Here is a 57,671-nt window from a genome sequence, read left to right on the forward strand (position 1 = left end):
CAATGGACGAAGGTCTGCGCTTCGCAATCCGTGAAGGTGGCCGTACCGTTGGTGCTGGTGTTGTTGCTAAGATCGTTGAATAATATTTGACGACAAGGCACGAAAAAGGGCATCATTTGATGCCCTTTTTCTACGCTCCGCCTCAGATTAGCGTATTTTTTGGTCAGTGTGCCGAGTAAAAAATGCGTTAAGGTGTACAGAGCGTTACGAAAGGGATTCACTTAATCCTTAGAAGCCTCGCTACCTGCGAGGTTATTTTCGTCTATATTGAGACAAGTTACAGGTTGGTTGTATGAAAGCGAATGCCGAAAACCAAAGCAGCTCTAGTAGCATGGATAGCCTGAAATGGGTTGTTGTATTTGCCCTGCTGGCAGCCGCGGTGGTTGGTAATTACCTGTACAGTGATGTATCTGTAGCGTTGCGTGCCGCAGCTGTAGTGGTCTTGGTTGCCGCTGCAGGTGGTGTTGCAACTCTAACAGCAAAAGGTAAAACAGCGATCACTTTTGCCCGTGAATCGCGCATGGAAGTCCGCAAGGTAGTGTGGCCAACTCGTCAGGAAGCTACGCAGACAACCTTTATCGTTTTAGCTGTCACTGTCATTATGGCGTTAGCCCTGTGGGGCATCGACGGCATTATGGTCCGTTTGGTCCGCCTGGTTACCGGTGTATAGAGGTAAGAGTTCATGAGCGAAGCTCCAAAAAAACGATGGTATGTTGTGCAGGCCTTCTCTGGTTTTGAAGGGCGTGTTGCACAGTCACTACGTGAACATATCAAGATGCATGGCATGGAAGACTACTTCGACGAGGTATTGGTACCGACAGAAGAAGTGGTGGAAATGCGTGCTGGCCAGCGCCGCAAAAGCGAGCGTAAGTTCTTCCCTGGTTACGTTCTCGTACAGATGGTGATGAATGATGAAACCTGGCATCTGGTACGTAGTATTCCTCGTGTGATGGGGTTCATTGGCGGAACATCTGACCGCCCGGCGCCAATTTCAGACAAAGAAGCCGCTGCAATTCTTAATCGTCTGCAGCAGGCGAGTGAATCGCCTGTGCACAAAACTGTGTTTGAGCCGGGTGAAGTGGTTCGCGTGACGGATGGTCCGTTTGCTGACTTTAACGGTGTGGTTGAAGAAGTCGATTACGACAAGAGCCGTGTGAAAGTCTCGGTCTCTATCTTCGGCCGTGCAACTCCGGTTGAACTGGAGTTTGGTCAGGTTGAGAAAAACTGATCAATAAGTAATCAAGTCATATTGTCAAGGGCGTGGAATTACACTATAATTTCGCGCCCTTTCGTTAGACGGGGAGTCTGTTTGCCAAAAGCAGACGTTTGAACCCAAATTAAGGTAATTAAGCAATGGCTAAAAAAGTAGAAGCTTACATCAAGCTGCAAGTTGCAGCTGGTATGGCAAACCCATCTCCACCAGTTGGTCCAGCTCTGGGTCAGCACGGTGTGAACATCATGGAATTCTGTAAAGCGTTTAACGCCAAAACAGATTCAATGGAGAAAGGTCTGCCAACTCCAGTGGTTATCACTGTTTATAGCGACCGTTCTTTCACTTTCGTTACTAAAACTCCACCTGCTGCAGTTCTGCTGAAGAAAGCGGCTGGTGTTAAGTCAGGCTCTGGCCGTCCTAACACTGAAAAAGTGGGTAAAGTGACTGAAGCTCAGATCCAAGAGATCGCAGAAACTAAAGCTGCAGACATGACTGGCGCCGACATCGAAGCGATGAAGCGTTCTATCGCGGGTACTGCCCGTTCAATGGGTCTGGTAGTTGAGGGTTAAGACAATGGCAAAACTAACTAAGCGTATGCGCGTAATCCGTGAGAAAGTTGACGCTACTCGCGAGTACGACATCAACGAAGCTGTTGCTCTGCTGAAAGAACTGGCTACTGCTAAATTCGTAGAAAGTGTTGACGTTTCAGTTAACCTGGGTATCGATGCTCGTAAATCTGATCAGAACGTTCGTGGCGCAACTGTACTGCCACACGGTACTGGCCGTGACGTCCGCGTAGCGGTTTTCACTCAAGGTGCTAACGCTGAAGCAGCGAAAGAAGCGGGTGCAGATCTGGTTGGTATGGAAGATCTGGCTGAACTGGTTAAGAAAGGCGAAATGAACTTTGATGTTGTTATCGCTTCTCCAGACGCAATGCGCGTTGTTGGTCAGCTGGGTACTATCCTGGGTCCTCGTGGCCTGATGCCAAACCCGAAAGTGGGTACTGTAACACCTAACGTTGCTGAAGCTGTGAAGAATGCTAAAGCAGGTCAGGTTCGTTACCGTAACGACAAGAACGGTATCATCCACACCACTATCGGTAAGGTTGATTTCGACGCTGACAAACTGAAAGCTAACCTGGAATCTCTGCTGGTTGCGCTGAAAAAAGCAAAACCTGCATCAGCTAAAGGTACTTTCATCAAGAAAGTTAGCATCTCTACCACTATGGGTGCAGGTGTAGCGCTAGACCAGAATACTCTGGACGCTAACGTTTAATATTTGCAGAATCGCTGGGATTATGTATAATCCTGCGTTTCGAATTAATGGCTAAGATCTGGGCAGTATTCTGCCGGGATCTTCGTCCTAGACCGTAGGTGTTCTCTGAACTTAATAATTCAGCCTACGTAGACGGTGCCAGGAACATGATTGATATACTGTCTTTCTTGGATCTGCGCCGTACAAACTCTCCTGCAATTTTGCAGTGAGTGGGTAAACACAATCCAGGAGCAAATCCAATGGCTTTAAACCTTCAAGACAAAAAGGCAATTGTTGCTGAAGTCAACGAAGCTGCCAGTGGTGCCCTGTCTGCAGTTGTTGCTGACTCTCGTGGCGTAGCCGTGGGTGCTATGACGACTCTGCGTAAACAAGCGCGTGAAGCGGGTGTTTACGTACGTGTTGTTCGTAATACTCTGGCTCGTCGTGCAGTAGTAGGTACTAACTACGAGTGTCTTGCTGACACTTTCGTAGGTCCTACTCTGCTGGCTTTCTCTACTGAGCACCCAGGTGCCGCAGCACGTCTTTTCAAAGACTTTGCTAAAGAGAACAAAAATTTCGAGATCAAAGCTGCTGCATTCGAAGGCGTACTGACTGATGCAGATGTTCTGGCGAAACTGCCAACTTACGACGAAGCTATCGCACGTCTGATGATGTGCATGAAAGAAGCTTCTGCTGGCAAGCTGGTTCGTACTATTGCAGCTATTCGCGATCAGAAAGAAGCCGCTTAATAAGTTTGGCTTTTTATTGGTTGCTATTTAAACTAATTGTTGACTTTAAAAGAGAATTGTTATGTCTATCACTAACGAGCAAATCCTAGACGCAGTTGCAGAAATGTCTGTAATGCAAGTTGTTGAACTGATCGAAGCAATGGAAGAGAAGTTCGGTGTTACTGCTGCTGCAGCAGTAGTTGCTGGCGGTGCTGCTGAAGCAGTTGCTGAAGAGCAAACTGAATTCGACGTAATCCTGACTGCTGCTGGCGGTAACAAAGTTGCTGTAATCAAAGCAGTACGTGGCGCAACTGGTCTGGGCCTGAAAGAAGCTAAAGCACTGGTTGACGGCGCTCCAGCACCTCTGAAAGAAGGTGTTGAGAAAGCTGAAGCTGAAGCTCTGAAAGCTCAGCTGGAAGAAGCTGGTGCATCTGTTGAAATCAAGTAATTATTACTTAATTTCTTAGCCTTTATGGCTATGGGCTGGTGGCTAAAAAGCCACCGGCCCTTTTGCGCTGTAGGGTAGTGGTGTTTTTCACATTGTTTTGCAACCGCTTCCCGTGCAAATCACAGCCTGTATACCAGTGCTGTTCCTGCTACAAACAATGTTATTAGTCACTGCCTCTTACTAGAGGTAGTTTGGATCACTTATCAGCGATCTGAGGAACCTATGGTTTACTCTTATACCGAGAAAAAGCGTATCCGTAAGGATTTTGGTAAGCGTCCTCAAGTATTGGACATACCTTACTTGCTGTCGATCCAGCTTGAGTCTTTTGATAAGTTCATCGAGCAGGATCCTGAAGGGCATTACGGTCTAGAAGCTGCCTTTCGCTCTGTATTTCCAATTCAGAGCTATAACGGCAATTCCGAGCTGCAATACGTTAGCTATCGTCTCGGTGAGCCGGTGTTCGATGTCAAAGAATGTCAGATTCGTGGTGTAACATATTCCGCGCCACTGCGCGTGAAATTACGTCTTGTTATGTATGACAAGGACGCACCAGCTGGCACAGTAAAAGACATTAAAGAACAAGAAGTTTACATGGGCGAAATTCCGCTCATGACAGATAACGGTACATTCGTTATTAACGGTACCGAGAGGGTTATCGTATCCCAGCTGCACCGTAGCCCGGGCGTCTTTTTCGACAGCGATAAGGGTAAAACCCACTCCTCAGGTAAAGTGCTTTATAACGCACGCATCATTCCTTACCGTGGTTCATGGTTGGATTTCGAATTTGATCCAAAGGATAACGTCTACGTTCGTATTGACCGTCGTCGTAAGTTGCCCGCGTCTATCATTCTGCGTGCGCTGAACTATACCACTGAGCAAATCCTTGATCTGTTCTTCGAGAAAATCAATTTCGAAGTACAAGGCAAGTCTTTGGTCATGGAGCTGGTGCCAGACCGTCTGCGCGGTGAAACTGCGAGCTTCGATATTGAAGCGAACGGTACTGTGTACGTTGAGAAAGGCCGCCGTATTACTGCGCGTCATATCCGTCAGCTGCAGAAAGATAACATTGACCACATCGAAGTACCTGTTGAGTACATCGTGGGCAAAGTGTCAGCACGTGACTATGTGAATGAAGACACGGGTGAGCTGATTGTTGAAGCGAACCAAGAGCTGAGCCTGGAAATTCTGGCGAAGCTGTCTCAGGCTGGCCACAAAGCCATCGAAGTGCTGTTTACCAACGACCTGGATTACGGTCCGTACATGTCCGATACCCTGCGTATTGACAGTACCACGGATCGTCTGAGCGCCTTGGTTGAAATCTACCGCATGATGCGCCCTGGTGAGCCACCAACGCGTGAAGCGGCTGAGCAGCTGTTTGAAAGCCTGTTCTTCTCAGAAGATCGCTATGACCTGTCTGCGGTTGGCCGCATGAAGTTCAACAGCTCTCTGGTTCGTGAAGAAACAACAGGTTCTGGCACGCTGGATCACGACGACATTATCGACGTGATGCGTAAGCTGATCGACATTCGTAACGGTAAAGGTGAAGTTGATGATATCGACCACCTGGGTAACCGCCGTATCCGTAGTGTTGGCGAAATGGCTGAAAACCAGTTCCGTGTCGGTCTGGTGCGTGTTGAGCGTGCAGTGAAAGAGCGTCTGAGCCTGGGTGATCTGGATGCTGTGATGCCACAGGATCTGATCAACGCCAAGCCTATCTCAGCAGCCGTGAAAGAGTTCTTTGGCTCTTCTCAGTTGTCTCAGTTTATGGATCAGAACAACCCTCTGTCAGAAGTGACGCACAAACGTCGTATTTCTGCCCTGGGTCCAGGCGGTCTGACGCGTGAGCGTGCAGGCTTTGAAGTTCGAGATGTTCACGCCACGCACTACGGTCGTCTGTGTCCTATCGAGACTCCTGAAGGTCCGAACATCGGTCTGATCAACTCGCTGTCTGTATTTGCGCGTTGTAACCCGTACGGTTTCCTGGAAACACCATACCGCAAAGTGGTTGATGGTGAGGTTACCGACCAGATTGATTATCTGTCAGCGATTGAAGAAGGTCAGTTTGTTATCGCTCAGGCGAACGCCGCTCTTGAAGAAGACGGCAGCTTTACCGATGAGCTGATCACTGCCCGTCACAAAGGTGAATCTGGTCTTCACCCACGTGATCACGTTCAGTACATGGACGTCGCAACCAACCAGGTCGTATCTGTGGCAGCGTCCCTGATCCCGTTCCTGGAGCACGATGATGCGAACCGTGCCCTGATGGGTGCGAACATGCAACGTCAGGCCGTACCGACTCTGCGTGCTGATAAGCCGCTGGTAGGTACAGGGATTGAGCGTGCGGTAGCGGTGGACTCCGGTGTAACATCGGTGGCTAAACGCGGCGGTATGGTTCAGTCGGTTGATGCGTCTCGTATCGTGATCAAAGTGAACGAAGACGAGCTGGTACCGGGCGAAGCGGGTATCGACATCTACAATCTGACTAAGTACACCCGTTCTAACCAGAACACCTGTATCAACCAGCGTCCAACTGTGATGCCGGGAGAACCTGTAGCACGTGGTGACGTGCTGGCTGATGGTCCGTCTACTGACCTGGGTGAGCTGGCTCTTGGCCAGAACATGCGTATCGCGTTCATGCCTTGGAACGGCTACAACTTCGAAGACTCCATCTTGGTCTCTGAGCGTGTGGTTCAGGAAGATCGCCTGACGACTATCCACATCCAGGAACTGTCCTGTGTGGCGCGTGATACTAAGCTGGGTGCGGAAGAAATCACAGCAGACATCCCGAACGTGGGTGAAGCGGCCCTGTCCAAGCTGGACGAGTCCGGCATCGTTTACATCGGTGCGGAAGTGAAGGGTGGCGACATTCTGGTTGGTAAAGTCACGCCGAAGGGTGAGACTCAGCTGACACCGGAAGAGAAACTGCTGCGTGCCATCTTCGGTGAAAAAGCCTCTGACGTGAAAGACTCGTCGCTGCGTGTACCTAACTCTGTGTCTGGTACCATCATCGACGTTCAGGTCTTCACGCGTGATGGCGTAGAGAAGGACAAGCGTGCACTCGAAATTGAAGAGATGCAGCTGAAAGAAGCGAAGAAAGACATCACCGAAGAATTCCAGATCCTGGAAGGTGGTTTGCTGGCTCGTGTCCGTACTCTGCTGCTGTCTGCCGGTTATGATGACGCGCGTGTGTCTGCCATGGACCGTGAGAAGCTGTTTTCTCAGACTCTGGATGATGAGTCACTGCAAAACCAGCTGGAGCAGCTGGCAGAGCAGTACGACGAGCTGAAATCTGAGTTCGATAAGAAATTCGAAACCAAGCGTCGTAAGATCACCCAAGGTGATGATCTGGCCCCTGGCGTCCTGAAGATCGTGAAGGTCTATCTGGCCGTTAAGCGCCGTATTCAGCCTGGTGATAAGATGGCCGGCCGTCACGGTAACAAGGGTGTTATCTCGAAGATTTGTCCGGTTGAGGACATGCCTTACGATGAGAAAGGCCAGACAGTCGACATCGTACTGAACCCGCTGGGTGTACCTTCGCGTATGAACATCGGTCAGATCCTGGAAACTCACATGGGTCTGGCGGCAAAAGGTATCGGTGACAAGATCAATCAGATGCTGAAAGAGCAGCAGGAACTGCACAGGTTCCGCGAATTCCTTCAGAAGGTCTATGATCTGGGCGATACCCGTCAGAATGTTGATATTGCATCTATGTCTGATGATGAAGTTCGTACCCTGATTGAGAACCTGCGTGCAGGTCTGCCGATCGCGACACCAGTCTTTGACGGTGCGCCAGAGCCAGCAATCAAAGAGCTGTTGAAACTGGCAGACTTGCCGGAATCTGGTCAGCTGAATCTGTTTGATGGCCGTACCGGTGAGAAGTTTGAGCGTCCTGTAACTGTCGGTTACATGTACATGCTGAAACTGAACCACCTGGTCGACGACAAGATGCACGCCCGTTCTACTGGTTCGTACAGTCTGGTTACCCAGCAGCCACTGGGCGGTAAAGCTCAGTTTGGTGGTCAGCGCTTCGGTGAGATGGAAGTGTGGGCACTGGAAGCTTACGGTGCAGCTTATACGCTGCAGGAAATGCTGACAGTGAAATCGGATGACGTGAATGGCCGTACGAAGATGTATAAGAACATCGTCGATGGTGATCACCGTATGGAACCAGGTATGCCGGAATCCTTTAACGTATTGTTAAAAGAGATCCGCTCGTTGGGTATCAACATCGAGCTGGAAGACGAGTAATCCTGACGCTGTCAGTACGACTTGAATCCGGTATCAATATGAAGGCGCCGCCGCCACGGCGCCTTTATGGGTCAACTCCTCACAGGAGCCGAATGTGAAAGACTTACTTAAGTTTCTGAAAGCACAGCACAAGACCGAAGAATTTGATGCGATCAAAATCGGTCTTGCTTCACCTGACATGATCCGTTCATGGTCTTTCGGTGAAGTGAAAAAGCCAGAAACCATTAACTACCGTACCTTTAAGCCTGAGCGTGACGGTCTGTTCTGTGCACGTATCTTTGGCCCGGTCAAAGACTATGAATGTCTTTGTGGTAAATACAAACGCCTGAAGCACCGCGGCGTGATTTGTGAAAAATGTGGTGTAGAAGTTACTCAGACCAAAGTACGTCGTGAGCGTATGGGTCATATTGAGCTGGCTTCTCCTGTTGCCCACATCTGGTTCCTGAAATCACTGCCATCCCGTATCGGTCTGTTGATGGACATGCCGCTGCGTGATATTGAGCGCGTGCTTTATTTCGAATCTTATGTGGTTATCGAACCTGGCATGACCAATCTTGAGCGTAGTCAGCTGCTGTCTGAAGAACAGTATCTGGACGCGCTGGAAGAGTGGGGCGATGAGTTCGACGCGCGCATGGGCGCCGAAGCAGTGAAAGCACTGCTGGCCAACATGGATCTGAATGCTGAAATCGAACTGATGCGTGAAGAGCTGGAAGAAACCAACTCTGAAACCAAGCGCAAGAAGCTGACCAAGCGTCTGAAGCTGGTAGAAGCATTTGTTCAATCCGGTAACAACCCAGAGTGGATGATCCTGTCAGTACTGCCTGTACTGCCGCCGGATCTGCGTCCTCTGGTACCGCTGGATGGTGGTCGTTTTGCGACTTCAGATCTGAACGACCTATACCGTCGTGTGATCAACCGTAACAACCGTTTGAAGCGCCTGCTGGATCTGGCTGCACCAGACATCATCGTACGTAACGAAAAGCGTATGCTGCAAGAGTCTGTGGATGCACTGCTGGACAACGGCCGTCGTGGTCGTGCCATTACGGGTTCGAACAAGCGTCCGCTGAAATCTCTGGCTGACATGATCAAAGGTAAGCAGGGTCGTTTCCGTCAGAACCTGCTGGGTAAGCGTGTTGACTACTCAGGCCGTTCGGTTATTACCGTTGGTCCATACCTGCGTCTGCATCAGTGTGGTCTGCCGAAGAAAATGGCTCTGGAGCTGTTCAAGCCATTCATCTACGGCAAGCTGGAAACCCGTGGTCTGGCGACGACGATCAAAGCTGCCAAGAAGATGGTTGAGCGTGAAGAAGCTGTCGTTTGGGATATCCTGGACGAAGTGATCCGCGAACACCCGGTGATGCTGAACCGTGCACCAACACTGCACCGTCTGGGTATCCAGGCGTTCGAACCTGTACTGATCGAAGGTAAAGCGATTCAGCTGCACCCACTGGTCTGTGCGGCTTATAACGCCGACTTCGATGGTGACCAGATGGCTGTTCACGTACCGCTGACGCTGGAAGCCCAGCTGGAAGCGCGTGCGCTGATGATGTCGACGAACAACATTCTGTCGCCAGCATCCGGTGATCCAATCATCGTACCGTCTCAGGACGTTGTACTGGGTCTGTACTACATGACCCGTGACAAGATCAACGCCAAAGGCGAAGGCATGTACCTGGCTGGCTCTGCTGAAGCAGAGAAAGCGTACCGCACCGGCAATGCTGAACTGCATGCCCGTGTGAAAGTGCGTATCACCGAGCACGTGAAAAACGAGCAAGGCGAGCTGGTGAAAAACACCCAGCTGGTGGATACCACTGTTGGTCGTGCCATGCTGTGGCAAATCGTGCCTAAGGGTCTGCCATACAGCCTGGTGAACACTGAAGCGCTGGGCAAGAAGCAGATCTCGAACCTGCTGAACACCTGTTACCGTGAACTGGGCATGAAGCAAACCGTCATTTTTGCTGACCAGATCATGTACACAGGTTTTGCTTACGCGGCACTGTCTGGCGTATCTGTTGGTATCGACGACATGGTAGTACCAGACGCTAAGTACACCAAGATCGCTGAAGCTGAAGCGGAAGTTGCAGAAATTCAGGATCAGTTCCAGTCGGGTCTGGTAACCGCTGGCGAACGTTACAACAAAGTTATCGATATCTGGGCAACCGCGAACGAACAGGTTGCTAAAGCGATGATGGATAACCTGTCGTTTGACACAGTTATCAACCGCGAAGGTAAAGAAGAACAACAGAAATCGTTTAACAGCGTATACATGATGGCCGATTCCGGTGCTCGTGGTTCGGCTGCACAGATTCGTCAGTTGGCGGGTATGCGTGGTCTGATGGCGAAACCAGATGGTTCGATCATCGAAACGCCAATCACAGCGAACTTCCGTGAAGGTCTGAACGTACTCCAGTACTTCATCTCCACGCACGGTGCGCGTAAAGGTCTGGCGGATACGGCACTGAAAACAGCGAACTCAGGTTACCTGACTCGTCGTCTGGTAGACGTTGCCCAGGATGTGGTGATCACAGCTGATGACTGTGGTACGCACGCAGGTATCACTATGATGCCGCTGATCGAAGGTGGTGATGTTAAAGAACCACTGCGTGATCGCGTACTGGGTCGTGTCGTGGCTGATGATGTGCTAAAACCGGGTACTGAAGAAGTACTGGTTCAACGCAACACTATGCTGGACGAGAAGTGGTGTGACATTCTGGAAGACAACTCAGTTGACCAGATTAAAGTGCGTTCTGTTGTGACCTGTGAAAACGACTTCGGTTGTTGCCGTAACTGTTATGGTCGTGACCTGGCTCGTGGTCACCTGGTTAACCAGGGTGAAGCAGTCGGTGTTGTGGCGGCACAGTCCATCGGTGAACCAGGTACACAGCTGACGATGCGTACGTTCCACATCGGTGGTGCGGCTTCGCGTGCGGCAGCAGAAAACAGCATTCAGGTGAAGAACAAAGGTTCTCTGAAGCTTCACAATGCCAAGTTCGTAACCAACAACGATGGCAAGCTGGTGATCACTTCGCGTGCTGCTGAGCTGACTATTGTTGATGAGTTCGGTCGTACCAAGGAAAGCTACAAGCTGCCTTACGGTTCGATGCTGGGCAAAGGCGACAACGATGCAGTTGAAGCCGGTGAAGTGGTGGCGAACTGGGACCCACACACAATGCCAATCATTACTGAAGTGGCAGGTCATATCCAGTTTGTGGATCTGATCGATGGTGTGACGGTTTCTCGCCAGACGGACGACCTGACGGGTCTGTCTTCTATCGTAATCCTGGACGGTTCAGAGCGTACCGGTGCAGGTAAAGATATGCGTCCAATGGTGAAACTGGTTGATGACAAAGGCAACGATGTCATGATTCCGGGTACAGATATGCCTGCGCAGTACTTCCTGCCGGGTAAAGCCATTGTTCAGCTGGAAGACGGTTCTGCGGTTGGTATCGGTGACACGCTGTCTCGTATTCCTCAGGAATCTGGCGGTACGAAAGATATCACCGGTGGTCTGCCACGCGTTGCGGATCTGTTCGAAGCGCGTAAGCCGAAAGAGCCTGCTATCCTGGCTGAAATCACAGGTGCAGTGTCCTTCGGTAAAGAGACCAAAGGTAAGCGTCGTTTGATCATCACCCCAACTGATGGCCAGCCATATGAGGAAATGATTCCTAAGTGGCGTCAGCTGAACGTCTTTGAAGGCGAGAAAGTTGAGAAAGGTGATGTGATTGCCGATGGTCCGGAAGCGCCGCACGATATCCTGCGTCTGCGTGGCGTTCACGCGGTAGCAGAATACATCGTGAACGAGGTTCAGGAAGTTTACCGTCTGCAAGGCGTTAAGATTAACGATAAGCACATCGAGACTATCATCCGTCAGATGCTGCGTAAGGTAACCATTACGGTTCCGGGTGACTCTGAGTTCCTGGAAGGCGAGCAGGTGGAATTCTCCCGCGTGAACATCGCCAACCGTCAGCTGATTGCTGAAGACAAACAGCCTGCACTGTTTGAGCGTGATCTGCTGGGTATTACCAAAGCGTCTCTGGCTACTGAGTCCTTCATCTCTGCCGCGTCGTTCCAGGAAACGACTCGCGTACTGACTGAAGCCGCAGTTGCCGGTAAGCGTGATGAGCTGCGTGGTCTGAAAGAAAACGTCATCGTGGGTCGTTTGATCCCAGCGGGTACAGGTTTCTCTTATCACCAGCAACGTCAGCGTCGTCGTGATGCGGATCTGGCGCCGGTAGAGCCACAGGTTGATGCCGAGCAGGCGTCTCAAGACCTGGCGGCACTGCTTAATGCCGGTCTGAACGACGAAGATTAAGATCTGCCTGGTTCTTACGTAACCGAAAACTGAAAAAGGCACCCTCAGGGGTGCCTTTTGTTTTTATGATTAATCAGTCCGTGATGTGTTTTCAGCTGCTTGAATATTGCTGGGTCTTGGCCGATTTTATACAGACAAAGACGCATACAGTAATCAGAGATTCTGATTACCTGTTATTGCTAGCACAGCGTGTAACAGGCTGTGATTAAGCGCCGGGTGGAACGGCTAAGCTCTCACTGATCAGTTCAATCAGATCGTCTTCCAGCTCGAACCTCAATTCGATTTGTTCACCCACCAGGGACAGTTCGTTATCAAAATCATCCCAATCATCACTGTCGTCTGTGATCTCACAATAGCGGTCGGCAAAATTCAGCAAGGGATCTGTGGTATCTGTAATTTTGTTGTAGAGCTGTGAGATTTCTGTGGTCGGGGAATATCCGGTCGCCTGCCACCTTGCCATCACCTTGTCGTAAATTTTAAAATGGCCTTCGGAGATGTAATCAACCAGTTGCTGGCTGAAGAGTTGGAGCTGCGATGACGTGGGAAGTTGCCGGGATTTATTTTCAAAGGGAGGTAAGCCTGCTAATTTGCAGTAATCTATCAGCAGCTGCTGCCTCGACATCAGCCAATGATCGATGACATCATTGTTGCCACCCCATTGTTTTTGCACTTGTTCGAATTTACTAAGCATGACCATGTCCTCATGATCGCCCCGCAAGACGCAGGAGCCGAAAACAATACCTGTCAAACTCTTAGTGACACTAAGAGTACCAATATGGCAAAGCCAAATTCCACTGTTAGGTTTAGATTGCCAGCAAAACTGATACCCTGCAAGGATGGAGGAGCAGCTAATGTCAAAAAAGCAAGAACACAGCTACTGGTGTGTCATTCGTGACCGCAGAATTTACTTAGAGGATGGTAAGTTACCACTTACACTAGAGGGCTTTACTGACAGGGATCTCACCGGATCCAAAGTGATCGGCTTTCATCAGGGATGTCCGGTGAGATGGCTGGAAGATCCTGATTTACTGGTCGACAAAAAATTTTATTCGCTCAGGGAATTACTTCACGAAGATGAGGATCTGTTTGCGCTGGCCGGAAAAGCGATGCAGTTATCCTATATGCGCGAGACGCAGGCATTTTGTTCTTCCTGCGGCGGGAAAACGACATTGGCCGACAGTGCACACGCCATGCGATGCCAGGCCTGTGACAGCTACCATTATCCGCGCATTGCTCCCTGTATTATTGTTGCGGTGAAGAAAGAGGACAGCATTTTGCTGGCGCAGCATCCCCGCCACAAAAGTGGCATGTATACCGTTATTGCCGGCTTTGTCGAAGCCGGAGAAACCCTGGAGCAATGTGTGGCTCGTGAGGTCAAAGAAGAGACGGGTATTGAGGTGACCAATATCCGCTACTTTGACAGTCAGCCCTGGGCGTTTCCGTCCAATATCATGATGGGATTTCTGGCTGAACACCAAAGTGGTGTTATCCGTCCGGATTACGAAGAGCTGGTTGATGCCCGCTGGTTTAAACACGATCAGTTACCGCAGATCGCGCCGCCAGGGACGATTGCCCATCGTCTTATTCAGGCTACTTGCGAGACCATCAGGCAGGAAGCAGCAATCCGGAAGGATGGTGACCAGTAAATGCCAGGAAGACTTTTACTGAAACAGGAGCCAGGCTCCTATTAGCCAGAGTGGCTTTCTGGCAGTCCGCGGAAAACGGCTTTAGAATGCTTGATCAGATGCGCGGCATAATGCGGGGTAACTTTGTGCAGCTGTCCTTTCATGGCTTTGAAAGAGTTTTCCCAGCAGCGGTCTTTGTACACACCGGTTTCAGTAAATTCGATAACAACTTGCAGGTTCATAGGTCCTCCAATCTTTGCAGTAGCCGATGTTGGCTGTTAATAACAGTATCAGAGAACAGATAGGGTATTGATTAAAATATCTGCAACATTAGATTGCCAAAAATGAAACCGGTGACGCTCAAACTGTACTGTTTGCAAGCGATGTGCGCTAAGCGGCATTAATTACCATTCAGGGTGAATGCATAGCTGCTGATGCCGGATCGGGGTGTTACAATGTACTCAATTATTTGCCAGGATGTTGACAATGACAGAATTGAAAAACGATCGCTATCTGCGTGCTTTACTCAAGCAGCCGGTTGACTGCACCCCTGTATGGATGATGCGTCAGGCAGGCCGTTATCTACCAGAATACCGGGCGACCCGCGGTGTGGCGGGCGACTTTATGTCGCTGTGCAAGAATGCTGAACTGGCCAGCGAAGTGACTTTGCAACCCCTGCGCCGTTTTCCGCTGGATGCCGCTATCCTGTTTTCTGACATCCTGACCATTCCGGATGCTATGGGTCTGGGGCTGTATTTTGAAACCGGTGAAGGGCCAAAATTCGAGCGTCCGATCACCTGTAAAGCCGATGTCGATAAGATAGGCATCCCTGACCCGGAAGGTGAGCTGCAATATGTGATGAATGCGGTGCGTCAAATCCGCAAAGATTTGCAGGGTGAAGTGCCGCTGATTGGTTTTTCCGGCAGCCCGTGGACGCTGGCTACTTATATGGTGGAAGGCGGCAGCTCTAAGGCGTTTACAAAAATCAAAAAAATGATGTACGCCGAACCTGCGGTTCTGCATGCACTGCTGGATAAACTGGCTGACAGTGTGATTCAGTACCTGAATGCCCAAATCAAAGCCGGTGCCCAGTCAGTGATGGTGTTTGACACCTGGGGTGGCGTATTGACCCCGCGTGATTACCAGCTGTTTTCGCTGCAGTACATGCACAAGATTGTCGATGGTCTGATCCGTGAAAACGAAGGCCGTCGTGTCCCTGTGACCCTGTTTACCAAAAACGGCGGTATGTGGCTGGAAGCGATTGCGGCAACCGGTTGTGATGCGGTGGGCCTGGACTGGACCATTGATATTGCCGATGCCAAGCGCCGTGTGGGTGACAAAGTGGCCCTGCAAGGCAATATGGACCCGTCCATGCTGTACGCGTCGCCAGCGCGTATTCGTGAAGAAGTGGCCGGTATTCTGTCCGGCTTCGGTGAAGGCACGGGCCATGTCTTTAACCTGGGCCACGGTATCCATCTCGACGTACCGCCGGAAAATGCCGGCGTCTTTGTCGAGGCGGTCCATGAGCTGTCTGCCCCTTACCACAAGTAAGCGACGGCAGATGACACCAAAAAGCGAGCTGAAGGGCTCGCTTTTTGCGTTTTTAAAGGCAGCTACAGCCCCAGGTGCTGGTGGACATAGTCGCGGATATAGGGCACCACATCGGTTTCAAACCAGGGATTTTTCTTCAGCCACAAGGTATTGCGCGGCGATGGATGAGGCAGCGGCAGGTAGGTGGGCGCCCATCGTCGCCAGGCTTTGACTGTGTCGGTCAGGGGTTTGGGTTTATCTGACAGATAATAATTTTGCGCATACTGGCCGACCAGCAGCGTCATGCCGATATTGGGCAGCAGCGGCCAGACCTGGCCATGCCATTGCGGCGCGCATTCGGGCCTCGGCGGCAAGTCTCCGCTTTTGCCTTTACCCGGATAGCAAAGCCCCATCGGCATAATGGCGATACGGCTGGGATCATAGAAAGTATCACGATCGAGATCCAGCCAGCGGCGCAGCCGGTCACCACTCGGATCGTTCCAGGGAATGCCGGTGTCATGGACCCGGGTGCCCGGGGCCTGGCCGACTATCATCAAGCGTGCTTCGCTGCTGGCCTGAATCACCGGCCGCGGACCGAGCGGCAGGTGAGCCTGACACAATTCACATTGCCGGATCTGAGCCAGTAATGCCGCTAAGGCGTGCGGAGGGGTGAGGTTTGCCATAATCCGCCTTAATAGCCGAGTGTGAAGTCAATCTGGTGTTGCAACGGCTTACCTTCAACATAGCGCAGGTAGTTGGTTTTGAATATCTCCATCACCTGTTGCGGAAAGCTCTCGGCGGCAATGTGCGGCGTGACAGTTATCTGAGGATGGCACCAGAAAGGGTGCTCAGCCGGCAGGGGTTCTTGTTTGAACACATCCAGAAAAGCATGGCTGAGCGCGCCACTGGCCAGCGCCTGCAGCAGGCCTGGCTCACACACCGCATTACCCCGGCCGACATTAAAGAGTAAGGTGCCGCGGCAATGGCTAAGGCTGTCGGCATTGAGCAGATTGTCTGTCATCGCAGTGGCTGGCAGCACAGAGACCAGCACATCAGCCTGTTGCAGCGCCTCGCTCAGATCCTTGATAGCCATGACCTTATCAAAACCCGGGGCAGCACTTTCGCCGGAGCGGTTCACGCCCAGCACTGTCATTCCTAACGCTTTGGCTGCGCCAGCCAGGTGCTGGCCAATCGAGCCGGTGCCCAGAATCACCATGGTTTTGTCAGACAGAGCGCCATAGCTGTGCGGCTGCCACTGCGCCTGCTGTTGCTGGGCCTGATAACGGCCGAAATGGCGCTGGTGGCTGATCAGCAAACCTAGCACGTATTCGCTGATCAACTGGCCGAAGATCCCCCGGACATTGGTCAGCGCATAATCGCTGCGCAATCCGGGCTGGATCAGCGCGTCTATACCGGCATAGGTGGATTGCAGCCAGCGCAGCTGAGGAAAGTGCGCTAACTTGTCAGTGATTAATGGCGGATCGGCCAGCACCAGGGTTGCCTCGTCTGGATTATCCGTCAGTGACAGCGCTGGTAAGTCTGCTTCTTCAATCAGTTGGCGGTACAGGTCTGCCCGTCGGGAAACAATACAGAGTTGATGCATGGCTTTTTCCTTTTGCGCTGGCGGGTTATCAAGTAAAATTCAAGTTAACGTTTTCAGACAGATTATCCCATGCTTAAGAATCCAATTCAGCTTCGCCTAGAAAAATTTGAACCCTGGCAATACCTGACCTTTATGGCCTCACTTTGCGAGCGGATGTATCCCAATTACGCTTTCTTCTGCCGCGAGACTGAATTTGCGGATCCTCAGCCTTATCGTCTTATCCTCGACAGCGTCTGGGAAATCCTGACGGTGAAAAATGCCAAAATCAATTTTGAAAACCAGCTGGAGAAGCTGGAAGAGATGGTACCCGCTGCCGACGATTATGACTTGTATGCGGTGAACCCGGCGATCGATGCCTGTGTCGGGCTGTCTGATCTGCTGCATGCGCTGCTGGATCGTGATCTGATCCCTGAGACCGCACTGAGCATCAGTTCCCTGTCGGTTGAAACTGTGGCTAATCTGGAAGAAGCGCGCGAGGGTGAGGAAATCACCAACGACAACCAGAAGGACAATCAGGCCGTGTGCGAAGAATGGGATGTCCAGTGGGCTATCTACCGTGCACTGAAAGAGACGGATGGCCGGGATATCGAGCTGATTAAAAGCCTGCGCCGTGAACTGCGTGACGACGGGGTGAGCAATATCGGGATTGCGCTCTGATTTGAGAGTCTGTGCCGAACAAGGCAGGATCGCTATCCTGCCTTGTTCGTCTTTGTTGAGGGGTCAGTTGTTGTAGTCGTCTTCGTCGTCGTCGCGGTTTTCAATCACCCCGTGTTTTTTCTTCCAGCGTTCCCAGCGCTGAAACGCCAGTTGCTGCATATCGGTACTGGTATCGGCTTCATCGACAATTTCTTCGCCGACCAGGCTCTCGAAAATATCTTCCAGGGTAACCAGTCCCATCACAGTGCCGTATTCATCGACCACTAAGGCCAGCTGGACGCGCTCTTTCATCAGTTTTTCAAACGCCACCGGCACAGTATCCAGATTCAGGACCACAGGCAGCGGCCGCATCAGATCGCTGAGCAGCAGATTGCCCTGTCCACTCTGACTGGCGGCAAACAGTTCGAGACGGTGAACAAACCCGAGAATATTGTCTTTGCTGTCTTGGTAAATCAACGGGCGCGAGAAAGGACTGTCTTTGGCCTGGCTCAAAAACTCGTTGACCGACAAACTGCCCTCGACACGGAACAGGACCGGCCGCGGGGTCATGATTTTACTCACGCTGACATCGCAGAACTGCAGCAGGTTATGCATGATTTTGGATTCCCCTTCGGCCAGCTCGCCGGACTCTTTGGCCAGCATGGCCATGGCCGAGAGTTCATCACGCAGTTTCGGTGGCTGGTGGCCCCGCGACAAACGGCGGGTGATTTGTTCCGATACCCACACGAAAGGACGAAGCAGCCAGATCATCCATCCCAGGACATGAGCCGTGAACGGGGCCAGCTGACGCCAGTAAGTCGCGCCTATGGTTTTGGGAATGATTTCCGACAGCAGAAGAATGCCGACTGTGAGCGCGGCGGAGAATACCCCCAGCCACTGGCTGCCGAAGACGACAGCGGCCTGAGCACCGGCAGTCGCGGCACCAATGGTGTGGGCTATGGTGTTCAGGGTCAGAATCGACGCCAGCGGGCGATCGATGTTGCCTTTCAGCTCTGCCAGTTTGCCTGCCATGGGATGCTCTTGCTGACGCAGGGTACCTATGTAGCTGGGAGAAATACTGAGCAGTACAGCTTCCAGTACAGAGCAGATAAAAGACACGCCTATGGCGATTGAGATATAAATGATCAGAAGTAACATGCGTTTTGATGTGCTCTTAGTGGACTAACCATGAAGATACTCAAGTGGCCTCAAATTGCCGAATGATAAGAACCGCAACAGCGCTGGTATGTATGAATGCGCTGGACTCACGGCACCTAGCTTCTTGAGTTATTTGAGTATTAATTGGTGCAATATGAAGCAAAAGCAACCAGCGTCTTCTTCAGGATAGTAACAATTTGTGAACTTGCGCTCAGTTTATGGTTAAAGACCCCGCAGCTAACCACAGGAAAGCCGACAAACCTTTGCCACATGGGCTTCTTTTGAATTAGAGTGGATAAGTCTGAAGAAAAAACCTTAGAAGGGAAACCGAATGAACAAGACCCAACTGATTGACCTGATTGCTGAACAAGCGGACCTGACTAAAGCGCAAGCAAAAGACGCGCTGGAATCAACCCTGAGCGGCATCACCGAAGCATTGAAATCCGGTGACCAGGTTCAACTTATTGGCTTTGGCACATTTAAAGTAAACCACCGCGCAGCGCGTACAGGTCGTAACCCGCAGACTGGTAAAGAAATCCAGATCGCTGCAGCAAACGTACCTGCTTTCGTTGCAGGTAAAGCGCTGAAAGATTCTGTAAAATAATCTTAACTCCGTCGAGGATCACTTCGGCGGAGTTTTTTATTTATGAAACGAACCTTCCTGATTGCACTGTCTTTCCTGCTTTCTGCCTGTGGCAGCTCTGCTTTATCACAACACGCACTGTCTCCTTTGGAACGCCTTAGCGGCGGCCAGGTTGTCGGTGATGCGTCATCACTGTACTGGGTCAACCAGCGCCAGTCGAAACCCGAGTCTTTGGCTGAACGGGTCTGGATGGGCGATTACGGAGAGTATCTGACGGATTATCGCTGGCACGATGGGCAACTGCGTGAATTGAAGCGGGCCGGCACAGCGCTGAAAGATAATAAACGCCAGCCGTTTGAATTGCATGTGCGTTACGATCAGCACGGCGATGCCGTGTTCCAGCGCTATAAGGTTGGCGACACGGTTTTTCCTTTGTCTGACACTCAGCTGCATCAGCTCAGCCAGCAGGCCGACATGGCTGTTGCTCTGGTCAGAGAGCAGTCGCGAGAGGGGCTCCAGCTGGTGCAGGGTATGTGGGACGGTCAGCGGTTTGTTCACTGTGATGATCAGGCTGAGATTGAGATCAACTGGCAGCAAATTAACGCCCAGCCAGGTTATATCGCACTGATCGGAAAATCGGATGGCCGGGGTAAGGTCACCGCGCAGCAGATGGTGCTGAACCGGACAACCGAGCAGCACTGCCTGACGCCGCCCAGATTACTGGATGTGTCCTGACGGACTGAGCTGAGTGAAAGATTCAGCGGATAACAACAAATAAGGCGCCTTCAGGCGCCTTATTGCTATCTCTGTTTCATGCTGCGTTTTATTCGCTGACAGCTCAGTCCTGTTCACGGGCAATGGCGCGGTAGCCAATGTCGTCGCGGAAGAACACACCGTTCCAGCTGATTTGTTTTGCCAACGCATAAGCACGTTGCTGAGCATCAGACACAGTTTCGCCCAGAGCAGTGGCACATAACACGCGGCCGCCATTGGTCACTACGGCACCGTCTTTGCTGGCAGTCCCGGCATGGAAAACTTTTTGTGCGTCGCCGTCCTGCAGAGGCAGACCGGAAATCACATCCCCTTTGTTGTAGTCACCCGGGTAACCACCGGCCGCCAGCACCACACCAATCGCCGCACGCGGATCCCACTGAGAGTCCACAGTATCCAGTTTGCCATCAACAGCCGCCAGACACAGCTCAACCAGATCTGACTGCAGGCGCAGCATAATCGGCTGGGTTTCCGGGTCGCCGAAGCGGCAGTTATACTCAATCACTTTCGGCGTGCCGTCAGCCATGATCATCAGACCAGCATACAGAAAGCCTGTATAGGGATTGCCTTCGGCTGCCATACCGCGCACTGTAGGCAGGATAACTTCGTCCATCACCCGCTGGTGGATTTCCTGAGTTACCACAGGAGCCGGAGAGTAAGCGCCCATGCCGCCGGTATTGGGACCTGTGTCGCCGTTGCCAACGCGTTTGTGATCCTGACTGGTTGCCATCGGCAGTATATGTTCGCCGTCCACCATCACAATGAAGCTGGCTTCTTCGCCGTCGAGGAACTCTTCGATGACTACGCGGTGGCCAGCTTCGCCAAAGGCATTGCCTGCCAGCATGTCGCGCACGGCTTCTTCGGCTTCTTCCTGCGTCATGGCCACGATCACGCCTTTACCGGCCGCCAGACCATCGGCTTTGACCACAATGGGTGCGCCTTTTTCTTTCAGGTAAGCCAGGGCCGGCTCGATCTCGGTAAAGTTCTGGTATTCCGCCGTCGGGATCTGATGGCGGGCCAGGAAGTCTTTGGTGAAGGCTTTGGAGCCTTCCAGCTGGGCGGCGGCCTGGGTCGGACCGAAAATCGGCAAGCCCGCAGCACGGAACGCGTCAACCACACCGATCACCAGCGGCGCTTCCGGGCCAACAATGGTCAGGCCGATTTGCTGCTCTTTGGCAAACGCCACCAGTGCCGCCGTGTCTTCCACACCAATCGCGACATTTTCCAGTTTTGGCTCTAAGGCAGTACCGGCATTGCCCGGTGCCACGAAGACTTTTTCTACCTGTGCAGACTGAGCCGCTTTCCAGCCCAGGGCGTGCTCGCGGCCGCCGTTACCAATGACAAGAACTTTCATGCTAAATCCTTTACCTCGTTAGATGGAGGAAAGCCCCTGATAAGATCAGGGGCTGATATACGCAGGAAGACGCCACACAGACGCCTTCCAAAATATTAATGACGGAAGTGACGCATGCCTGTGAAGACCATGGCCATGCCGTGTTCGTCGGCAGCGGCAATGACTTCGTCATCACGCATTGAACCGCCCGGCTGAATCACACAGGTGATACCAGCTGCTGCCGCCGCATCGATACCGTCGCGGAACGGGAAGAAGGCATCGGATGCCATCACACTGCCGGCCACTTCCAGCTTTTCGTCCGCCGCTTTGATACCGGCAATTTTGGCTGAGTATACGCGACTCATCTGGCCGGCGCCTACACCGATAGTCATGTTGCCTTTGGCGTAGACGATCGCATTGGATTTCACGTATTTAGCCACTTTCCAGCAGAACAGGGCATCGCGCAGCTCTTCGTCGCTTGGCTGGCGTTGGGTGACCACTTTGAGATCATCCAGGCCGACCATGCCCTGGTCGCGGTCCTGCACCAGCAGGCCACCGTTGACGCGTTTGATGTCAAACTCTGTGGTTTTGCTGTGCCACTGGCCGCATTCCAGCAGACGGACGTTTTGCTTGGCAGACACCACTGCAGCGGCTTCGGCGCTGACGCTGGGGGCAATAATCACTTCCACGAACTGACGCTCAACAATGGCTTTGGCGGTGTCGGCATCCAGCTCGCCGTTGAAGGCAATGATACCGCCGAAGGCAGACGTCGGGTCTGTCTTGTATGCGCGATCATAAGCTTCCAGCAGGTTGGCTCCCAGCGCCACACCGCAAGGGTTGGCGTGTTTGACGATCACACAGGCTGGCTGGTCGAATTCTTTAACGCATTCCAGTGCGGCATCGGTATCTGCAATGTTGTTGTAAGACAGTGCTTTGCCCTGCAGCTGGCGCGCTGTGGCGACGGAAGCTTCTTGCGGCTGTGCTTCAACATAAAACGCCGCATCCTGATGGCTGTTTTCGCCATAGCGCATGTCTTGTTTCTTTATGAACTGCTGATTGAAAGTGCGCGGGAACTTAGAGTCTTCGTCAGCAGAGTCACCATAAGAAGGCACCATGGTGCCGAAATAGTTGGCAATCATACCGTCGTAAGCGGCGGTGTGTTCGAAGGCGGCGATCGCCAGATCAAAACGGGTGACATGGGTCAGAGAGCCGTCGTTGTCGGCCATTTCAGCCAGCACCCGGTCATAATCGTGCGCATTCACGACTATAGTCACGTCTTTGTGGTTTTTGGCGGCACTGCGCACCATAGTCGGGCCACCGATATCGATGTTCTCAACGGCGTCTTCTAAGGTACAGCCCGGCTTGGCGACGGTGGCCGCGAACGGATAGAGGTTAACCACCACCATATCAATCGGTGCAATGCCATGCTCGGCCATGATCGCATCGTCCTGGCCGCGTCGGCCCAGTACGCCGCCATGCACTTTCGGGTGCAGGGTTTTAACACGGCCATCCATCATTTCAGGGAAGCCCGTGTAGTCGGAGACTTCAGTTACCTGAATACCTTTATCAGCCAGCAGACGGGCAGTACCGCCAGTGGACAGGATATCGACGCCACGGTTGGCAAGAGCTTGTGCGAATTCAACAATTCCCGTTTTGTCTGATACGCTGATCAGAGCACGGCGAATAGGACGAGCGTTTTCCATTGCTACCATCTCTTTGATTGCGGTGAATTATTTGCCAAAAGCTGACCTGTTATACTGAGGTTGCCTTTGGCAAATAGCCTCATCCGTCAGGCGGGATGGGATTTGCGTAATGGCGCGTATTTTACATGATTCCCGGCATTGCGCAAACGTTTGCCTTGGGCCGTAAACGGTCAGCCGCGGGCGCTGTGCAGGGAGAGTTTATAAGGATCATGAGGTTATTATGGCTAGGTACTTGATCGGACAACTGGCAAAGCTCTGCGAGGTCAGCAGTGATACCTTGCGCTTTTACGAGAAGAATGGCCTGCTGATCCCCGGCGAGCGCAGTGAAAGCGGCTACCGGCTCTACAGCGACGACGATGTTTCCCGCATTGGCTTTATTCTGCGGGCCAAAGCCATCGGCCTGAGCCTGGAGGAGATCCGGGAACTGCTGGCGATACGGGTCGAAGCCGATCAGCACAGCTGCGCGGAAGTGAAAGCCATCACTCAGGCCAAGTTAGACGACATTGACAGCAAACTGGCGGAATTACAGCGAATACGCCGGGCATTGAAGCGCTTGAATGACGCCTGTTGCGGCGAGGCGGATGACGATGCCAGCCATTGTTCCATCCTGGAAGCCCTGGCCGATGAGTAGTAATGACTCAGCCCTCAGCAAGGGCTGATAAAGGTGTATGCGACCGCAAAAAACTGTGATAGCGTGATGGGTTTCCAATGCCCGAACAGAATAACAGGATAAGGATTATCATGCTGAATACTAACGAATATTTTGATGGAAATGTAAAATCTATTGGTTTCGAAGCCGAGGGTGCGCGCAGCAGTGTCGGCGTGATGCTTCCGGGATCTTATACCTTTGCCACCGCGGCTCCAGAGCGCATGACAGTGGTCAAAGGGGCGATTTCGGTCAAGCTGCCGGGCCATGTTGATTGGGAAACCTACAATGCCGGTGATGATTTTGAAGTCCCGGGTGATGCCTCATTCGATGTCAAGATTGCAGAGACAACCGCTTATTTGTGTGACTATCTGTAATCTGCCCTGCTACCCGCCAGCTGGGATACCAGCTGGTTTTCCTGTCCGACATTCCCTCCTGTCATCCCTTTCTTATGTTTTATGTTTTTTATATCAATGGCTTACTTAGCTTTCATGCGAGCGGAGCAACTGACGGAACGAGTCGTTGTTCAGGCTGTCTGCCACAAGGCCGGGCAGGGTAAAGCGGACGGGATCTAAAACGGGCTGTCTTTGTTGAGGGAAGTGGCAATGCCGGAAATGGCCAGTGCCAGGGTGGATTTGACTATCTGTTCCTGACGAGCGGTTTGCATCTGGTAGAAAGCCAGATCGATGTCTTCTGTGATCGGGGCCATGTCCAGCTGGGCAATGCCCATCACATTGGCCTGATGAAGCGCCTTGATTTCTTTAATGATTTTAGGGTCGGTAAAATGGTATTCGGTCACATCCCGGTTGAGCATGTCTTTGATATGCAGGCAGCGTTCAATGTCCTGATAGACAGGCTGGGCAATCACCCCCAGGCCGTACAGCAGTTTAAGGCGCACGCTGAGCTCCCCAAGCGGACCTGTGTCGTGCAGCAGCGGTTCTACCACGGATTTCACCGCAAAGTCGTCCTTGCGGAAAATTCGCTGGATCAGCGCATCGACGGCTTCTTCTAAGATATCCACAGAGGTAATAAAAAAGCCGCGTACTGTGGTGGCCTGGTTCAGGCGTTCAATCATGTCAGCTTCGTGTTCACAGGGTGCCATGGCTTCGTCTTCTCTTTGTGCCGCAAAGGCGGGGAGCGAACTCCCCGCAAGGTGATCAGGTCAGCGTCTGATAGCAGTGTTCAATGTCACGGGCCACCTCGCTGTCAGCGTCCAGACCCGTGTACTGTGCCAGTGTCTGACGGACCCCTTTTTCGTGTAATGTTTGCTGCAGTTCCACTGCCTGCGGATCGGTATCATTAACATACTTCAGGGCCGCAGCTATGCCTTTGATCAGCATGCGATTGTCAGTCCCGTACTCCAGAGTGCCCAGCAGGGGTTTGATCAATCTGTCGTTGCTGCCCAGCTTACGCAGCGGCTGGCGGCCAACTCTGTCAATCTCATCGCGCAGGAAGGGATTGGCAAAGCGGGTCAGAATTTTTTCGATGTAAGCATAATGCTGCTCACGATCAAAGCCATACCGGCGAATCAGCACGTCGCCGCTTTCCCGCATTGCGGTTCTGACCTGGTCGCGGATCTCTTCATCTTCTATCGCATCGCGGATCGTCTGGTAACCTTTCAGCGCGCCCAGATAGGCGGTAATGATATGGCCTGTGTTGAGGGTAAACAACTTCCGCTCGACAAATGCCATCAGGTTATCTGTGGTTTCCATCCCGGCAATGCGGGGGATCTCGCCTTTGAACTGTTGCTGGTCGACAATCCACTCGCTGAAACTTTCCACTGTGACTTCCAGGGGATCATCGTTAGCCGCTTCCGCAGGCGGCACAATGCGGTCGACGGCTGAATCGACAAAGCCGACATGCTGCTCCGCCAGCAGCCGGTGCGCCGGCGTTAATTGCTTATAGACTTCCTCTTTCAGGTGCGTGGTGCCCCGCACCATGTTTTCACAGGCAATGATATTGAGCGGCTGGGTGTTACCCGCTTCAAACCGTTTGGCCAGCCCGCTCGCTATGGTGCTGGCAATTTTATCCAGCACCGCAGGGCCGACGGCTGTGGTGATCAGATCGGTATGCACTATCTGATTGATCACGTCCGGTCCGGCGGCATTGACCGCTGTGATATGGCTGACGGTATCCAGATGACAGTCATTGCCTACCACTTTGACATTGTAAGACTGCGCATGGCTGAGCTGGTCGATCAACGGCCCGTTAACGTCGGCAAAAGTGACGTTAACCTCGGCATCTGCCAGTACTTTACCAATAAAACCCCGGCCGATATTGCCGGCGCCAAAATGAACTGCTTTCATGATGATGACTACCTTAAGTTTGTGAGAGGCCGCGCTGGGCGGCCCCGGTATCTGCACTGGCGGTTACGCCGCTTCTTCACTGGCCAGGATGCTGAGCACTTCCCGGACATCCTGGGTACGCTTGAGGCGCTCAATGGCCTCGTGGTCATCCAGTGCGTTAGTGATGGTAGTAATCACCTGAATGTGTTCGTCATTTTTGGCGGCAATGCCGATCACCAGATGGGCAATGTCGTCTTTGTCATCGGTAAATGCCACCCCGGCCGGGTACTGGCAAATGACAATACCGGTTTTGATCACCCTGTCTTTGGCCTCCACCGTCCCGTGCGGCACAGCGATAGACTCACCGAGATAAGTCGGCACCAGTGCCTCGCGGGCAAACATGGCGTCAATGTATTCAGGTTCGGCATAGCCCAGTTTGACCAGCTGCTCACCGGCAAAGCGGATGGCATCGTCCTTATTGGTGGCTTTGAGCCCAAGATGGATGTTGGCCGCCTGGATCTGGAAAACCGAGGGTTGCTGCGGCGCCAGACTGTCGTCATTGGCGGCCACCGGCGTCAGTTTCACCAGGTTCGGATCATTCGCCGCTTCCGGGCTGGACGCGGCGATGATACGGGTGATCAAATCATTGTAGATCTGACCGTCAAGGAAGTTGGTCAGCGAAATATGCTGAGCCTGCGGGGCATGCTTGCGGGCACGCTCAGTGAGATCCTTGTGGGTGATAACAATATCGACATCATCGGGCAGGTTGTTGATGGCGCTGTTAGTGACATCAATATTCAGTCTGGCCTCACTGACTTTCTTGCGCAGTAAACCGGCGCCCATGGCGCTGGAACCCATACCGGCATCGCAAGCCACTATGATGCGGCGAACCTGACTGAGCTGAACCTTGGATGCTGGGTGGCTGCTGGCTGTGGTCGGCGCAGAGCCTGTGGCAGCAGCCCCTTCAGTGGCTTTGCCCGATTTCATGGCTTTCATTTTCTCGCTGGCATTTTTCAGCGCGCTGCCGTCGTCGTCTTCGGTCACTTTCTGGGTTTTCAGCAGCAGTGCAGCTACCAGGAAGGACACTGTCGCGGCTGCCACGATAGAGCACAGCACACCCACTATGGAGGCTTTCGGCGCCATCAGCATCACGGCAAAGATAGAGCCAGGTGATGCCGGCGAGACCAGACCGGCATTGAACAGGGTCAGGGTGAAGACACCTGTCATGCCACCGGCAATCGCCGCCAGGATCAGGCGCGGATTCATCAGAATATAGGGGAAGTAAATCTCGTGGATCCCCCCGAAGAAATGGATGATGGCAGCACCGCCGGCGGTCTGTTTGGCCGTCCCGCGGCCGAACACCATGTAAGCCAGCAAAATGCCCAGTCCGGGACCCGGATTCGCTTCAATCAGGAAGAAAATAGACTGACCGACCTCATTGGCCTGCTGAATGCCCAGCGGCGAGAAGATACCGTGGTTGATGGCATTGTTGAGGAACAGGATTTTCGCCGGCTCAACGAAGATTGAGGTCAGCGGCAGCAAACCGGCATCGACCAGGAAATTGACCCCGGCAGCCAGACCGCCAGAGAGGATCTTCACGAAAGGGCCGATCAGGAAAAAGGCAACGATGGCACACAGCATCCCTATGATGCCAGCCGAGAAGTTGTTGACCAGCATTTCGAAGCCGCTTTTGATTTTGCCTTCAACGGCCTTATCAAAGTGCTTAATCGCCCAGCCGCCCATAGGGCCGACAATCATGGCGCCCATGAACATGGGGATATCTGTACCCACGATCACACCCATGGTGGTCACGGCACCCACCACGGCACCCCGATCGCCACCCACCAGTTTACCGCCGGTATAACCGATCAGCAGTGGCAGCAGGTAAGTAATCATAGGACCTACCAGTTTGGCTATCGTCTCGTTGGGCAGCCAGCCGGTCGGAATAAAGAGAGCGGTAATAAACCCCCAAGCGATGAATGCGCCAATATTGGGCATCACCATGTTGGAGAGGAAGCGGCCAAAATTCTGTATCTTGACCTTGGTGTCTGGTGATATCATAACGTTTCCCCGTTTGATGTTCAGCTTCAAGTTCTGTTGTGTCGATAACGGTTCGCCAAAACCGTCGATTGCTTCGTACCCAATCAATCTACCACAGATCCTGAAAACGGAACTGATAACGGGGTTCTCGTGATCCCCGTCTCCTTTTTTAGCTATCCCCCACCAAGATACAGTGATCCAACTAACAATTACCCTGCGTAATAAAATTACATTTATCGTGTTTTTTCATAGTCAATTAATTTTAGTTGCTCGATGTCACATTTATTAACTGATGGGTTATTAATCTTATGGTGATCTTGATCACGCATCATGCATTTGGTCAAACGTTGCCAGGGAGACTTGGTGACCTTGATCACTCCGCTAATTTTGTTCGCGCTGTGAAATAAAAGCGCATTTTTCAGGTGCTATCAATTTGTCGCTAAGTTACAGCCTGGGGTTATGCATCTGCAGGCTTACGGGCGTGCATCGGGAAAGTTTGGCGGGGTGAGCGTCAGGGGCGGACAGGGGAAGGGCCATCAAAAAAGGGCTATGCGTGTGCATAACCCTGTAAAATCAGCGTCATCTGAACTGATGATCAGTTCATGCCGTATTTTTTCAGTTTCTTACGCAGGGTACCGCGGTTGATGCCCATCATAGTTGCCGCGCGGGTCTGGTTGCCGCGGGTGTACTGCATGATGGTGTCCAGCAGGGGTTGCTCGACTTCAGCCAGTACAAGCTCGTACAGATCATCGACGTCCTGACCGTTCAGCTGGGCGAGATAGTTCTTAAGCGAGGCTTTGACGGAGTCACGCAGTGGTTTCTGAGTGATTTGGTCTTGAGAAGTGACAGTAGTCACTGTAAGTGCTTCGGAAGTCAGATTTTGTTCGAACATATTCTGTAAGCTCTTCTGGTATTTATGCAACGTTGTCGAAGTAGCCTTGCAGCGCATCGATTTGCTCTTGAGCATCTTCGAGTGCGTTGAAGGTCCGGCGGAAATCACCCGCAGAAGCCTGTTCTTTGAGGTACCACGACACGTGTTTACGTGCGATGCGTAACCCCTGGTACTCCCCATAGAAAGCGTGGAGTGCCTGTACATGCTCCAGCAAGATGCTGCTGACTTCTTCAAAAGAAGGCGCTGGCAGGTGTTCACCGGTTGTTAAATAATGCTGGATTTCCCGAAAAATCCACGGCCGTCCCTGCGCTGGGCGGCCAATCATCAAGGCATCGGCCCCGGTATAATCCAGGACGAAGCGTGCTTTTTCCGGTGAGTCGATATCACCGTTCGCAATCACAGGAATCGACACCGCCTGTTTCACTGCCTTGATGTAATCGTATTCCGCTTCCCCTTTGTACATACAGGCCTTGGTTCTGCCGTGCAGGGCCAGTGCCTGAATGCCACAGTGTTCAGCGAGCTGTGCGATCTCGACACAGTTTCGGTTCTCTGTATCCCAGCCGGTCCGTGTTTTCAGCGTCACAGGGACGTCCACGGCGCTTACCACGGCCTTGAGGATATCCTCGACAAGATCCGGGTATTGCAGCAGGGCAGAGCCAGCCAGGCGCTTGTTCACTTTCTTGGCCGGGCAACCCATGTTGATATCAATGATCTGGGCACCGTGCTCCACACTGAAGCGGGCGGCGTCGGCCATCTGGCGGGGATCTGCCCCGGCAATCTGTACCGAACGAAGTCCAGACTCACCTTCATGCACCATGCGGTTGAGCGACTTGGCCGTTTTCCAAACGTCTGGGTTGGCAGACATCATTTCGCTGACCGCCATACCTGCGCCGTGGCGCAGGCACAACTCACGAAACGGACGATCGGTCACACCTGCCATTGGCGCGACAATTAACGGGTTGTCTAATTGATATGGACCGATCTTCAATGTCTGTTCCTGACTATGCCAGTAAGGGCGCGCATTTTACGCATTTTTTGCTGTGCTGAAAAGGCCAATATTTGAGCATCCTGATTTTGGATTGCAAAAGGTCATGGAATTCAGTGTATTGCTCATAAAATGCACAATGGACAAATTTGTCAGGATCAGGCTTTTTGGCCTGAAATCCGGCACCATTCCTCGCGGGCGGCGATCGGATCCAGCGTCAGCTCGTCGCTGTAATGGCTGGCCACATCGTCGGCCTGAGATTCCAGTACTCCGGAAATCGCCAGCAGGCCCTTGTCCCTGACCAGGCTCTTGATCACCGGTGACAGCTCACGCAGCGGACCGGCCAGAATATTGGCAACCACCACGTCGGCTTGCAGATTTTCCGGCTGATCTTTGGGCAGATACAGGTCGAGGTTTTCAGACACACCATTGCGTTCAGCGTTGTCACGCGAGGCCAGAATCGCCTGCGGATCGATATCAATCCCGATCACTTTGGCGGCGCCCAGCTTGAGTGCGGCGATAGCCAGAATGCCGGAGCCGCAGCCGAAATCGATCACGGTTTTGCCCGTCAGATCCTGGCCGTCCAGCCATTCCAGACACAGAGAGGTGGTTGGGTGCGTCCCGGTGCCGAATGCCAGGCCCGGATCGAGCAGCACGTTGACGGCTCCCGGCTCAGGCGCTTCACGCCAGCTCGGGCAGATCCACAGACGCTGACCGAATTTCATCGGGTGGAAGTTATCCATCCACTCGCGCTCCCAGTCTTTGTCTTCCAGCTGCTCAACCTTGTAGGCAAAATCGTCAGCCAGCAGCGGACTGCTTTTCAGCAGCGAGAGCACCATGTCCATGTCGCTTTCCGCATCGTACAGGCCAATGACGTCGGTATCGCCCCACAGGCGGGTTTCGCCCGGCAGCGGTTCGAAAACCGGGGTGTCCTGTGCGTCGAGAAAAGTGACCGACAGAGCGCCGGTTTCATCCATCAGCAAGTCACCAATGGCTTCTGCATTGGCCGCAGTGGCATTCAGTTTCAGTTGAATCCAAGGCATGAGTAAATTCGCTATCAAAGAGACTTTGGCATAAGGCCGCGGAGTTTAGCACGAAAAGTAGTCAGCTCGCATCAGCTTCCTAGCGGGCACGGCAGAGGATACTGACGGTAGAGTAAAAAATAGCACCCCCTGATGCTATTTTGTCAGTTTGCAGTGAATTCCGCCTTTGCGTGCTGGCAATGTGCCCGGTTGGGCCAGAGGTAGCTGGCAGCGACAAAGCTGATCAGCCCGACCAGCAGGGTCGGGACAATCGCATGCACACCATGCAGATCCGGCTTGAACAGTGATAGTGTGATGTAACATCCCAGCCCGCTCAGCATGGAGGCAAAGGCCCCGGCGGCCGAGGCTTTTTGCCAGTACAACCCCAGCACCAGAGGCCAGAGAAAGACGGCCTGCATGCCGCCAAAGGCCAGCAGGTTAAGCCAGATAATCATATCCGGCGGATGGGTTGCCGCGATAAAAACCAGTAGCGAGAAAATGCCGGTCACCCACAGCGATAACTTTGGCAACCGGCTTTCGATATCAGGCTGTTCCGATGCTTTGGGGTTGATGTAATTCAGGTACAAATCTTTCAGCAGTGTCGCGGAGGCCTGAATCAGCTGGGAATCAATGGTCGACATAATGGCCGCCATCGGGCCGGCGAGAAAAATGCCGGCCACTACAGGCGGCAGTACGCCCATCATCAAGGTCGGCATGATCTGATCCGGCGTGGCAATATCCGGGAAAATCGCCCGCCCCAGTGCGCCGGCCAGGTGCATCCCCAGCATCAGAAAAGCGACCATGGCGGTACTGATCACCATGCCGCGATGCAGGGATTGACTGTCTTTGTAGGACATACAACGCACGGCGGCATGGGGCAGACCAATGACGCCGAAGCAGACCAATATCCAGAAGCTGAGCATAAAGGGCTGTGACATAAAGTTGTCCGGACCGTACGGCGAAATCAGCGCCGGATCGATCTGGTGCAGCGTGGTGACCAGCTCACCTAGGCTACCGCCTGCGTGAATAATGCCAGCCAGCAGGGCCAGCGTGCCGATGATCATCATGATGCCTTGTAAGGTGTCGGTCATGACCACGGCCCGGAATCCGCCAATCGTGGTGTACAGCCCGACGGTGGCGGCAAAAATCATCAGCCCCTGAGAGTAAGACAGACCGGTGACGGTTTGCAGTAACCGGGCCCCGCCGACAAACTGCACCACCATGGTACCGAAAAACGCAAGCAGCAGTGCCAGGGAAGCAAAAACCACCACGCCCCGGTGCTGATAGCGGGCGTAGAGCATGTCATTGAGGGTCAGCGCGTTATGTTTGCGGGCTTCAATCGCAAATTTTTTCCCCAGCACCCCGAGTGTCAGCCAGGCGGCCGGGAGCTGGATCATCGCCAGCAATACCCAGCCCAACCCCATCTTGTAAGCCGCACCGGGGCCGCCAATGAAGGAACTGGCACTGGCATAGGTGGCCGCCAGTGTCATCGCCAGCACGAAGCCGCCCATACTGCGGTTACCCAGCAGATATTCGCTTAAAAACCCGCTGCCTTGCTGAGCGCGGCGGCGGGTAAACAGGGCCAGGGCAAACACGGCTGCCAGATACAGCACGAGCGGGATCAGTAATTGATTATGCATCGTCATCCTCCGCATCCGCTGACAGCGGCATATCCTGATAAATGCACTTCACCATCAGGGCGCACAGCAGCGTAAAGAGTACCGGGCCGACGATGCAGGCAAGCAGAAACCAAAGCGGTAACCCCCAGTAAAGCGCAGGCAGGCTGCTCTGCATGGGCTCAGGGGCAAAGAAATAGGCAGAGCAGTACCACCACAGAAAATAGGCGACAGCCAGTCCCAGCGCCCATCTGGCTTCTCTGTGCGCCTGACGGTATCGGGTGGAAAGTGTCTTCATACTGAATTTCCGGTCAGTCAGTGTAAAACGGCGAACGACGTCGGTATCCGGGCGAAATCGTTCCGAAAAGAAGAAAAAGAAAGATATTGTGACAAATGACATTCGTCTGCACCAGCGGCAGGTCATTGATTCGGGAAATAAAAAGGCTGCCCTTAGGCAGCCTTGGTTCAGCTCTGAAAGCGAGGTGTCTGTTATTGCAGACCCAGCTTTTTCTCCAGATAGTGGATGTTGGCGCCACCGTGCTGGAAGTTCTCGTCTGCCATGATGTCTTTCTGCAGCGGAACGTTGGTCTTGATGCCGTCGATGATCATCTCGTTGAGGGCGTTACGCATGCGCGAAATCGCCACGTCACGGTTTTCACCGTAGGCAATCAGTTTGCCGATCATTGAATCGTAGTGCGGCGGAACCGTGTAGCCGCTGTAGATGTGGGATTCCCAACGGATACCCATACCACCTGGCGCATGGAAACGCTCGATCTTGCCCGGAGAAGGCAGGAAACGCACCGGATCTTCAGCATTGATACGGCATTCAATCGCGTGGCCACGCAGGTGAATGTCGCTCTGGCTGAATGACAGCGGCTGACCGGCAGCAATGCGCAGCTGCTCTTTGATCAGATCAACGCCAGTGACCATTTCGGTCACAGGGTGTTCAACCTGGATACGGGTGTTCATTTCAATGAAATAGAACTCGCCGTTCTCATACAGGAACTCGAACGTACCGGCACCGCGGTAGTTGATTTCGATACAGGCACGGGTACAGCGCTCACCGATGTACTTGCGCATTTCTTCGGTGATGCCCGGTGCCGGCGCTTCTTCAACCACTTTCTGGTGACGGCGCTGCATGGAACAGTCACGCTCACCCAGATGGATAGCACCGCCCTGACCGTCAGCCAGCACCTGTACTTCGATGTGGCGTGGGTTTTCCAGGAATTTTTCCATGTACACCATATCGTTGCTGAACGCCGCTTTGGCTTCTGCACGTGTCATGGCGATCGACTGGATCAGATCCGCTTCTTTGCGTACCACACGCATACCACGGCCACCACCGCCACCAGAGGCTTTGATGATTACCGGATAACCGATACGCTTGGCGATAGACTTGTTTTTGGCTTCATCGTCGCCCAGCGGGCCGTCAGAACCCGGCACACAAGGTACGCCCGCTTTTTTCATGGCGTTGATGGCCGACACTTTGTCACCCATCAGACGGATAGTGTCCGCTTTAGGGCCCACGAAGATGAAACCTGAACGTTCAACCTGCTCGGCAAAATCCGCGTTTTCAGACAGGAAGCCGTAACCCGGGTGGATGGCGACTGCACCGGTCACTTCTGCCGCACTGATGATGCGGGGAATGTTCAGGTAGCTGTCTGTGCCTCGTGCTGGACCGATACAGATAGACTCATCTGCAAGAAGAACGTGTTTCAGATCGCGGTCAGCTGTGGAGTGCACAGCGACCGTTTTGATCCCCAGCTCTTTACAGGCACGCAGGATACGCAGGGCGATTTCGCCGCGGTTTGCTATGACTACTTTATCTAACATATGCGCCTCAGTTACTCGATGATAACCAGAGGTTGATCGAATTCAATCGGGTCACCGTTTTCGGCCAGGATAGCCACAACGGTACCGGCTTTATCGGCTTCGATCTGGTTCATCATCTTCATGGCTTCAACGATGCACAGGGTATCGCCAACGTTTACGCTTTGACCGACTTCCACAAAGGATTTTGCTTCCGGGCTAGGCGCGCGGTAGAAAGTACCGACCATAGGCGACAGTACCTGGTGACCGGCAGGCGTAGCAGGAGCAGCTGGTGCCGCCGCTTCAGCAGGTGCGGCAACCGGTGCCGCAGGAGCGGCTGGTGCCGGCGCTGCGTACATTTGCGCAGGTGCAGCAACCGGTGCTGCTGTGGTACGGCTGATGCGTACCGATTCTTCGCCTTCAGAGATTTCCAGCTCGGAGATGCCTGATTCTTCTACCAGTTCGATAAGTTTCTTGATCTTGCGAATATCCATGTATCTTTACTCTTAATGTTGTTCATTGAGCGTTCTGAAGGCGGCGGACAGCTGCCTCCAGGGCGAATTCATAACCATCCGGGCCCAGGCCGCAGATCACTCCGACTGCCTTGTCAGACAGGTAGGAATGGTGGCGGAAGGGCTCGCGGGCATGCACGTTTGACAAATGTATTTCAATAAACGGGATAGCCACGCCCAACAGCGCATCGCGAATGGCGACGCTGGTATGGGTGTAGGCTGCCGGGTTGATGAGGATAAAATCCACGTTACCGTGCGCCTGGTGGATGGCCTCAATCAGTTCGTGTTCTGCATTGGACTGCAGGTGATCCAGTGTCACGCCCAGACTGGCGGCTTTGGCACTCAGGTTTGCTACAATCTGATCCAGTGTCTGCTGGCCATAGTGCCCCGGCTCGCGCAGGCCCAGCAAATTCAGATTGGGTCCATTAAGCAGTAAAATGCGGTAATTAGTCGACATATTCTGTTATCTATACCTGTTCTTGCTGATTCAAGCGACAAAGCACAAAAAAACTGTGACTTTGCTTCCTTTCATGCAAACCATCACGGCCTAAAACCTGTTAGTTGCTCAATTATAGAGAATTCAGCGCAATTCGCAGCAAAATACTGGTCTAATCACCACTTTTTTGACCTTACAACTGTACGCAACTGGCGTAAATTGCCGCGGGCAGCCCCCATTTTCGCCGCCTCTTCAGTAAGATAGCGGACAGATTAACCTCACCTACAAGATAAGCGGCCAATCACCTTGAATCTTAATCAGTTTTGCTGAAATTCACCGCACAATGCAGCAGGTTCAAGCAAAGATGCTGTGGCGCTGAATCAGACAAATCAGACAATGGAAGATTGCCGGGAGTTCCCGCAGTACGGATTTGCTTAGGTTTCTGCTGGCATCGGAGCCGATTGGCAGGGAAAAGAAGAAAGCCGCCTGGCGGCGGCTTGGATTGAGTGCAGGTTTTGTCGGTTAGACGACTTTTTCTTTTTCAGCGATCAGTTTGTCGACCACGCTGGGATCGGCCAGGGTGGAGGTATCGCCCAGCGAGCCGGTGTCCCCGGTGGCGATTTTACGCAGTATCCGGCGCATGATCTTGCCGGAACGGGTTTTCGGCAGGGCGTCAGTCCAGTGCAGGAAGTCCGGTGTGGCTATCGGGCCGATTTCCTTGCGCACCCAGTCTTTGACTTCTTTATGCAGCTCAGCCGTTGGTATCACGCCGTCGTTCAGGGTGATATAGGCATAAATTGCCTGGCCTTTGATATCGTGCGGTACGCCGACGATAGCGGCTTCAGCAATCTTGTCGAAGGCCACCAGTGCCGATTCAATTTCTGCTGTCCCCATGCGGTGACCTGAGATATTCAGTACGTCATCGACACGGCCGGTGATCCAGTAGTAACCGTCTTCATCGCGGCGGGCGCCGTCACCGGTAAAATACATGCCTTTAAAGGTCGAGAAGTAAGTCTGCTCGAAGCGCTCATGGTCACCCCACAGTGTACGCATCTGACCCGGCCAGCTGTCCAGCATCACCAGGTTACCTTCCGTCGCGCCAGGCAGAATGTTGCCCATGTTATCGACCAGCGCCGGCTGAACGCCAAAGAACGGACGGGTGGCCGAGCCGGGTTTCAGCGCGGTCGCGCCCGGCAGCGGGGTGATCAGGATGCCGCCGGTTTCGGTTTGCCACCAGGTATCGACGATAGGGCAGCGGCTGTCACCGATAGTGCGGTGATACCATTCCCAGGCTTCCGGGTTAATCGGCTCGCCGACAGAGCCCATGATCCGCAGCGATGAACGCCGGGTACCGGCAATGGCCTCATCGCCTTTGGCCATCAGGGCGCGAATGGCGGTCGGGGCGGTATACAGAATGTTGACCTGATGCTTGTCGACCACTTCGCTCATGCGGGCGGTGGACGGATAATTAGGAACGCCTTCAAACAGCAGGGTGGTGGCACCGTTGGCCAGTGGCCCGTACACCAGGTAGCTGTGGCCGGTGATCCAGCCCACATCGGCGGTACACCAGTACACTTCACCTTCCTGATAGTCGAAGACATATTTAAAGGTCATGGTCGCGTACACCAGATAGCCGCCTGTGGTGTGCAGCACGCCTTTCGGCTTGCCGGTCGAGCCCGAGGTATAGAGGATAAACAGCGGATCTTCAGCGTTCATCGGTTCCGGGTCGCAATGATCCGGCACGGCTGCCGTGGCGTCATGCCACCAGACGTCACGCTGATTGTCCCACTCAACCGGATTACCGGTACGCTGGAACACCACCACTTTCTCAATGCTGGTGACCTCAGGGTGTTTCAGGGCATCGTCGACGTTTTTCTTCAGTGGCACAGCGCGGCCGCCGCGGACACCTTCATCGGCAGTCACAACGACTTTGGCTTTTGAATCTATGATACGGCCCGCCAGTGCTTCCGGCGAGAAGCCACCGAAGACGATAGTGTGCACCGCACCGACGCGGGTACAGGCCAGCATAGCCACCGCCGCTTCGGCCACCATCGGCATGTACAGGCAAACCACATCGCCTTTTTGGACGCCCTGTGCTTTGAGGGCGTTGGCGAACTGGCAGACTTGCTTGTGCAGTTGGTGATAAGTCAGGGTGGCATCATCGGCCGGATCGTCACCTTCCCAGATGATGGCAGGCTGATCGCCGCGGGTTGCCAGATGACGGTCGAGACAGTTGGCGGAGACGTTCAGTGTGCCGTCTTCAAACCATTTGATATTGACATGGCCGGTATCGAAAGAGGTTTGTTTAATCTTGTTGTACGGGGTGATCCAGTCAACAATCTTACCGTGCTCACGCCAGAAAGCTTCCGGGTCGCTGACAGACTGCTGGTACATGTCGATGTATTGCTCTTCCGTGATATGAGCCCGCTCAGCAATCTGCTGGTTGACAGGGTAAACATGAACCTCACTCATCTCATTCTCCTTGTGTTTCCGTCTTCGTCCTGCGCGGACCGGATCATTGATCATTATAGTTGTGTTAACTTGAGCCAGATTCGGAACCGGCTCAATTAGACTTTAGGATGAGTGTGCGCTGTCATGGCTTTTTCTGTGTATTTGCATTGGCTTACATTATTTTCCGCCAGGCTGGTTGGAGGAGTGACGAGCAAAAAGCCATCACAAGGGTGAGGTCAGAGCGGGCAGATCCCCGTGCTTGAGCCGGACATAGATCAGGGCGGCGGTAATGCTGTCCTGCAAGGCATCGTGCCGCTCCGGGTGCGGCAGGCCCAAATGACGGCTGATGGCCTCAAGGCTCAGATCGTAGCAGGTATTGGGCAGTTGACGCTCAAGCTGCTCATGGTACAGGTGGCTGACTTCGACCAGCTTATTGGGCAGGGCAAACCCGAACAGACGCTTGAAATAGCGGTCGAGAATCGCCTTATCATAACGGATATGGTAGCCGACCAGAGGGCGGTTGCCGATGAACTCCAGCAGCAGGGTCAGCGCCTCTCTGGGCGCCAGGCCGTGACGGAGATCCTGATGGCGCATCTTGTGGATGGTCACCGAGGCCGCGCTCAGGCTGTCGGGCGGGCTCAGGGTCAGATACAGCGACTCACTGGTCAGAATCCGGTTGGCTTTGATGCGGGTTGCCGCAATCGTCACCAGCTCCGCGCTGGCGGGATCCAGGCTGGTGGTTTCACAGTCAACCGACACCAGCTCATCGCCGCTATAGCGCTGAAACAGGGCGTGTATCGGGTGATGGCGGAACTTGTACTGATACCACCAACGACGCAGAATATTCATTTCATCTCACCATTCCTTAGTATCAGTCTCTGAGCTGGTAGTGATAGCCGAGCCATTCTTTAAATTTTTTCACCACATGCAGGCTGTGTCGCAAGAGATCGCGCTCTGCCCGGCTGAGTGAGGCCAGATCTAACATATGATGCTGTCCGGCTGAGGCCGTGCCTGCAGGCAGGCTGAGCTGCTGGCGCAGCCTGAGGCGGATGAAAAGTTTCAGTGCCTCGCTCAGATTGGACGCCGTACTCGGCTCCAGCACCTGGCGCTGTTCCAGTACGACCAGGCGGCGAAAGGTGTTGGTGTCTGTCACGTCGTGTTCGAGTGCCAGGGTTCTGATGCCGTGAACAATCGGGAAAATACCGCCCCGCTTGATGTCCGGTCCGCTTTTACCGCGCTTGAGCTGGCCGAACAGGGTCAGGGGAACGCTGAACTTGAGCGCCGGGCGGGCAAAGGTTGCCAGCAGTAATTCCTGACTGCTGAGTCTTTGATGCAGGCGGTGTTTGACCGGTGTCAGCAGTTGCCTGTTACCGGCAACGGCCTGAGCATCCGCCAGGATAGCCAGCGTCATCATGGCGGTTTCATCCCCTTTATCGCAGCATGTTTGCACGGTGCGCTGCCAGCCGGAGACGCTCTGGACCCAGTCCGGATTATTGACCATGACTTTTCCGGGGCAGGGCGGATAACCCAGCTGACACAGGGTGTCGCTCAGTTGGGCCATCACAGCCTGACACTCGGGCCAGTCGACGCCATCAGCGAGGATCAGGGCGTTATCCTGATCGGTTTTCAGAATTTGCTCACCGCGGCCTTCTGAGCCCAGCACCAGCAGGCAGCAGAGCGGCTGCCATTGCTCAGGCACCACCAGCTGAAAGGCTTTTTCAATAATCTGTTCATTAATACTGGCAATCAGCTCCATCAGAAAACGGGTATGAATGCCGTTGTTGAACAGTGTCTCTACCAGTGCCTGCTGGCTGGCTGCCGCCAGTGCCAGTTCCTCTATGCGGGTGGCGCGGGCAATACGCAGCGCCAGCACATGGGAATGAGTGGAAAACAGGCTCAGTACCTGGGTCATATCCAGCATACCGGCGATGTCATTGCCCTGTGTGACCAGCACGCGTTTGACCTTGTGCCGGGTCATGGTGATCATGGCCTTGAACAGATACGCCCCCAGCTCAATGCTGATCACCGGCGAGGTGGCGATCTGGCCGACTGCTGTGTCGCCAGTGAGGTTATCCAGCATCACGGCGTGCAGCAGATCGGTACGGGTGACTATGCCAAACCTGTGTTCGGCCTGCTCTGCCGTGTCATCCACTAGGGTGAAAGCCGCGTCACAGTTGCGCTGGCGCATGTGTTCGGTGGCAGTACGCAGATCGGTTTCCGCTGGCAGGATCAGACAGGGCTGGATATTGTCCTGGCGGATGCGGGTCAGAATGAACTCCGCCAGATTCTGTTGCTGGTGCGCCTGCTCAAGTAATTGCTGGCGGGTGGCCAGATCGCTGTTGAAATAAGCCGCGAACGACGGATTGTGCCGGCACAGCGCGGCAAAATGGGCCTGAGGGAGCAGGTAGCACAGCGTATCTTCTGTCGCCCGGTACTGGTGGCGGCTGTGACCGCTGAACTGGGCGCGCACATCAAAAAGGTCATCTGTGGTGTAGTGGGCAAAGTGCTCTTGCCGGTCCGCCGAGGTTTCTTCCACGCTGCCTTTAATAATGATGTGCAGCGACTGGCAGGGATCGCCGGCCCGGATGATCACCTCGCCGCTGCGAAAATACGCCACATCCAGCGCTTTGAGCAGTGCGTCCTGCTGGCTGCCATCCAGCCGGTCAAAAGGGATCAGTGACGTATTAAAGGTATCCGGCATTGCTCTCTCACTTTGTGGTGCTAGCGCGGGTGTGCACAGTGGTGATGGTGAATCCTCTGCTAAGCAGTGTCGCCCAGTGCCCGCTTTTGCTCCAGCCGACTTTAGTCTAGGGGACGGCCAAACAGCCGCTGCGCTGTCAAAGGCGGGATAATGTGCGGGATCAGGGCCAATAACGTTGCTGCCGCCTTTCCTGCCATGTGCTCGACAGGCATAATGGCGACCATTTTCATGCAGCAGGGTTTTGGGATGTTAAGAAGTAGCCCGTTTGGCTGGACAGCGCAGTATATGTTCGGCTTTTACTTTAACTATGGCGTGTATCTGCCGTTTTGGGCCGTCTGGCTGAATTCACTGGGCATACCGGCCGGTGATATCGGCGTGTTGCTGGGCCTGGGCCTGGGGGTGCGCTGCTTTGCCAATATGGTGCTGACGCCCAGGGTACACCAGGTGGAGCACCTGTTGCCGGCCTTGCGCTGGCTGGCGGTACTCAGCTTGATCTGCTGCGTGTCATTTGTGATGGTCAGCGGTAATTTGATCGCACTGACAGCCGTGATTGTACTGTTCAATATTCTCGTCGGGCCGGTGATCCCGCTGACAGACAGTCTGGCTAATTATTACGCCAAACACGGGCATTTAGACTATGGTCGAACCCGGCTGTGGGGATCGATCGCTTTTATTGTCGGTTCGACCATAGCCGGTATGGCGGCCGCCGAGTTTGGCGCGGCGGTGATCCCCTGGGTAGCGGTTGGCGGGCTGGCTGCTGCCCTGTTATTGTCGTTGCGCCAGCCAACTGTGTTGCCAAGCGAAGCCACCACAGTACGTCAGCCCCGGCCTCCGTTACTGGGGATTCTGCGCGATAAACGGGTGATGCGTTTTCTGATCATTGTGGCCCTGCTGCAGGGAAGCCACGCCGCGTATTACAGCTTCAGCGCCATGTACTGGAAAACGATCGGTTACAGCGAAGCGGTGAGCGGTTATTTGTGGAGTTTCAGTGTGATCGCTGAGGTTGCGGTGTTTGCACTCAGCAAGCGGTTGTTTGCCGGCTGGAGTGTGGCAGCCATGTTCCGGCTGGCGGCGGCGGGTGTCTTGTTGCGCTGGGGACTGACCGCGACCATGACAGAACTGCCGATGCTGGTGCTGACGCAGGCGCTGCATGGCGTGACCTTTGCGGCGGCGCATCTGGCGGCGATTCGTTATATTCAGCATGCGCAAAGCCACCAGATGGTTGCCCTGCAGGCGCTGTACAATGCCTTGCCGCTGGGCGCTGTCATGGCGGCGCTGACCACCCTGAGTGGCTGGGGATACGGCTGGTGGGGTGCTGATGTGTTCTGGCTGATGGCCGTGATGGGGCTGCCGGTATTGCTGATGAGCATTGATGAATCGCCCCAGACCGAACCGAGGGCGGCGCGCGAAGTGCATTAAGCACAACAGCCTGGCGGGGGAGATGTGACCTGCCGGACGGATACTCACCCGAGAGTGAGGTACACTCGGCCCCAGGCACGGGGCCGAATCAGGGAACATTTTTCAGGGAGATCCTATGGAGCAGGGATGGATAGTCGTGCCGGTATCACTGGCCTATCTTGGGCTATTGTTTTTCATTGCCTGGTACGGCGATAAACATACCGGCTGGATGTCCCGCTGGCGCCCCTGGATATACAGTCTGTCGATTGCGGTCTACTGTACCTCCTGGACGTTTTACGGCACCGTCGGTCAGGCCAGCCGGGATCTGTGGTCGTTTCTGCCGATCTACCTGGCGCCCATTCTGGTCTTCACCTTTGGCTGGCGTATTTTTGCCCGCCTGATCCTGATCGCCAAGCGCGAACATATCACCTCGATTGCCGATTTTATCGCCGCCCGCTATGGCAAATCTCAAGGGCTGGCGGTGCTGGTCACCCTGATTGCCACTGCCGGTATTCTGCCTTATATCGCCTTGCAGCTGCGGGGGATCACCATGGGGCTGGCCCAGGTGGCCCCTGATCTGACCCGCAACAGTATGCTCAACGACGGCGATATTGCCTGGCTGGTGACCCTGGCGCTGGCCGCTTTTACTGTGCTGTTCGGCACCCGTCATCTCGATACCACTGAGCACCATCGCGGCATGATGATGGCGGTGGCGTTTGAATCTTTGATCAAACTGGCGGCTTTTCTGGTGGTGGGGCTGTTTGTCATGCTGCTGTGGTGGGATATGCCGGCGCTGGAACTGAGCCAGCTGGACGTGTCTGTCTTGCCCTCCATGGATATCAATGCCGGCAGTTTTATTATTCATACCTTGCTGACCATGGCGGCGATTATCTGTCTGCCGCGTCAGTTCCATACGACTGTGGTGGAAAATACCCACGCCCCGGATCTGCATCTTGCCCGCCGGGTGTTCCCTGTGTATCTGCTGCTGATGGGAATATTTGTGGTGCCGCTGGCACTGGCCGGGAAAGTGCTGCTGCCGGATGTGCCCGCCGATACCTATGTGATCAACCTGCCGTTGCTGCAAGGGGCTGACACCATCGCCTTGCTGGCATTTCTGGGCGGCACCTCAGCGGCCAGCGGCATGGTGATTGTCTCGACCATAGCCCTGGCCATTATGGCGTCCAACGATCTGGTGCTGCCTTTGTTGCTGCGCCGGCTGCGGGTGTCGAGCCGAAATCATGCGGCGTTTTCCGGCCTGCTGCTCAATATCCGCCGCGGCCTGATCCTGCTGCTGCTGCTGGCGGCCTGGGGATTTCATGAAGTGCTGGATGAAATCGAATCGCTGTCGGCGATCGGGCTGTTATCCTTTGCGGCGATTGCCCAGTTCGCACCGGCGTTGCTGGGGGGAATTTACTGGCGCGAAGGCAACCGCAACGGTGTCTACGCCGGTATGCTGGGCGGCACCGCGCTGTGGGTGATCACCCTGATGAGCCAGACAGGTATGCTGGCCGGCAGTGCTGACACAAACCTGTTGCTGTGGTTGCTGACACCGCCTTCCCTGCCGGTACTGAGCGAGTTAACCACAGTGGACTGGGGCATGCTGATCAGCCTGACGACCAACCTGCTGCTATACGTTCTGGTGTCTATGGTGACCCGCTCATCACTGACCGAGCGCCTGCAGGCCGCCACTTTTGTCGGCGCGCCGATGCCGGAGGCCGACGACGCCCGTTTGTACCAGGCCAGGGTGACAGTGTCTGAGCTTGAACTGCTGGCGGCGCGGTTTGTCGGCCGCAAGCGGATGCGTCAGGCTTTCACCCATTTTGCCCAGCAGCACCAGTTTAATTTTCAGCCCCAGCAGCAAGCGCCGGCCAGCCTGATTCGCCATACCGAACGGGTACTGGCGGGGGTATTTGGTGCCTCTTCGGCCCGTTTAGTGCTGACCTCGGCGTTGCAGGGGCGCAACATGCAACTGGAAGAAGTGGCCACCATAGTCGATGAAGCCTCTGAACTGTTTGATTTCAGTCGCGGGCTACTGCAGGGCGCGATTGAACATATCAGTCAGGGGATTGCCGTGGTGGATAAACAGCTGCGGCTGGTGGCCTGGAACCAGCGTTATCTGGAACTGTTTTCTTTCCCGCCCGGTTTGATTCAGGTCGGGCGGCCGATTGCGGATGTGATCCGCCATAACGCACGTCTGGGGTTGTGCGGACCGGGGGATCCTGAAGTTCATGTCGCCAAGCGGGTCAAGCACCTGCAGCACGGCACGGCGCATACCTCTTCCCGGATCCGGCCGGACGGGCGGGTGATTGAAGTGCAGGGCAATCCGATGCCGGGCGGCGGTTTTGTCATGAGCTTTACCGATATCACGGCATTTCGTCAGGCAGAGGAAGCGCTTAAAGAAGCCAATGAAAACCTGGAGGCCAGGGTGCGGCAGCGAACGCAAGAGCTGGAGCAGCTTAACCGCCGGCTGGTCTCGGCCACTCAGCATGCCGAGCAGCAGGCCCAGTCGAAAAGCCGCTTTCTGGCTGCCGTCAGCCACGATCTGATGCAGCCGCTCAATGCGGCCCGTCTGTTTTCATCGTCGTTGTCTGAGGTGGCCAAGGATGAGGAAAGCACTAAGCTGGCACACCATATTGAGAGCGCCCTGGGAGCTGCTGAGGATCTGATTGGTGATCTGCTCGATGTGTCGCGCCTGGAGGCCGGTAAGCTGCAGGTCAATGTTCATGTGTTCCCGCTCAGCGATGTGTTCAATACGCTCAATGCCGAATTCAGCGCGCTGGCCAGACAGCAGGGCATAGACTTTGCCGTGGTAGACAGCAAGGCGCTGGTGCACTCGGATCCCAGGTTGCTGCGCCGGGCGCTGCAAAATTTCCTGACCAATGCGTTTCGCTATAATCCGGGTGGCAAAGTGCTGCTGGGGGTGCGGCGGGTTGGCAGCCAGCTCAGGATCGAAGTCTGGGATAACGGCCCCGGGATACCGCAAGAGAAACAGGCCAACATTTTTGATGAATTCACCCGTATAGACCGCGGACGCGGGGATCATGGTCTCGGCCTCGGGCTGGCCATTGCCCGGGGGATCAGCCGGGTGATGGATCATCCGCTGTCGTTGCGTTCCTGGCTGGGTGAGGGCACAGTGTTCGCACTGTCGGTGCGCCGGGGACAGGCGATGCATCTGCCGGAAGAAAAACCGCAGGCCGCACCGGAACAGGCGTTACCCTTGTTCGGGACCCGGGTGCTCTGTGTTGATAACGAAAAAGATATACTGACCGGCATGGACAGTCTGCTCAGTCGCTGGGGCTGCGAGATCCGGCTGGCGGAATCTGTCTCGGCCGCGCTGGCACACTGTGACGATGGCTGGGTGCCAGATGTGATTTTCAGCGACTACCACCTCACCGAGCTGGAAACCGGCCTGGATGTGCTGATCGAGTGCGAAACTAAGCTGGGGCCGGTGTTCAAAGGCGTGATCATCAGTGCCGACAGGCTGCCGGAAACACAGCAGACGATCCGCAGCAAAGGCTTTGCCTTTATCAGCAAGCCGGTGAAGCCGCTGAAACTGCGCTCTTTGCTGAATCAGTACGCGCAGGCGAGGATCAGTTAGAGAATGCACTGTGACATCCTGCGGTCGTAAGCGGCACTGCAGCTCAGAAGTGGCCGAAAGAGCGGGTGAAACGCCGCACTTGCTCTGCGCATAAAAAAACGGAGCCATTATGGCTCCGTCAGCGGGCGGGGTTTCCCCCGTTTGTTGCTACTGAGTGTTGTTATTCTGTCGGTTGGGTTTAGTGGCTGTGAGCAGCCCCCGATCCTTTCGGATAACGGATTGATTCCACCAGCTCCTGCACATCTTCCGGGACTTCTGCGGTGAACTTGTTCACCACAATCGATACCACGAAGTTCACGCACATACCCAGGGTACCTATCCCTTCAGGGCTGATACCGAACCACCAGTTGTCCGGGGTGCTGGCCGCCGGGTTGATGAACTTGAAGTAAATGATGTAAGCCGCAGTGAACAGGATACCGCTCAGCATACCGGCAATCGCGCCTTCTTTATTCATCTTCTTGTAGAAGATGCCCATGATAATCGCCGGGAAGAAGGACGAGGCCGCCAGACCGAAGGCGAAGGCCACCACCTGTGCCACAAAGCCTGGTGGGTTAATCCCCAGATAGCCGGCACCGATAATCGCCAGACCCGCCCCTATCCGGGCCGCCCTCAGCTCCTGTTTATCCGTCATATTGGGTTTGAAGCCTTTCTTGAGCAGGTCATGCGCCACCGAGGTGGAGATCACCAGCAGCAAACCGGCCGCCGTTGACAGTGCTGCCGCCAGGCCACCCGCTGCCAGCAGGGCAACCACCCAGTTTGGCAGTTTGGCCAGCTCAGGACTTGCCAGTACTATGATGTCACGGTTGATGTTCATCTCGTTACGCTCATCGCCAGAGTAGAACATTTTGCCGTCGCCATTCTTGTCTTCCCAGGCTACCAGACCGGTTTTCTCCCAGTTGGTCACCCAGCTTGGTGCTTGCTCGGCCGCGACACCCTGCATGTCCGGACCGTTTAAGGTTTCAAACATGTTGATACGGGCAAACGCCGCCACAGCCGGCGCTGTGGTGTACAGGAAGGCAATGAACAGCAGTGCCCAGCCAGCCGAAATACGGGCATCTTTCACGCGAGGTACGGTGAAGAAACGGATGATCACGTGCGGCAGACCTGCCGTACCGACCATCAGAGCCGCGGTGATGAAGAACACATCCACCATGCTCTTTGAGCCGTCGATGTAGGAGGTGAAGCCCAGCTCGGTACTCAGGCCTTCCAGCTTGTCCATCAGGTAGACATCCGTCCCACTGATGGTTGAACCGAAGCCGATTTGCGGAATCGCGGAGCCGGTGACCATGATAGAGGTGAAGATGGCTGGTACCATGAAGGCAAAGATCAGCACGCAGTACTGTGCAACCTGGGTATAGGTAATGCCCTTCATGCCGCCCATGACCGCATAGAAGAACACGATAGCCATACCAATAATGATACCGACGTTAATGTCGACTTCCAGGAAGCGGGCAAAAACCACGCCCACGCCACGCATTTGTCCTGCTACATAGGTGAAAGAAACAAAGATGGCACAGAACACAGCTACCATACGGGCAGTGCGGGAGTAGTAACGGTCGCCGATAAAGTCCGGCACAGTGAACTTGCCGAATTTACGCAGGTAAGGGGCCAGGCACAGTGCCAGCAAGACATAACCGCCGGTCCAGCCCATCAGGTACACGCCGCCGTCATAGCCGGCGAACGAAATGATCCCTGCCATAGAAATGAACGAAGCGGCAGACATCCAGTCAGCAGCGGTCGCCATGCCGTTAGCGACAGGGTGAACACCACCGCCGGCGACATAGAACTCGCTGGTTGACCCCGCGCGGGACCAGATAGCAATCCCGATATAGAGTGCGAAAGACAGACCCACCAGTATGAAGGTCCAGGTTTGAATATCCATGAGTGACTACTCCCTTAATCCTCGTGAACGTTGAATTTGCGGTCCAGCGCATTCATCTTGTAGACATAGACAAAAATCAATGCAACAAAGATGTAAATGGAACCTTGTTGTGAAAACCAGAAGCCGAGTTTAAAGCCGCCCAGCTGAAACTGATTCAGGGCATCCACAAACAACACACCTGCCCCGTATGACACGAGGAACCAGATGGCAAGCAAAGAACCCATAATGGACAGGTTCTCCTTCCAGTAGGCTTGCGCTTGCTCCTTGGATTCAAACGCCATGGTCATCTCCTTACTATGGTCAGTCATTTTTCAGTTAAAAAAATGTTACGTGATGACAATAGCAAGCTTATTGAAGACGCACAGTGCAACTTTAGTCGGGCAAAAAACCATCAAATGTTGGCTAAATTTAGAAAGTTAGTGATATGACTCAAGAAAAATGGGATGTTAAATTGCTGTTAAGTTAGCCGAAAGTATAAGGCGGGCAGCAGATAAAGATCAGGCGGTTACCATGGCTTCGTGCCGAATATTCGCGGGCGAAATAGTGCTTGGTAAGCGTTAAATACTGGCAAGATCGGGGAATTGTTTACATATAGTTTTCTCAATGTCGCTGTATATTAGGGCAAAATACAGGAGCAACCGGTTTTGTTAGCCGGTTGCTGAATCAATAATAATCTTTGGAGGATGAGTGGACGCGATTACCATTAACGGTTTTTTTCTGGTTGGCGCTTTACTGATTGCGTTAAGTGTTCTCCTGAGCCCGGTATCATCCAAGTTAGGCATTCCAATTTTGCTGGTGTTTCTGATCGTCGGCATGATGGCCGGTGAAGACGGCCCGGGCGGTATCTTGTTTGATGATTATTCCGTGGCGTATCTGGTCAGTAACCTGGCGCTGGCAATTATTCTGCTTGATGGCGGCATGCGGACCCGGGTGGCCAGTTTCCGGGTCGCCTTATGGCCCTCCGTGGCGCTGGCCACCTTAGGGGTGGCGATCACCACCGCCCTGACCGGCCTGATGGCCACCTGGCTGTTTGATCTTGAGCCGCTGCAGGGCATTCTGGTGGGCGCGATTGTCGGCTCAACCGATGCCGCCGCGGTGTTTTCTCTGCTCAAAGGGCGCAGCCTGAATGAGCGGGTAGGCTCGACCCTGGAGATTGAATCGGGCACCAATGATCCCATGGCGGTGTTTCTGACCGTGACCCTGATTGCGGTACTCAGCAGTCAGGGAACTGAGTTCAGCGCCGGTTTTCTGGCCCTGAGTTTCGTCAAGCAGTTTGGCATAGGTGCCATCGCCGGGCTGGCGGGAGGCTGGCTGTTGTGGCGCCTGATTAATCGTAATCATCTGCCGGAAGGCCTGTACTCAATCCTGGCGGTCAGCGGCGGGTTGATGATCTTTGCCATTTCAAACGCCTTGGGCGGCAGCGGTATTTTATCCATTTATCTGGTGGGGCTGCTGCTGGGTAATCGCCCGACCCGCTGCCGTCATTCTATTCTCAACGTGCTGGACGGCATGACCTGGCTCAGCCAGATTTGTATGTTCCTGGTGCTAGGGCTGCTGGTCACCCCGTCAAATCTGATTGCGATTGCACTGCCCGGACTGGCGTTGGCGTTCGGGATGATTGTCTTTGCCCGTCCGATCTCGGTCTGGATCAGCCTGCTGCCGTTTCGCAGCTTCACGGCGCGGGAAAAATGGTTTATTTCCTGGGTCGGCCTGCGCGGCGCCGTACCTATTATTCTGGCGGTCTTCCCTATGATGGCCGGACTGCCCAATGCCCAGTTGTATTTTAATCTGGCCTTTTTCGTGGTCATGGTATCGCTGATCCTGCAGGGGGGAACCCTGACCAAAGCCATGTCGCTGGCCAAAGTCGAGCTGCCGCCTCGTCCCGAGCCGGTGTCCCGCACCGGGGTGGAAGTGTTTCCCACCAGTGAGTGGGAGCTGTTTGTCTATAACATGAAAGCGGATAAGTGGTGTATCGGCGAGCCTTTGCGTAACTTGTCACTGCCGCTGGGCACCCGGATTGCTGCTGTGTTTCGGGATCAGCAATTGCTGCACCCGTCGGGCAGTACCCGGCTGGAAGAGGGAGATACCCTGTGCGTGCTGGCGCAGGAGAAAGATCTGGAAGCCCTGAGCCAGCTGTTCAGCGAAGCGCCGGAGAAAGCCGAGCTGGTGCGTTTCTTTGGTGACTTTTTTCTCGATGCCGACGCCAGGCTGGCGGATGTGGCGATCGCTTATGGCCTGGAGCTTGGCGAGGTGAATCCGGCCATGACACTGAAAGATCTGGTTATTCAGCATCTGGGTACCAATCAGGTACTGGGGGATAACTTTGAATGGAATGGCCTGCACTGGGTGGTGGCAGATATCGCCAACTGGCAGGTAACTAAGGTTGGCTTACGCCTGCCAGAAGACGATCCTGAACAGGATGATAAGTGAGTGACTACTCACTCATCACTGAGTTCATTTAACAGGATAACCGCCTGAGTGCGGTTTTTGACCCCGAGTTTGCGGAAAATGGCCGTCATGTGTGCCTTGATGGTGGCTTCGGAGACATTGAGCTCGTAGGCGATCTGCTTATTGAGCAGACCATCGGACAGCATGCACAGCACTTTGTATTGTTGCGGCGTCAAAGTGGCGATGCGGGCCGCCAGCGCGTCCAGCTCGGGGTTGTCTTCATCTTCACCGATACCCGGCGGGAAATAGGGTTCGCCGTCCAGCACCTGATTCAGAGCGCTGATCAGCTCACGCATATCGCTGGATTTGGGAATAAAGCCAAAAGCACCGTGATGACGAACCTGGCGGATGACGGATGCCTCTTCATTGGCAGACACCACCACGACCGGCAGTTCCGGATGCTGGGCGCGAAGCTGGATCAGACCGGACATGCCATTGGCGCCCGGCATTTTTAAATCCAGCAGCAAGAGATCAACATCCGGTTCTTTATCAAGCAGCTGTAACAGGGTATCGAGCGAATCTGCTTCCAGCAGATTGGCCTTGCTGACCGCCATGTGCACTGACTGAAACAGGGCGTTTCGAAACAGTGGGTGGTCATCGGCAATGACTATAGTGTACTGAGCGTCCATGACATTAAGCTTCTTGTTTTTCCTAACGCTAGCATTGCTGAAATGCCAGATCAATTTGTTCACCGCCAAGATACGAACTGGATCCGTTCCCGTGTCTATCTTGGCGGTATTTTATGCCGGCAGGGAATACTTCCCGGCTTACTGGCCGATCAGCTGGTTGGCTTTCAGGTGATCGAGAAAGGGTTCAGCTTCCACGAAACCGGTCAGGCGGGCTTTCGGTGCCTGCTCGCCATCCGCATGCCAGAAATCCAGCGTCGGCAGTCCCAGCACATTCATCTTTTGCAGCAGCTGGATGTCGTCCGGATTCGTGTCGGTGACATCGGCCTGCAACAGGACGAAACGCTGTAATTCTGGCGCCACGCTGGCATCGTGGAAAGTGTACTTATCAAACTCTTTGCAGGCGACACACCAGTCGGCGTAAAAATCCAGCATTACAGGTTTGCCTTCGGCTTTGGCCTGGGCCAGCGCCGTCGTCAGTTCATCCATACTGGCCACGCGCTTAAAAGTTATCTCAGGTGCGTTCTGCGGCACGGCGTGTGGCTGGGTGCCGGTCAGACCCTGATAGACGGGCAGCAGCGAAACGAGCAGGCCAAGAATGGCGATGACACCCACCAGACTGCTGCGCCAGGAATGGATCATGCCCTGTTTGACATGGTACAGCCAGCCGAAGGCCCCCAGCCCGAAGGCGGCCCATAAATACGGCATCAGGTTTGCGGGCAGAATGCGTTCCAGCAGGAACAGCGGCACAGCCAGCAGCACCAGGCCGAAGAACATTTTAACGCTGTCCATCCAGGCGCCCGCTTTTGGCAGCAGACGGTTACCGAACATGGCGATCAGAATCAGCGGGATCCCCATCCCTATCGCCAGGGCATACAGGGCGACTGCGCCAGTCAGTAAGTCGCCGCTTTGGGCAACGTAAATCAAGGCGCCGGACAAGGGCGCCGTGGTGCACGGCGAGCAAACCAGGCCGGAAATGGCGCCCATCGCAAATACGCCGCCGAGCTGGCCGCCTTTCTGCTGATTGCTCAGCTGATTGAGCCAGGTCTGGACACTGGAAGGGAGTTGCAAGTTGTAGACGCCGAACATAGACAATGCCAATACGACAAAGAGTACGCTCAGGCCAATCAGGACATACGGGTGCTGCAAGGCCGCCTGAAACTGCATGCCCGCCGAAGCGACCACTAACCCCAGTAAGGTGTAAGTCAGTGCCATGCCCTGAACATAGGTGAAAGCCAGGGTGAAAGTGCGTCCGCTGCTGAGCTGGCCGCGGCCCAACACGATACCGGTCAGGATCGGGTACATAGGCAGCACACAGGGCGTGAACGCCAGCCCTATGCCCAGCGCCAGAAACAGCAGCGGTGTCCACCATTGCTGGGCCAGATCGCTGGCCAGTTGATCCTGCTGGCTCAGTGGCGCACTGCTGCTGAGCGGTTGTCCGGCCGAACCTGAGGGTACCACTGCGGCGGTTTGATTGTCAGTGCTTACTATCAGCTTGGCTTTAACCGGTTCTTGGCCTGACAAAGGCGTACCCGCGGCGGAGACGGTGGCAAACAGAGGCACTTCGCGGGTTTCGGGCGGATAACAGAAACCGGCTTTGGCACAGCCCTGATAGCGTACGGTCAGGGTCGCGTTGTCATTAGCCCGGGCAATGGGCACTGTGAGCGCCAGAGATTCAGGGTAAATCTGGACCTCGCCGAAAAACTCATCCTTGTAGGGCGTGCCTGCCGGCAGCCGGATATCGCCGATGCTGGCCCCGTTTGCCATCACAGAAAACTGATGCTGATACAGGTAGTAACCCGGTTTGACCTGCCAGTCGAGCACCAGCTGATCGTCGTTTTGGGTAAAGTTGAAGGCAAAGGCCTGATCAACAGGGACAAAACTGTTCTGACCCGATGAATCTGTCAGTCCCGGCAGAGAAAACTCCGCCCGCAGCGGCAGGCTGAGTATCAGCAGGCTGAAGACAAATAAACGCGTAATGGGCAAGTGTCGCAGTATAGTCATCGGATTCGGGCTCGTTCTGTCTCGGGTCATCGGCTTGAAGATGGCGTCTTGATGTCGCCAATATACCCCATAAGGGGACAAAGTGTCAGACCCGAGAAATCAGGCTGAGTTTCATTGTCTGTGTTCTCAGGCAATTATAGCGCCTGCAGGCTTGGCTAAATGCACTAAGCGCGGTTGGTTTCGGGGCCTCAGCCGAGTCAGCGGCAAAAAAATCGATGCAGAAAGGTGATCCAGCTAAAAGCCTCTGCTGCTATGGTTGAAAATCAGGGCAATCTCGCCATCATAGTCGGCATCTTTGCGCTATGTGGCTGCAGCTCAGCTGTGGACGGTAGTTTCCTCAATAGTCGCCAGCCTGAATAAGGGGTGTTTGTGTTTCCGGTACTTTTGTTTTTATTTATCCTGGTTCCCATCATAGAGATCGCCCTGTTTGTCCAGGTTGGCGGTGTCATTGGTCTGTGGCCGACCCTGTTGCTTGTACTGCTGACGGCCGTGGTCGGCGCCTCACTGGTTCGCAGCCAGGGCATTGCGACCCTGATGTCGGTGCAGGACAGGCTGAATAAGGGGGAATTGCCTGCCCAGCAAATTGTGGAAGGTGTGATGCTGGCGGTCGCCGGTGTGCTGCTGCTGACACCGGGCTTTATGACAGACGCTATGGGGCTGGTGGTGTTACTGCCCGGCCCTCGTGCCGCGCTGGCGAAATTTCTGATGGCTAAAGTGAAAGTGCAGAGCATGCATCAGAGCGGCTTTGGCGGTGGCTTTGGTCCGCAAGGGCCGTTTTCAGACCGCGACCCTTTCCACCGCGATCAAAATGGTGATGTGTTTGACGGCGAATATGAGCGCAAAGACAAAGACGAGAAAGAGAAGAAAGACCACTCAGATGACGATGATCAGCACCGGTTGCACTGAGTGATTCGTTAGGTTGTTGATTTAAATGAAATAAATGCCATTCCCGCGTCGGCGGGAATCCATTAAACGCGCAACTGTCAGCGGCAGCTATCGCGAGCGTGAAGGCGAGCCGGCTTCCTGTTGGTGCCCTGAGCTGACATGTTGCCGGTGCAGCCTGCGCGCATAACCCAGTGCCGCCAGGCCGCACAGCCCATTGGCCACGGCGATCCCGGTAAATAACCCTTCAGTACCATTGATCTGGCTGCCAACCCAGGCTGCCGGCAGCAGCAGGCCGAACAGACGGATCAGATTCCACAGCAGTGCCTGAACCGACAGGTGCATGGCATTCAGGGCATTGATCAATTGCATGCACACGGCCAGCAATCCGTAGCTGGCCGGTACCAGTATCAGGTAATGCCACAGCTGGGTCTGCACCGCTTCATCCTGACTGAACATGAGTGAGATGGGCCAGCTTAGCGGCACCATCATCACAAACACCAGCAGTTGGAAGCCCAGCGCGAATTTCATGGCCGTGAACAGGGCAGCGAAGGCCCGTCTGGGCTGCCTGGCGCCAAAATTCTGCGCCATGAAAGGCATCAGGGCCGAGCTCAGGGCGAACATGACCAGCATCAGCAGCGATTCCACCCGCATAGCCGCGCCATAGGCGGCGACCGAGGCGGTGCCCTGGCTGGCCAGCAGGACCATCACCAGCGCATTGGATAAAGGCGCCAGGGCGTTGGACAGCCCGGCCGGGGTCCCTATGTGCAGTATCTGTCGCCAGTCAGCAAAGATCAGCCGGAGATCCGGGACCGCCAGCAGCTTTTCGCGCACAATCAATATCCGCAACGACCAGACTAATGCAACCGCCCAGCTGACGCCGCTGGAAATGGCCGCGCCGCGCACACCCAGTTCCGGAAAAGGGCCGTAGCCAAAAATCAGCAGGGGATCGAGCACGCCGTTGATCACTCCGGCCAGCATCATGATTTTCGCCGGCGATCTCGCATCGCCTGTGGCCCGGATCGCACTGTTACCGGCCATGGGAATGACCAGCAGCGGGATCGCCAGATACCAGACCTGCATATAGTCACGAATAATCGGCAGCAGGCTGTCTTCGGCGCCCAGCAGGCGGAACAGCGGATTGATGGTCAGCAGCCCGGCGATCACAGCGAGGACCACCAACAGCAGCGCCAGTAACAAGCCATGGCTGGAGACTCTGGCCGCCGCCTGGCTGCTACCGCTGCCCAGCAGACGGCCAATGCAGGCGGACAAACCGACGCCCACCCCCATGGTAATGGAGTTGAGGGCAAACGTGACCGGGAAGGTGAAACTGACCGCCGCCAGCGCCTGGGTGCCCAGCAAAGCAATGAAAAAGGTATCGACCAGGTTAAACATCAGGATAGCAACCATGCCAAACACCATAGGAATGGTCAGACGCCGCAGGACTTCCGGAATCGGATCGGACAGTAAACCGTGTTTATCAGGGCGAACAGTTTGGGTCATAAGGCTCTCTGGTCTGTCTTTGCCAGCACACCCTAATGCAAAGAATGTGATCGGGCAAAAAATCTGGCACAAAAAGTAAAAAAAATTAACGTCAGGACTTGGGTTCCAGAAAAACGACCCAACATGTCTAAGTATCAGTTTTCGCGGGATGGAACCAAACACCGTCCTGCTTTCTAACAACCCATAGATATTACCAAAATCAGGAGAGACGACCCGATGAATATTCGTCCTTTACATGACCGAGTGATCGTTGAGCGCCAGGAAGTTGAATCAAAATCTGCTGGTGGCATCGTTCTGACTGGTTCTGCTGCAGAAAAATCGACCCGCGGTACAGTGTTGGCTGTAGGCAAGGGCCGCATTCTGGAGAATGGTTCTGTGCAGCCATTGGACGTTAAGGTTGGCGACAGCGTTATTTTCGCTGAAGGTTATGCCACCAAGTCTGAGAAGATCGACGGTAAAGAAGTTCTCATCATGTCTGAAAATGACATCTTGGCAATCGTTGAATAATCCATTCACTTTGAATTAAGAATTAAGAAAGGAAGATAAACATGGCTGCTAAAGACGTAAAATTCGGTAACGATGCTCGCGTAAAAATGCTGGAAGGTGTCAACGTTCTGGCCGATGCCGTAAAAGTCACCCTGGGTCCTAAAGGCCGTAACGTCGTACTGGATAAATCATTCGGTGCGCCGGTTATCACTAAAGATGGCGTTTCTGTTGCGCGTGAAATTGAACTGGAAGACAAATTCCAGAACATGGGCGCACAAATGGTGAAAGAAGTGGCGTCTCAGGCCAATGACGCGGCGGGTGACGGTACCACCACAGCCACAGTGCTGGCTCAGGCTATCATCACCGAAGGTTTGAAAGCGGTCGCAGCGGGCATGAACCCGATGGATCTGAAGCGCGGTATCGATAAAGCCGTGATTGCGGCGGTAGAAGAGCTGAAAGCGCTGTCTTCTCCTTGTGCAGACAGCAAAGCGATCGCGCAGGTAGGTACTATCTCTGCCAACTCCGATTCTACCGTGGGTAACATCATCGCCGAAGCGATGGAAAAAGTCGGCCGTGACGGCGTGATCACTGTTGAAGAAGGTCAGGCTCTGCATGACGAGCTGGACGTGGTTGAAGGTATGCAGTTCGACCGTGGCTACCTGTCTCCATACTTCATCAACAACCAGGAAGCGGGCAGTGTCGAGCTGGAAAGTCCGTTCATCCTGCTGGTAGATAAGAAAATCTCTAACATCCGTGAGCTGCTGCCAACACTGGAAGCGGTGGCGAAAGCCTCTCGTCCTCTGCTGATCATCGCAGAAGATGTTGAAGGTGAAGCACTGGCGACCCTGGTGGTGAACAACATGCGTGGCATCGTGAAAGTTGCAGCGGTGAAAGCCCCTGGCTTTGGCGATCGTCGTAAAGCTATGCTGCAGGACATCGCGGTGCTGACTGCCGGTACTGTGATTTCTGAAGAAATCGGCATGGAACTGGATAAAGTGACCCTGGAAGATCTGGGTCAGGCCAAGCGTATCTCTATCACTAAAGAAAATACCACCATCATTGATGGTCACGGTGAAGAAGTGGCGATTCAGGGTCGTGTGACTCAGATTCGCCAGCAAATCGAAGACGCCACCTCTGACTACGACAAAGAGAAACTGCAAGAGCGTGTAGCTAAACTGGCTGGCGGTGTTGCTGTGATCAAAGTTGGTGCGGCGACTGAAGTTGAAATGAAAGAGAAAAAAGACCGCGTCGAAGATGCCCTGCACGCAACCCGTGCTGCGGTTGAAGAAGGCGTGGTTGCCGGTGGTGGTGTTGCCCTGATCCGTGCCGCTTCTAAGCTGACAGATCTGACTGGCGACAACGAAGAGCAAACTGTCGGTATCCGTGTTGCACTGCGTGCCATGGAAGCACCTATCCGTCAAATCACCCGTAACGCCGGCGATGAAGAATCTGTCGTGGCGAACGAAGTGAAGCGTGGCGAAGGTAACTACGGTTACAACGCAGCCACTGGCGAGTACGGCGACATGCTGGAAATGGGTATCCTGGATCCAACCAAAGTGACCCGTTCTGCTCTGCAGTTCGCCGCTTCTGTTGCGGGTCTGATGATCACCACCGAAGCCATGGTCACTGAGCTGCCTAAGTCTGACGCGCCGGACATGAGCGCGGCCATGGGCGGCATGGGTGGTATGGGCGGCATGATGTAATCAGCCCCGTCACCTGTTGATAGATAAAAGAACCCGCCGTATGGCGGGTTCTTTGTTTTTGTCAGCAGCTATCTTGCCAACAAGGCGAGCTTTTGCTGCCTGTGCTGGGAACGGGCAAGTGTTGATATGCCATCAGTGACAGCTAGGGCGCCAGCCTGTAACCATGCTGACTATCAGTACCGCTTTGTTATTAGCTTTATTGCATATTTGCTACTCAGCCATATCTTTGTGCTTGAACCTGGTTTAAGACTCTGTGTTTTCAACTGTCACATTTCAGAGGAATCGTTATGTTGAAACACACTTTGGCGTTGTTCATGGCCGGCTGCGTGTTTGGCACCACAGGCAGTCATGCCGGCGATGCAGCGCAAAGCTTTATTGACCAATATCATATGGATGCTCAGATCCATCAGATCCCGGGCGATCAGATGCTGTCTGATGAGCGTCTCAGCGACATGTTCCGGGCGCAGTCGAGAAGAATGACCATCTGCCGGGGTGACTTCATTCCAGACGGCTATGTCATCACCGGCACCACAGTTAATTTCGATTGCGGCAGCTGGCAGCACAGCGACAATGCCTACATTCTGACTGTAGCGCCGAAGAG

The 57,671-nt window shown here is 54.1% G+C and carries 49 protein-coding genes (1 of these 49 running past the window's edge); 23 read left to right on the forward strand and 26 right to left on the reverse strand.

Annotated elements, in window-relative coordinates:
• From P0Y67_RS13400 to rpoC, 9 genes are all read left to right on the forward strand, one after another.
• Nucleotides 1-83 (forward strand): EF-Tu C-terminal domain-related protein (locus tag P0Y67_RS13400; protein WP_244592946.1); only part of this gene is annotated, 83 nt, incomplete at its 5' end.
• 209 nt (nt 84-292) lie between these two features.
• Nucleotides 293-670 (forward strand): preprotein translocase subunit SecE, encoded by a 378-nt coding sequence (secE, locus tag P0Y67_RS13405; RefSeq protein WP_342392257.1) that lies wholly within the window; start codon nt 293-295, stop codon nt 668-670.
• Between the two features lie 12 nt (nt 671-682).
• A complete protein-coding gene (gene nusG, locus P0Y67_RS13410) occupies nt 683-1,228 on the forward strand; it encodes a transcription termination/antitermination protein NusG (protein ID WP_027254132.1) in 546 nt (181 codons plus the stop codon).
• Between the two features lie 125 nt (nt 1,229-1,353).
• Nucleotides 1,354-1,782 carry a 50S ribosomal protein L11 gene (rplK, locus tag P0Y67_RS13415; RefSeq protein ID WP_027254131.1) on the forward strand — a complete coding sequence of 143 codons (429 nt, stop codon included), beginning with the start codon at nt 1,354-1,356 and terminating at the stop codon, nt 1,780-1,782.
• 4 nt (nt 1,783-1,786) lie between these two features.
• The gene (gene rplA, locus P0Y67_RS13420; RefSeq protein WP_027254130.1) at nt 1,787-2,488 is read left to right on the forward strand and encodes a 50S ribosomal protein L1; all 702 of its coding nucleotides are present in this window, start codon (nt 1,787-1,789) and stop codon (nt 2,486-2,488) included.
• Between the two features lie 239 nt (nt 2,489-2,727).
• Nucleotides 2,728-3,216 (forward strand): 50S ribosomal protein L10, encoded by a 489-nt coding sequence (gene rplJ, locus P0Y67_RS13425; protein WP_027254129.1) that lies wholly within the window; start codon nt 2,728-2,730, stop codon nt 3,214-3,216.
• A 61-nt stretch (nt 3,217-3,277) separates the two neighbouring features.
• Entirely contained in the window at nt 3,278-3,643 is a 366-nt protein-coding gene (gene rplL, locus P0Y67_RS13430) for a 50S ribosomal protein L7/L12 (protein WP_027254128.1), read from the forward strand.
• 222 nt (nt 3,644-3,865) lie between these two features.
• Nucleotides 3,866-7,891, forward strand: coding sequence for a DNA-directed RNA polymerase subunit beta (gene rpoB / locus P0Y67_RS13435; protein ID WP_337112316.1), 4,026 nt, complete (start codon nt 3,866-3,868; stop codon nt 7,889-7,891).
• Between the two features lie 94 nt (nt 7,892-7,985).
• Nucleotides 7,986-12,203, forward strand: coding sequence for a DNA-directed RNA polymerase subunit beta' (rpoC, locus tag P0Y67_RS13440; protein WP_161446821.1), 4,218 nt, complete (start codon nt 7,986-7,988; stop codon nt 12,201-12,203).
• Between the two features lie 205 nt (nt 12,204-12,408).
• Here rpoC and rsd read toward each other — a convergent pair whose 3' ends face one another.
• Complete coding sequence (gene rsd, locus P0Y67_RS13445) at nt 12,409-12,894, reverse strand: sigma D regulator (protein ID WP_337112315.1); 486 nt, start codon at nt 12,892-12,894, stop codon at nt 12,409-12,411.
• Between the two features lie 160 nt (nt 12,895-13,054).
• Here rsd and nudC point away from each other — a divergent pair, with 160 nt between their 5' ends.
• A complete protein-coding gene (gene nudC, locus P0Y67_RS13450) occupies nt 13,055-13,849 on the forward strand; it encodes an NAD(+) diphosphatase (RefSeq protein WP_342392258.1) in 795 nt (264 codons plus the stop codon).
• A 41-nt stretch (nt 13,850-13,890) separates the two neighbouring features.
• Here the strand turns inward: nudC and P0Y67_RS13455 are convergent, their stop codons facing one another.
• Nucleotides 13,891-14,070 (reverse strand): hypothetical protein, encoded by a 180-nt coding sequence (locus P0Y67_RS13455; protein ID WP_202602162.1) that lies wholly within the window; start codon nt 14,068-14,070, stop codon nt 13,891-13,893.
• A gap of 244 nt (nt 14,071-14,314) precedes the next feature.
• On the opposite strand from P0Y67_RS13455, the gene hemE reads away from it, so the two are divergent.
• Nucleotides 14,315-15,379, forward strand: a complete 1,065-nt coding sequence (gene hemE, locus P0Y67_RS13460) for a uroporphyrinogen decarboxylase (RefSeq protein WP_337112313.1) — start codon at nt 14,315-14,317, stop codon at nt 15,377-15,379.
• Between the two features lie 62 nt (nt 15,380-15,441).
• On the opposite strand, the gene P0Y67_RS13465 is transcribed toward hemE, so the two are convergent.
• Both P0Y67_RS13465 and P0Y67_RS13470 read right to left on the reverse strand, forming a co-directional pair.
• Nucleotides 15,442-16,041, reverse strand: coding sequence for a uracil-DNA glycosylase family protein (locus P0Y67_RS13465; protein ID WP_342392259.1), 600 nt, complete (start codon nt 16,039-16,041; stop codon nt 15,442-15,444).
• Nucleotides 16,042-16,049: 8 nt separating this feature from the next.
• A complete protein-coding gene (locus P0Y67_RS13470) occupies nt 16,050-16,961 on the reverse strand; it encodes a D-2-hydroxyacid dehydrogenase (RefSeq protein WP_342392260.1) in 912 nt (303 codons plus the stop codon).
• 69 nt (nt 16,962-17,030) lie between these two features.
• Between P0Y67_RS13470 and P0Y67_RS13475 the strand changes: the two genes are divergently transcribed.
• Complete coding sequence (locus P0Y67_RS13475) at nt 17,031-17,618, forward strand: YjaG family protein (protein WP_342392261.1); 588 nt, start codon at nt 17,031-17,033, stop codon at nt 17,616-17,618.
• A 63-nt stretch (nt 17,619-17,681) separates the two neighbouring features.
• On the opposite strand, the gene P0Y67_RS13480 is transcribed toward P0Y67_RS13475, so the two are convergent.
• Complete coding sequence (locus P0Y67_RS13480) at nt 17,682-18,755, reverse strand: hemolysin family protein (RefSeq protein WP_342392262.1); 1,074 nt, start codon at nt 18,753-18,755, stop codon at nt 17,682-17,684.
• A 331-nt stretch (nt 18,756-19,086) separates the two neighbouring features.
• Between P0Y67_RS13480 and hupA the strand changes: the two genes are divergently transcribed.
• Both hupA and P0Y67_RS13490 read left to right on the forward strand, forming a co-directional pair.
• Nucleotides 19,087-19,359: a nucleoid-associated protein HU-alpha gene (hupA, locus tag P0Y67_RS13485; protein WP_027254117.1), complete on the forward strand. Its 273-nt coding sequence runs from the start codon at nt 19,087-19,089 to the stop codon at nt 19,357-19,359.
• Nucleotides 19,360-19,401: 42 nt separating this feature from the next.
• On the forward strand, nt 19,402-20,073 hold the full coding sequence (locus P0Y67_RS13490; RefSeq protein WP_342392263.1) for a DUF1481 domain-containing protein: 672 nt from the start codon (nt 19,402-19,404) through the stop codon (nt 20,071-20,073).
• Between the two features lie 103 nt (nt 20,074-20,176).
• On the opposite strand, the gene purD is transcribed toward P0Y67_RS13490, so the two are convergent.
• Both purD and purH read right to left on the reverse strand, forming a co-directional pair.
• Nucleotides 20,177-21,463 (reverse strand): phosphoribosylamine--glycine ligase, encoded by a 1,287-nt coding sequence (purD, locus tag P0Y67_RS13495; RefSeq protein WP_342392264.1) that lies wholly within the window; start codon nt 21,461-21,463, stop codon nt 20,177-20,179.
• A gap of 95 nt (nt 21,464-21,558) precedes the next feature.
• Nucleotides 21,559-23,145 (reverse strand): bifunctional phosphoribosylaminoimidazolecarboxamide formyltransferase/IMP cyclohydrolase, encoded by a 1,587-nt coding sequence (gene purH, locus P0Y67_RS13500; protein ID WP_342392265.1) that lies wholly within the window; start codon nt 23,143-23,145, stop codon nt 21,559-21,561.
• A 220-nt stretch (nt 23,146-23,365) separates the two neighbouring features.
• Here purH and zntR point away from each other — a divergent pair, with 220 nt between their 5' ends.
• Both zntR and ppnP read left to right on the forward strand, forming a co-directional pair.
• On the forward strand, nt 23,366-23,776 hold the full coding sequence (gene zntR, locus P0Y67_RS13505; RefSeq protein ID WP_342392266.1) for a Zn(2+)-responsive transcriptional regulator: 411 nt from the start codon (nt 23,366-23,368) through the stop codon (nt 23,774-23,776).
• Nucleotides 23,777-23,886: 110 nt separating this feature from the next.
• Entirely contained in the window at nt 23,887-24,168 is a 282-nt protein-coding gene (gene ppnP, locus P0Y67_RS13510; RefSeq protein WP_161446815.1) for a pyrimidine/purine nucleoside phosphorylase, read from the forward strand.
• A gap of 194 nt (nt 24,169-24,362) precedes the next feature.
• Here ppnP and P0Y67_RS13515 read toward each other — a convergent pair whose 3' ends face one another.
• From P0Y67_RS13515 to P0Y67_RS13580, 14 genes are all read right to left on the reverse strand, one after another.
• The gene (locus tag P0Y67_RS13515) at nt 24,363-24,893 is read right to left on the reverse strand and encodes an MltR family transcriptional regulator (protein ID WP_218386524.1); all 531 of its coding nucleotides are present in this window, start codon (nt 24,891-24,893) and stop codon (nt 24,363-24,365) included.
• Between the two features lie 55 nt (nt 24,894-24,948).
• Complete coding sequence (locus P0Y67_RS13520) at nt 24,949-26,097, reverse strand: mannitol-1-phosphate 5-dehydrogenase (protein ID WP_342392267.1); 1,149 nt, start codon at nt 26,095-26,097, stop codon at nt 24,949-24,951.
• A 63-nt stretch (nt 26,098-26,160) separates the two neighbouring features.
• Nucleotides 26,161-28,137, reverse strand: coding sequence for a PTS mannitol transporter subunit IICBA (locus P0Y67_RS13525; RefSeq protein WP_342392268.1), 1,977 nt, complete (start codon nt 28,135-28,137; stop codon nt 26,161-26,163).
• A 574-nt stretch (nt 28,138-28,711) separates the two neighbouring features.
• Nucleotides 28,712-29,008, reverse strand: coding sequence for a DNA-binding transcriptional regulator Fis (gene fis / locus P0Y67_RS13530; protein WP_027254108.1), 297 nt, complete (start codon nt 29,006-29,008; stop codon nt 28,712-28,714).
• A gap of 22 nt (nt 29,009-29,030) precedes the next feature.
• A complete protein-coding gene (dusB, locus tag P0Y67_RS13535; RefSeq protein ID WP_027254107.1) occupies nt 29,031-29,996 on the reverse strand; it encodes a tRNA dihydrouridine synthase DusB in 966 nt (321 codons plus the stop codon).
• 155 nt (nt 29,997-30,151) lie between these two features.
• Nucleotides 30,152-31,036: a 50S ribosomal protein L11 methyltransferase gene (gene prmA / locus P0Y67_RS13540; RefSeq protein ID WP_342392269.1), complete on the reverse strand. Its 885-nt coding sequence runs from the start codon at nt 31,034-31,036 to the stop codon at nt 30,152-30,154.
• Nucleotides 31,037-31,179: 143 nt separating this feature from the next.
• Nucleotides 31,180-32,655, reverse strand: coding sequence for a sodium/pantothenate symporter (panF, locus tag P0Y67_RS13545; RefSeq protein WP_342392270.1), 1,476 nt, complete (start codon nt 32,653-32,655; stop codon nt 31,180-31,182).
• Entirely contained in the window at nt 32,648-32,929 is a 282-nt protein-coding gene (locus P0Y67_RS13550) for a YhdT family protein (RefSeq protein WP_342392271.1), read from the reverse strand. The genes panF and P0Y67_RS13550 overlap by 8 nt, the downstream gene beginning before the upstream one ends.
• A 191-nt stretch (nt 32,930-33,120) precedes the next feature.
• Nucleotides 33,121-34,464, reverse strand: coding sequence for an acetyl-CoA carboxylase biotin carboxylase subunit (gene accC, locus P0Y67_RS13555; RefSeq protein ID WP_120513540.1), 1,344 nt, complete (start codon nt 34,462-34,464; stop codon nt 33,121-33,123).
• Nucleotides 34,465-34,475: 11 nt separating this feature from the next.
• Nucleotides 34,476-34,934 carry an acetyl-CoA carboxylase biotin carboxyl carrier protein gene (gene accB, locus P0Y67_RS13560; RefSeq protein WP_342392272.1) on the reverse strand — a complete coding sequence of 153 codons (459 nt, stop codon included), beginning with the start codon at nt 34,932-34,934 and terminating at the stop codon, nt 34,476-34,478.
• A gap of 22 nt (nt 34,935-34,956) precedes the next feature.
• Nucleotides 34,957-35,409, reverse strand: coding sequence for a type II 3-dehydroquinate dehydratase (gene aroQ / locus P0Y67_RS13565; RefSeq protein WP_161446882.1), 453 nt, complete (start codon nt 35,407-35,409; stop codon nt 34,957-34,959).
• A 501-nt stretch (nt 35,410-35,910) separates the two neighbouring features.
• The gene (gene acs, locus P0Y67_RS13570) at nt 35,911-37,860 is read right to left on the reverse strand and encodes an acetate--CoA ligase (protein WP_342392273.1); all 1,950 of its coding nucleotides are present in this window, start codon (nt 37,858-37,860) and stop codon (nt 35,911-35,913) included.
• A 201-nt stretch (nt 37,861-38,061) separates the two neighbouring features.
• Nucleotides 38,062-38,688 carry a 3'-5' exonuclease gene (locus tag P0Y67_RS13575; protein ID WP_342392274.1) on the reverse strand — a complete coding sequence of 209 codons (627 nt, stop codon included), beginning with the start codon at nt 38,686-38,688 and terminating at the stop codon, nt 38,062-38,064.
• 22 nt (nt 38,689-38,710) lie between these two features.
• The gene (locus P0Y67_RS13580) at nt 38,711-40,540 is read right to left on the reverse strand and encodes a DUF294 nucleotidyltransferase-like domain-containing protein (RefSeq protein WP_342392275.1); all 1,830 of its coding nucleotides are present in this window, start codon (nt 40,538-40,540) and stop codon (nt 38,711-38,713) included.
• Nucleotides 40,541-40,786: 246 nt separating this feature from the next.
• On the opposite strand from P0Y67_RS13580, the gene P0Y67_RS13585 reads away from it, so the two are divergent.
• Nucleotides 40,787-41,959, forward strand: coding sequence for a 3-phenylpropionate MFS transporter (locus tag P0Y67_RS13585; protein WP_342392285.1), 1,173 nt, complete (start codon nt 40,787-40,789; stop codon nt 41,957-41,959).
• Between the two features lie 115 nt (nt 41,960-42,074).
• Nucleotides 42,075-45,536 carry a PAS domain-containing hybrid sensor histidine kinase/response regulator gene (locus tag P0Y67_RS13590; protein ID WP_342392276.1) on the forward strand — a complete coding sequence of 1,154 codons (3,462 nt, stop codon included), beginning with the start codon at nt 42,075-42,077 and terminating at the stop codon, nt 45,534-45,536.
• Between the two features lie 178 nt (nt 45,537-45,714).
• Here the strand turns inward: P0Y67_RS13590 and P0Y67_RS13595 are convergent, their stop codons facing one another.
• Together P0Y67_RS13595 and P0Y67_RS13600 are read right to left on the reverse strand one after the other, a co-directional pair.
• Entirely contained in the window at nt 45,715-47,418 is a 1,704-nt protein-coding gene (locus P0Y67_RS13595) for a sodium:solute symporter family protein (RefSeq protein ID WP_342392277.1), read from the reverse strand.
• Nucleotides 47,419-47,432: 14 nt separating this feature from the next.
• Entirely contained in the window at nt 47,433-47,699 is a 267-nt protein-coding gene (locus tag P0Y67_RS13600) for a DUF4212 domain-containing protein (protein WP_342392278.1), read from the reverse strand.
• 406 nt (nt 47,700-48,105) lie between these two features.
• On the opposite strand from P0Y67_RS13600, the gene P0Y67_RS13605 reads away from it, so the two are divergent.
• Nucleotides 48,106-49,848: a potassium/proton antiporter gene (locus P0Y67_RS13605; RefSeq protein ID WP_342392279.1), complete on the forward strand. Its 1,743-nt coding sequence runs from the start codon at nt 48,106-48,108 to the stop codon at nt 49,846-49,848.
• An 8-nt stretch (nt 49,849-49,856) separates the two neighbouring features.
• Here P0Y67_RS13605 and P0Y67_RS13610 read toward each other — a convergent pair whose 3' ends face one another.
• Nucleotides 49,857-50,495: a response regulator transcription factor gene (locus P0Y67_RS13610; protein ID WP_192017318.1), complete on the reverse strand. Its 639-nt coding sequence runs from the start codon at nt 50,493-50,495 to the stop codon at nt 49,857-49,859.
• 138 nt (nt 50,496-50,633) lie between these two features.
• Nucleotides 50,634-52,496, reverse strand: coding sequence for a protein-disulfide reductase DsbD (locus tag P0Y67_RS13615; RefSeq protein ID WP_342392280.1), 1,863 nt, complete (start codon nt 52,494-52,496; stop codon nt 50,634-50,636).
• Between the two features lie 369 nt (nt 52,497-52,865).
• Between P0Y67_RS13615 and P0Y67_RS13620 the strand changes: the two genes are divergently transcribed.
• Nucleotides 52,866-53,402, forward strand: coding sequence for an FxsA family protein (locus P0Y67_RS13620; protein WP_342392281.1), 537 nt, complete (start codon nt 52,866-52,868; stop codon nt 53,400-53,402).
• A gap of 87 nt (nt 53,403-53,489) precedes the next feature.
• On the opposite strand, the gene P0Y67_RS13625 is transcribed toward P0Y67_RS13620, so the two are convergent.
• On the reverse strand, nt 53,490-54,881 hold the full coding sequence (locus P0Y67_RS13625; RefSeq protein WP_342392282.1) for an MATE family efflux transporter: 1,392 nt from the start codon (nt 54,879-54,881) through the stop codon (nt 53,490-53,492).
• Between the two features lie 216 nt (nt 54,882-55,097).
• On the opposite strand from P0Y67_RS13625, the gene P0Y67_RS13630 reads away from it, so the two are divergent.
• The 3 genes from P0Y67_RS13630 to P0Y67_RS13640 all read left to right on the forward strand — a co-directional run.
• Nucleotides 55,098-55,388 (forward strand): co-chaperone GroES, encoded by a 291-nt coding sequence (locus P0Y67_RS13630; RefSeq protein ID WP_027254091.1) that lies wholly within the window; start codon nt 55,098-55,100, stop codon nt 55,386-55,388.
• 41 nt (nt 55,389-55,429) lie between these two features.
• Nucleotides 55,430-57,070: a chaperonin GroEL gene (gene groL / locus P0Y67_RS13635; RefSeq protein ID WP_342392283.1), complete on the forward strand. Its 1,641-nt coding sequence runs from the start codon at nt 55,430-55,432 to the stop codon at nt 57,068-57,070.
• Between the two features lie 287 nt (nt 57,071-57,357).
• Nucleotides 57,358-57,671 carry the 5' portion of a hypothetical protein gene (locus P0Y67_RS13640; RefSeq protein ID WP_342392284.1) on the forward strand. It continues 277 nt past the right edge of the window, so 314 of the gene's 591 nt are visible here — the first part of the coding sequence; it begins with the start codon at nt 57,358-57,360; its stop codon lies off the right edge, out of view.

It is taken from the genome of Photobacterium sp. SP02, from assembly GCF_038519165.1.
GTDB classification, from domain to species: Bacteria; Pseudomonadota; Gammaproteobacteria; order Enterobacterales; family Vibrionaceae; genus Photobacterium; species Photobacterium halotolerans.

Bases quoted from the DNA above. Each gene is read 5' to 3' on its own strand.
- P0Y67_RS13600 (WP_342392278.1), bottom strand. From the start codon at position 47,699: ATGGCGTTTGAATCCAAGGAGCAAGCGCAAGCCTACTGGAAGGAGAAC.
- rplJ (WP_027254129.1), top strand. From the start codon at position 2,728: ATGGCTTTAAACCTTCAAGACAAAAAGGCAATTGTTGCTGAAGTCAAC.
- nusG (WP_027254132.1), top strand. From the start codon at position 683: ATGAGCGAAGCTCCAAAAAAACGATGGTATGTTGTGCAGGCCTTCTCT.
- purD (WP_342392264.1), bottom strand. From the start codon at position 21,463: ATGAAAGTTCTTGTCATTGGTAACGGCGGCCGCGAGCACGCCCTGGGC.
- P0Y67_RS13525 (WP_342392268.1), bottom strand. From the start codon at position 28,137: ATGATATCACCAGACACCAAGGTCAAGATACAGAATTTTGGCCGCTTC.
- P0Y67_RS13625 (WP_342392282.1), bottom strand. From the start codon at position 54,881: ATGACCCAAACTGTTCGCCCTGATAAACACGGTTTACTGTCCGATCCG.
- P0Y67_RS13550 (WP_342392271.1), bottom strand. From the start codon at position 32,929: ATGAAGACACTTTCCACCCGATACCGTCAGGCGCACAGAGAAGCCAGA.
- rplA (WP_027254130.1), top strand. From the start codon at position 1,787: ATGGCAAAACTAACTAAGCGTATGCGCGTAATCCGTGAGAAAGTTGAC.
- accB (WP_342392272.1), bottom strand. From the start codon at position 34,934: ATGGATATTCGCAAGATCAAGAAACTTATCGAACTGGTAGAAGAATCA.
- P0Y67_RS13580 (WP_342392275.1), bottom strand. From the start codon at position 40,540: ATGCCGGATACCTTTAATACGTCACTGATCCCTTTTGACCGGCTGGAT.
- zntR (WP_342392266.1), top strand. From the start codon at position 23,366: ATGGCTAGGTACTTGATCGGACAACTGGCAAAGCTCTGCGAGGTCAGC.
- hemE (WP_337112313.1), top strand. From the start codon at position 14,315: ATGACAGAATTGAAAAACGATCGCTATCTGCGTGCTTTACTCAAGCAG.
- P0Y67_RS13475 (WP_342392261.1), top strand. From the start codon at position 17,031: ATGCTTAAGAATCCAATTCAGCTTCGCCTAGAAAAATTTGAACCCTGG.
- P0Y67_RS13575 (WP_342392274.1), bottom strand. From the start codon at position 38,688: ATGAATATTCTGCGTCGTTGGTGGTATCAGTACAAGTTCCGCCATCAC.
- P0Y67_RS13590 (WP_342392276.1), top strand. From the start codon at position 42,075: ATGGAGCAGGGATGGATAGTCGTGCCGGTATCACTGGCCTATCTTGGG.
- ppnP (WP_161446815.1), top strand. From the start codon at position 23,887: ATGCTGAATACTAACGAATATTTTGATGGAAATGTAAAATCTATTGGT.
- P0Y67_RS13595 (WP_342392277.1), bottom strand. From the start codon at position 47,418: ATGGATATTCAAACCTGGACCTTCATACTGGTGGGTCTGTCTTTCGCA.
- fis (WP_027254108.1), bottom strand. From the start codon at position 29,008: ATGTTCGAACAAAATCTGACTTCCGAAGCACTTACAGTGACTACTGTC.
- rplL (WP_027254128.1), top strand. From the start codon at position 3,278: ATGTCTATCACTAACGAGCAAATCCTAGACGCAGTTGCAGAAATGTCT.
- P0Y67_RS13465 (WP_342392259.1), bottom strand. From the start codon at position 16,041: ATGGCAAACCTCACCCCTCCGCACGCCTTAGCGGCATTACTGGCTCAG.
- acs (WP_342392273.1), bottom strand. From the start codon at position 37,860: ATGAGTGAGGTTCATGTTTACCCTGTCAACCAGCAGATTGCTGAGCGG.
- P0Y67_RS13455 (WP_202602162.1), bottom strand. From the start codon at position 14,070: ATGAACCTGCAAGTTGTTATCGAATTTACTGAAACCGGTGTGTACAAA.
- secE (WP_342392257.1), top strand. From the start codon at position 293: ATGAAAGCGAATGCCGAAAACCAAAGCAGCTCTAGTAGCATGGATAGC.
- rsd (WP_337112315.1), bottom strand. From the start codon at position 12,894: ATGCTTAGTAAATTCGAACAAGTGCAAAAACAATGGGGTGGCAACAAT.
- rpoB (WP_337112316.1), top strand. From the start codon at position 3,866: ATGGTTTACTCTTATACCGAGAAAAAGCGTATCCGTAAGGATTTTGGT.
- P0Y67_RS13490 (WP_342392263.1), top strand. From the start codon at position 19,402: ATGAAACGAACCTTCCTGATTGCACTGTCTTTCCTGCTTTCTGCCTGT.
- P0Y67_RS13480 (WP_342392262.1), bottom strand. From the start codon at position 18,755: ATGTTACTTCTGATCATTTATATCTCAATCGCCATAGGCGTGTCTTTT.
- purH (WP_342392265.1), bottom strand. From the start codon at position 23,145: ATGGAAAACGCTCGTCCTATTCGCCGTGCTCTGATCAGCGTATCAGAC.
- rplK (WP_027254131.1), top strand. From the start codon at position 1,354: ATGGCTAAAAAAGTAGAAGCTTACATCAAGCTGCAAGTTGCAGCTGGT.
- groL (WP_342392283.1), top strand. From the start codon at position 55,430: ATGGCTGCTAAAGACGTAAAATTCGGTAACGATGCTCGCGTAAAAATG.
- panF (WP_342392270.1), bottom strand. From the start codon at position 32,655: ATGCATAATCAATTACTGATCCCGCTCGTGCTGTATCTGGCAGCCGTG.
- P0Y67_RS13615 (WP_342392280.1), bottom strand. From the start codon at position 52,496: ATGACTATACTGCGACACTTGCCCATTACGCGTTTATTTGTCTTCAGC.
- P0Y67_RS13630 (WP_027254091.1), top strand. From the start codon at position 55,098: ATGAATATTCGTCCTTTACATGACCGAGTGATCGTTGAGCGCCAGGAA.
- P0Y67_RS13520 (WP_342392267.1), bottom strand. From the start codon at position 26,097: ATGAAAGCAGTTCATTTTGGCGCCGGCAATATCGGCCGGGGTTTTATT.
- nudC (WP_342392258.1), top strand. From the start codon at position 13,055: ATGTCAAAAAAGCAAGAACACAGCTACTGGTGTGTCATTCGTGACCGC.
- P0Y67_RS13610 (WP_192017318.1), bottom strand. From the start codon at position 50,495: ATGGACGCTCAGTACACTATAGTCATTGCCGATGACCACCCACTGTTT.
- P0Y67_RS13470 (WP_342392260.1), bottom strand. From the start codon at position 16,961: ATGCATCAACTCTGTATTGTTTCCCGACGGGCAGACCTGTACCGCCAA.
- prmA (WP_342392269.1), bottom strand. From the start codon at position 31,036: ATGCCTTGGATTCAACTGAAACTGAATGCCACTGCGGCCAATGCAGAA.
- aroQ (WP_161446882.1), bottom strand. From the start codon at position 35,409: ATGTCGACTAATTACCGCATTTTACTGCTTAATGGACCCAATCTGAAT.
- accC (WP_120513540.1), bottom strand. From the start codon at position 34,464: ATGTTAGATAAAGTAGTCATAGCAAACCGCGGCGAAATCGCCCTGCGT.
- hupA (WP_027254117.1), top strand. From the start codon at position 19,087: ATGAACAAGACCCAACTGATTGACCTGATTGCTGAACAAGCGGACCTG.
- P0Y67_RS13515 (WP_218386524.1), bottom strand. From the start codon at position 24,893: ATGGCACCCTGTGAACACGAAGCTGACATGATTGAACGCCTGAACCAG.
- P0Y67_RS13585 (WP_342392285.1), top strand. From the start codon at position 40,787: ATGTTAAGAAGTAGCCCGTTTGGCTGGACAGCGCAGTATATGTTCGGC.